The sequence below is a fragment of the Novosphingobium sp. FG137 genome, assembly GCF_057809735.1.
Genome location: NZ_JBMDKN010000006.1, coordinates 225596 through 283266 on the forward strand (window position 1 = coordinate 225596; position 57671 = coordinate 283266).

Annotated in this window: 44 protein-coding genes and 2 tRNA genes (2 of these 46 running past the window's edge); 24 read left to right on the forward strand and 22 right to left on the reverse strand. The window is 64.8% G+C overall.

Going from position 1 to position 57671, the window contains the following annotated elements; translation table 11 throughout:
* From ACODS2_RS17860 to ACODS2_RS17870, 3 genes are all read right to left on the reverse strand, one after another.
* Positions 1-2556: the 5' portion of a beta strand repeat-containing protein gene (locus tag ACODS2_RS17860; protein ID WP_489000023.1), read on the reverse strand. 1794 nt of this gene lie to the left of the window's left edge; the window shows 2556 of its 4350 coding nt (coding positions 1-2556); its start codon is at positions 2554-2556; its stop codon lies beyond the left edge, outside the window.
* Between the two features lie 253 nt (positions 2557-2809).
* Positions 2810-6109, reverse strand: a complete 3300-nt coding sequence (locus ACODS2_RS17865; protein ID WP_489000024.1) for a S41 family peptidase — start codon at positions 6107-6109, stop codon at positions 2810-2812.
* 158 nt (positions 6110-6267) lie between these two features.
* Entirely contained in the window at positions 6268-6735 is a 468-nt protein-coding gene (locus ACODS2_RS17870) for an Lrp/AsnC family transcriptional regulator (RefSeq protein ID WP_054122293.1), read from the reverse strand.
* 290 nt (positions 6736-7025) lie between these two features.
* On the opposite strand from ACODS2_RS17870, the gene ACODS2_RS17875 reads away from it, so the two are divergent.
* The 3 genes from ACODS2_RS17875 to ACODS2_RS17885 all read left to right on the forward strand — a co-directional run bounded on the left by ACODS2_RS17875 (position 7026) and on the right by ACODS2_RS17885 (position 9940).
* Entirely contained in the window at positions 7026-8798 is a 1773-nt protein-coding gene (locus ACODS2_RS17875) for a histidine kinase dimerization/phospho-acceptor domain-containing protein (RefSeq protein WP_489000025.1), read from the forward strand.
* A 16-nt stretch (positions 8799-8814) separates the two neighbouring features.
* Complete coding sequence (locus ACODS2_RS17880; protein WP_489000026.1) at positions 8815-9816, forward strand: polysaccharide deacetylase family protein; 1002 nt, start codon at positions 8815-8817, stop codon at positions 9814-9816.
* Positions 9817-9864: 48 nt separating this feature from the next.
* A tRNA-Ile gene (locus tag ACODS2_RS17885) sits at positions 9865-9940 on the forward strand.
* A gap of 56 nt (positions 9941-9996) precedes the next feature.
* On the opposite strand, the gene astD is transcribed toward ACODS2_RS17885, so the two are convergent.
* Positions 9997-11400: a succinylglutamate-semialdehyde dehydrogenase gene (gene astD / locus ACODS2_RS17890; protein ID WP_489000027.1), complete on the reverse strand. Its 1404-nt coding sequence runs from the start codon at positions 11398-11400 to the stop codon at positions 9997-9999.
* Positions 11401-11844: 444 nt separating this feature from the next.
* On the opposite strand from astD, the gene ACODS2_RS17895 reads away from it, so the two are divergent.
* A tRNA-Pro gene (locus ACODS2_RS17895) sits at positions 11845-11921 on the forward strand.
* A gap of 79 nt (positions 11922-12000) precedes the next feature.
* On the opposite strand, the gene ACODS2_RS17900 is transcribed toward ACODS2_RS17895, so the two are convergent.
* The 4 genes from ACODS2_RS17900 to ACODS2_RS17915 all read right to left on the reverse strand — a co-directional run bounded on the left by ACODS2_RS17900 (position 12001) and on the right by ACODS2_RS17915 (position 15251).
* Positions 12001-12204: a hypothetical protein gene (locus tag ACODS2_RS17900; RefSeq protein WP_489000028.1), complete on the reverse strand. Its 204-nt coding sequence runs from the start codon at positions 12202-12204 to the stop codon at positions 12001-12003.
* Positions 12205-12294: 90 nt separating this feature from the next.
* Entirely contained in the window at positions 12295-13152 is an 858-nt protein-coding gene (locus ACODS2_RS17905) for an oxidoreductase (RefSeq protein ID WP_489000029.1), read from the reverse strand.
* Between the two features lie 23 nt (positions 13153-13175).
* A complete protein-coding gene (locus ACODS2_RS17910) occupies positions 13176-14183 on the reverse strand; it encodes a zinc-dependent alcohol dehydrogenase family protein (protein WP_489000030.1) in 1008 nt (335 codons plus the stop codon).
* A 165-nt stretch (positions 14184-14348) separates the two neighbouring features.
* Positions 14349-15251 carry a LysR substrate-binding domain-containing protein gene (locus ACODS2_RS17915; protein WP_489000031.1) on the reverse strand — a complete coding sequence of 301 codons (903 nt, stop codon included), beginning with the start codon at positions 15249-15251 and terminating at the stop codon, positions 14349-14351.
* A gap of 92 nt (positions 15252-15343) precedes the next feature.
* Between ACODS2_RS17915 and ACODS2_RS17920 the strand changes: the two genes are divergently transcribed.
* Together ACODS2_RS17920 and ACODS2_RS17925 are read left to right on the forward strand one after the other, a co-directional pair.
* Positions 15344-16759: an aldehyde dehydrogenase family protein gene (locus ACODS2_RS17920; RefSeq protein ID WP_489000032.1), complete on the forward strand. Its 1416-nt coding sequence runs from the start codon at positions 15344-15346 to the stop codon at positions 16757-16759.
* A 67-nt stretch (positions 16760-16826) separates the two neighbouring features.
* Positions 16827-17663, forward strand: coding sequence for a carbon-nitrogen hydrolase family protein (locus ACODS2_RS17925; RefSeq protein ID WP_489000033.1), 837 nt, complete (start codon positions 16827-16829; stop codon positions 17661-17663).
* A gap of 32 nt (positions 17664-17695) precedes the next feature.
* Here ACODS2_RS17925 and ACODS2_RS17930 read toward each other — a convergent pair whose 3' ends face one another.
* Together ACODS2_RS17930 and ACODS2_RS17935 are read right to left on the reverse strand one after the other, a co-directional pair.
* Complete coding sequence (locus ACODS2_RS17930) at positions 17696-18631, reverse strand: inositol monophosphatase family protein (protein ID WP_489000034.1); 936 nt, start codon at positions 18629-18631, stop codon at positions 17696-17698.
* Between the two features lie 566 nt (positions 18632-19197).
* Complete coding sequence (locus tag ACODS2_RS17935) at positions 19198-19653, reverse strand: phosphate-starvation-inducible protein PsiE (RefSeq protein ID WP_489000035.1); 456 nt, start codon at positions 19651-19653, stop codon at positions 19198-19200.
* A gap of 596 nt (positions 19654-20249) precedes the next feature.
* Between ACODS2_RS17935 and ACODS2_RS17940 the strand changes: the two genes are divergently transcribed.
* Positions 20250-20810 (forward strand): chemotaxis protein CheB, encoded by a 561-nt coding sequence (locus ACODS2_RS17940; protein WP_489000036.1) that lies wholly within the window; start codon positions 20250-20252, stop codon positions 20808-20810.
* A gap of 148 nt (positions 20811-20958) precedes the next feature.
* Positions 20959-21195 (forward strand): hypothetical protein, encoded by a 237-nt coding sequence (locus ACODS2_RS17945; RefSeq protein ID WP_489000037.1) that lies wholly within the window; start codon positions 20959-20961, stop codon positions 21193-21195.
* Between the two features lie 412 nt (positions 21196-21607).
* Here ACODS2_RS17945 and ACODS2_RS17950 read toward each other — a convergent pair whose 3' ends face one another.
* Positions 21608-22474: a LysR family transcriptional regulator gene (locus tag ACODS2_RS17950; protein ID WP_489000038.1), complete on the reverse strand. Its 867-nt coding sequence runs from the start codon at positions 22472-22474 to the stop codon at positions 21608-21610.
* Positions 22475-22571: 97 nt separating this feature from the next.
* On the opposite strand from ACODS2_RS17950, the gene ACODS2_RS17955 reads away from it, so the two are divergent.
* Genes ACODS2_RS17955 through ACODS2_RS17965 form a run of 3 tightly spaced genes read left to right on the forward strand, consistent with a single transcriptional unit; the run spans position 22572 to position 24311 of the window.
* Complete coding sequence (locus ACODS2_RS17955) at positions 22572-23546, forward strand: quinone oxidoreductase family protein (RefSeq protein WP_489000039.1); 975 nt, start codon at positions 22572-22574, stop codon at positions 23544-23546.
* Positions 23547-23568: 22 nt separating this feature from the next.
* Positions 23569-24063, forward strand: a complete 495-nt coding sequence (locus ACODS2_RS17960) for a cupin domain-containing protein (protein ID WP_489000040.1) — start codon at positions 23569-23571, stop codon at positions 24061-24063.
* Positions 24060-24311, forward strand: coding sequence for a YciI family protein (locus ACODS2_RS17965; protein WP_489000041.1), 252 nt, complete (start codon positions 24060-24062; stop codon positions 24309-24311). The genes ACODS2_RS17960 and ACODS2_RS17965 overlap by 4 nt, the downstream gene beginning before the upstream one ends.
* Before the next feature lie 317 nt (positions 24312-24628).
* On the opposite strand, the gene ACODS2_RS17970 is transcribed toward ACODS2_RS17965, so the two are convergent.
* The gene (locus ACODS2_RS17970; RefSeq protein ID WP_489000042.1) at positions 24629-25606 is read right to left on the reverse strand and encodes an alpha/beta hydrolase; all 978 of its coding nucleotides are present in this window, start codon (positions 25604-25606) and stop codon (positions 24629-24631) included.
* Between the two features lie 293 nt (positions 25607-25899).
* Here ACODS2_RS17970 and ACODS2_RS17975 point away from each other — a divergent pair, with 293 nt between their 5' ends.
* Positions 25900-27078 carry a glycoside hydrolase family 68 protein gene (locus tag ACODS2_RS17975; protein WP_489000043.1) on the forward strand — a complete coding sequence of 393 codons (1179 nt, stop codon included), beginning with the start codon at positions 25900-25902 and terminating at the stop codon, positions 27076-27078.
* Here the strand turns inward: ACODS2_RS17975 and ACODS2_RS17980 are convergent.
* The 4 genes from ACODS2_RS17980 to ACODS2_RS17995 all read right to left on the reverse strand — a co-directional run bounded on the left by ACODS2_RS17980 (position 27075) and on the right by ACODS2_RS17995 (position 33250).
* Positions 27075-28076 (reverse strand): LacI family DNA-binding transcriptional regulator, encoded by a 1002-nt coding sequence (locus ACODS2_RS17980; protein WP_489000044.1) that lies wholly within the window; start codon positions 28074-28076, stop codon positions 27075-27077. The genes ACODS2_RS17975 and ACODS2_RS17980 overlap by 4 nt on opposite strands.
* Before the next feature lie 98 nt (positions 28077-28174).
* The gene (locus ACODS2_RS17985; protein WP_489000045.1) at positions 28175-29860 is read right to left on the reverse strand and encodes a carboxylesterase/lipase family protein; all 1686 of its coding nucleotides are present in this window, start codon (positions 29858-29860) and stop codon (positions 28175-28177) included.
* Positions 29861-29936: 76 nt separating this feature from the next.
* Entirely contained in the window at positions 29937-32090 is a 2154-nt protein-coding gene (locus ACODS2_RS17990; RefSeq protein ID WP_489000046.1) for a TonB-dependent receptor, read from the reverse strand.
* 92 nt (positions 32091-32182) lie between these two features.
* Positions 32183-33250 (reverse strand): alpha/beta hydrolase, encoded by a 1068-nt coding sequence (locus tag ACODS2_RS17995; protein WP_489000047.1) that lies wholly within the window; start codon positions 33248-33250, stop codon positions 32183-32185.
* 177 nt (positions 33251-33427) lie between these two features.
* Between ACODS2_RS17995 and ACODS2_RS18000 the strand changes: the two genes are divergently transcribed.
* Complete coding sequence (locus tag ACODS2_RS18000; protein ID WP_489000048.1) at positions 33428-34546, forward strand: alpha/beta hydrolase; 1119 nt, start codon at positions 33428-33430, stop codon at positions 34544-34546.
* Here the strand turns inward: ACODS2_RS18000 and ACODS2_RS18005 are convergent.
* Entirely contained in the window at positions 34543-35601 is a 1059-nt protein-coding gene (locus tag ACODS2_RS18005; protein ID WP_489000049.1) for an alpha/beta hydrolase, read from the reverse strand. The two genes, ACODS2_RS18000 and ACODS2_RS18005, sit on opposite strands and share 4 nt — an antisense overlap.
* 255 nt (positions 35602-35856) lie before the next feature.
* On the opposite strand from ACODS2_RS18005, the gene ACODS2_RS18010 reads away from it, so the two are divergent.
* Complete coding sequence (locus ACODS2_RS18010) at positions 35857-37017, forward strand: hypothetical protein (RefSeq protein WP_489000050.1); 1161 nt, start codon at positions 35857-35859, stop codon at positions 37015-37017.
* Here ACODS2_RS18010 and ACODS2_RS18015 read toward each other — a convergent pair.
* Both ACODS2_RS18015 and ACODS2_RS18020 read right to left on the reverse strand, forming a co-directional pair.
* The gene (locus ACODS2_RS18015) at positions 37002-38741 is read right to left on the reverse strand and encodes an NAD(P)-binding domain-containing protein (RefSeq protein ID WP_489000051.1); all 1740 of its coding nucleotides are present in this window, start codon (positions 38739-38741) and stop codon (positions 37002-37004) included. The genes ACODS2_RS18010 and ACODS2_RS18015 overlap by 16 nt on opposite strands.
* Positions 38742-38778: 37 nt before the next feature.
* A complete protein-coding gene (locus ACODS2_RS18020) occupies positions 38779-41052 on the reverse strand; it encodes a TonB-dependent receptor (protein ID WP_489000052.1) in 2274 nt (757 codons plus the stop codon).
* Positions 41053-41212: 160 nt separating this feature from the next.
* Here ACODS2_RS18020 and ACODS2_RS18025 point away from each other — a divergent pair, with 160 nt between their 5' ends.
* From ACODS2_RS18025 to acs, 4 genes are all read left to right on the forward strand, one after another.
* The gene (locus tag ACODS2_RS18025; protein WP_298169427.1) at positions 41213-41890 is read left to right on the forward strand and encodes a TetR/AcrR family transcriptional regulator; all 678 of its coding nucleotides are present in this window, start codon (positions 41213-41215) and stop codon (positions 41888-41890) included.
* 20 nt (positions 41891-41910) lie between these two features.
* Positions 41911-43194: an aminotransferase class III-fold pyridoxal phosphate-dependent enzyme gene (locus ACODS2_RS18030; RefSeq protein WP_489000053.1), complete on the forward strand. Its 1284-nt coding sequence runs from the start codon at positions 41911-41913 to the stop codon at positions 43192-43194.
* A gap of 94 nt (positions 43195-43288) precedes the next feature.
* A complete protein-coding gene (locus tag ACODS2_RS18035) occupies positions 43289-43636 on the forward strand; it encodes a hypothetical protein (protein WP_489000054.1) in 348 nt (115 codons plus the stop codon).
* A 75-nt stretch (positions 43637-43711) separates the two neighbouring features.
* On the forward strand, positions 43712-45667 hold the full coding sequence (acs, locus tag ACODS2_RS18040) for an acetate--CoA ligase (RefSeq protein ID WP_489000055.1): 1956 nt from the start codon (positions 43712-43714) through the stop codon (positions 45665-45667).
* A gap of 57 nt (positions 45668-45724) precedes the next feature.
* On the opposite strand, the gene katG is transcribed toward acs, so the two are convergent.
* The gene (gene katG, locus ACODS2_RS18045; protein WP_489000056.1) at positions 45725-47959 is read right to left on the reverse strand and encodes a catalase/peroxidase HPI; all 2235 of its coding nucleotides are present in this window, start codon (positions 47957-47959) and stop codon (positions 45725-45727) included.
* A gap of 193 nt (positions 47960-48152) precedes the next feature.
* Between katG and ACODS2_RS18050 the strand changes: the two genes are divergently transcribed.
* From ACODS2_RS18050 to ACODS2_RS18060, 3 genes are all read left to right on the forward strand, one after another.
* A complete protein-coding gene (locus ACODS2_RS18050) occupies positions 48153-48323 on the forward strand; it encodes a hypothetical protein (protein ID WP_489000057.1) in 171 nt (56 codons plus the stop codon).
* A 192-nt stretch (positions 48324-48515) separates the two neighbouring features.
* Positions 48516-49649: a carbohydrate porin gene (locus ACODS2_RS18055; RefSeq protein WP_489000058.1), complete on the forward strand. Its 1134-nt coding sequence runs from the start codon at positions 48516-48518 to the stop codon at positions 49647-49649.
* A gap of 117 nt (positions 49650-49766) precedes the next feature.
* Positions 49767-50627, forward strand: a complete 861-nt coding sequence (locus ACODS2_RS18060) for a PhzF family phenazine biosynthesis protein (protein ID WP_489000059.1) — start codon at positions 49767-49769, stop codon at positions 50625-50627.
* 9 nt (positions 50628-50636) lie between these two features.
* Here the strand turns inward: ACODS2_RS18060 and ACODS2_RS18065 are convergent, their stop codons facing one another.
* Together ACODS2_RS18065 and ACODS2_RS18070 are read right to left on the reverse strand one after the other, a co-directional pair.
* Positions 50637-51998, reverse strand: a complete 1362-nt coding sequence (locus ACODS2_RS18065; protein ID WP_489000060.1) for an alpha/beta hydrolase family protein — start codon at positions 51996-51998, stop codon at positions 50637-50639.
* Positions 51999-52105: 107 nt separating this feature from the next.
* Entirely contained in the window at positions 52106-54868 is a 2763-nt protein-coding gene (locus ACODS2_RS18070; RefSeq protein WP_489000061.1) for a TonB-dependent receptor, read from the reverse strand.
* A gap of 288 nt (positions 54869-55156) precedes the next feature.
* On the opposite strand from ACODS2_RS18070, the gene ACODS2_RS18075 reads away from it, so the two are divergent.
* The 3 genes from ACODS2_RS18075 to ACODS2_RS18085 form a co-directional block, all read left to right on the forward strand.
* Positions 55157-56707: a tryptophan halogenase family protein gene (locus ACODS2_RS18075; RefSeq protein ID WP_489000062.1), complete on the forward strand. Its 1551-nt coding sequence runs from the start codon at positions 55157-55159 to the stop codon at positions 56705-56707.
* Positions 56704-57453 carry a SapC family protein gene (locus tag ACODS2_RS18080; RefSeq protein ID WP_489000063.1) on the forward strand — a complete coding sequence of 250 codons (750 nt, stop codon included), beginning with the start codon at positions 56704-56706 and terminating at the stop codon, positions 57451-57453. The genes ACODS2_RS18075 and ACODS2_RS18080 overlap by 4 nt, the downstream gene beginning before the upstream one ends.
* Before the next feature lie 189 nt (positions 57454-57642).
* On the forward strand, positions 57643-57671 hold the beginning of the coding sequence (locus ACODS2_RS18085) for an SLC5 family protein (RefSeq protein ID WP_489000064.1). 1471 nt of this gene lie beyond the right edge of the window; 29 of the gene's 1500 nt are visible here — the first part of the coding sequence; its start codon is at positions 57643-57645; the stop codon falls past the right edge of the window.

Here is a 57671-nt window from a genome sequence, read left to right on the forward strand (position 1 = left end):
GGAATTGGTGAAGGTCAGGTTCTCGACATTCGCCGCCAGCGTATAGCTCGAAAGCGTCGTCTGCACGACATCGGTGCCCTCGCCGACCAGCTCGGTCACCACATCGCCGGTCGAATCGACGGTATAGGCATCATCGCCGAGCCCGCCGACCATCGTGTCGCTGCCCGATCCGCCATTCAGCGTATCGTTGCCGCCAAGGCCCGTCAGCGTGTTCGCGCCCGAATTGCCGACGAGCACGTTGGCATCGGTGTTGCCCGTGGCATTGATCGCCGCGCTGCCCGAAAGCGTCAGGTTCTCGAGATTGGCGCCCAGCGTCCAGGTGATCGAGGACATGACGATGTCGGTGCCCAGCCCCGCGAGTTCGGTCACCACATCACCCGCGTTGTCGACGACGTAGCTGTCATCGCCCAGCCCGCCGACCATCGTATCCGCGCCTGCGCCGCCATTCAGCGTATCGTTGCCGCCCAGCCCGGTGAGCACGTTGGCCGCGCTGTTGCCGTTGATCACGTTGGCATCGGTATTGCCCGTGCCATTGATCGCCGCCGAGCCGGACAGCGTCAGGTTCTCGACATTGGCCGCCAGCGTCCAGCTGATCGAGGACGAGACCCCATCAGTCCCCTCGCCCGCCGCCTCGGTGGTCACGTCGCCTACGTTGTCGACAACGTAGGTATCGTTGCCCAGGCCGCCGATCATGGTATCGGCACCCGCACCGCCGTTGAGCGTGTCGTTCCCGCCAAGCCCCGTCAACACGTTGGCGCCGCTGTTGCCGTTCAGCGAGTTTGCATCGTCATTGCCGGTGCCGTTGATCGCGGCCGTGCCCGAAAGCACCAGGTTCTCGACATTGGCCGCCAGCGTCCAGCTGATCGAGGCAGATACCGTATCGGTCCCCCCGCCCGCAGCCTCGATCGTCGTGTCACCGCTATTGTCGACGGTGTAGGTATCGTTGCCCAGCCCGCCGACCATGCGGTCCGCACCCGCCCCGCCATTGAGATTGTCCGCGCCGCCGCCGCCCGTGAGCACATTGTTCAGCGCATTGCCGACGCCGGTATGCGCGGCATTGTCGGTAAAGGTCAGGTTCTCGACATTGTTGCCCAGCAGATAGCTCGCCAGCTTCGTCTGCACCGTGTCGGTGCCCTGCCCGGCGAGCTCGGTCGCCACATCGCCGGCGACGTCGACGACGTAGATATCATCGCCGAGCCCGCCGATCATCGTGTCGCTGCCCGTGCCGCCATCGAGCAGGTCGTTGCCGCCAAGGCCCGTCAGCGTGTCGTTGCTCGCAAGGCCGATCAGGTGGTCGTCGCTGGTCGTGCCGGTCAGCGCGTCGATCCCGTCGGTGCCGGTGATCACGTTGTAGATGCCGTAGGTGTAGAGCTGCGCCTTGATGCTGGTGCCATCGGCGTCGCCACCCAGGCCGCTGCCATCGCCCCACGCGATGACGAAGCCATCCCCGGTCACGCTGGTGATCACCGGCCGCTCCTGATAGCCCGCCGTCACCGTGTTGATCAGCATTTCGCTGCCCAGCCTGGTACCATCGCCATCGAAGACCTGCGCCTTGATGTCGCTGTTCGTCGGGCTGACAAAGTGCTGCCAGGTCACCACGAAGCCGCCATTGGGCAGGCCCGCGATCGCCGGGAAGTCGCGCTCGCCTGCGGTCGTATCGCTTACGACGAGCGAACCGCCCACCTTGGCCCCCGCCGCGCTGAACACCTGCGCACGGATCAGCGTATCGGGCTCGCCGCTTGCCGGGTTCGAATCCTGCCACGCGACGACGAAGCCGCCGGTCGCCAGCCCCGTGACCACCGGCAACGACTGATCATTGAGCAGTTTGGCATCGACCGCGATTTCGCCGCCGATCATAGCCCCCGCCGCGCTGAAGAGCTGCGCCTTCATCGCCGTGCCAGACGCAGTGCCGTCCATCCACGTCACGACATAACCGCCGCCCGCAAGGCTGGTCACCGTCGGCTGGGTCTGGTCGCCGGTGGTCTGGGTGTTGACCCGAGCTGCGCTGCCCACCGGCACGCCCGCTGCGCTGTAGAGCTGCGAGAGGATCCCCGCACCGCTCGCATCGCCTGCGGACCCCGCATAGTCCTGCCAGGTCACCACGAAGCCGCCTCCAGAGAGGCCGGTGATGGTGGGGTTGTGGTTGCCGGGCAGGTTATTGCCGCCCTGCTGCGTCCAGGTCGTGCTGTTGACGAGGAAGGCCGGCGTCACCACCGCTCCGCTCGCATTGTAGACCTGCGCCTTGATCTTGTAGTCCGACTGGATGCCCGCTTCGGTCCAGGTCACCACGAACCCGCCGCCTGCAAGGCTCGATACCGTGGGGAACGACTGATCGATCGCCGCGCCGCTGGCCACCGCAAACTCGCCGCCCACTTTGGTGCCCGCCGCGCTGTAGAGCTGCGCCTTGGCCACGCCGAGGCCGCTCACGCCCGAATAGTCGGTCCAGGTCGCCACGAAGCCGCCGCCCGAAAGCCCGATGATCGAGGCCATTTCCTGAAAGCCCGCAACCTGGGTATTGACCAGCAATTCGCCGCCGACCTTGACGATTTCAACCATTCTGGTTCCCCGCGTGCACCCCGCCGACCGCCTCTCGCCAGCAATTCTGAGCGCGAGGTACGGCGGGTGCAGTCCAATCCGTTGCGAGGCGGGTTAGCGGATAAGGGTTAAATTTCCTTGCAGCGGCAAGGCAGCGGCGTAGCCCGGGCAGGGCTATGCAACGCGCGCAATTGCGCCAATCCGGCGGCCGCCGGGCCATGAAACAGCCCGGCGGTCATGCTTTCCCGGTAAATCCGGCATTCTACGTAGATTGTTAGTCCAGACTGTCCGGCAGAACCGGCTTCTTGTCCGGCGCGGCAGGCTGGACAAACGTCGGCGGTGGCGATTTGGCGAGGGCGTCGAGCGCGATGCGAACACCGGCTTCAAGCTGCGGATCATGACCCAGCCGCTGTTGCGCCGGATCCTGCACGACTTCAACATCCGGCGGGATGCCGATGTTCTCGACTTCCCACTGCCCGCCCGTGCCATAGATCGCCCAGCGCGGCGCGGTGACCATGCCGCCGTCCATCAGCGCCGGATAACCGCCGATGCCGACCAGCCCGCCCCAGGTGCGCGTGCCGACCAGCGTCCCCACGCCCGCCTTGCGGAACAGCCACGGCAGAGCATCGCCGCCCGAACCCGACATCTCGTTGATGAGCATGACCTTGGGCCCAAAGATCGCCTGCGCAGGCTCCACCATCGGCTCGCCCTCGCGGGTCGAATTGACCATCTGCGGGGTGCGCTTCAACTGATCGACGATGTAGTCGGCAATATCCCCGCCGTGATTGAAGCGCTCGTCGATGATCATTCCCTGCTTGCCGACTTGTGCGAAGTAGTAGCGGTTGAAGTTCGTGAAACCGCCGCCCGCCGTATCGGGCAGATAGACATAGCCCAGCTTGCCGCCTGAAAGCTTGTCGACCAGCTGCCGGTTGGCTTCCATCCAGCTGTGCAGGCGCAGCGGAATATCGCGCGCGATCGGCACGACCTTGACCGTCCGGGAACCGGTCCCGTCCGGGTTCGGCCCCACCGTCAGCACGGTCTGCCTGCCGGCCAGCCCCTCAAAGCCCTTGTAGACTTCGTTTGCCGGATCGACCGGACGGCCGTTGATCGCCAGCAGATACTCGCCCGCCTTCACCTCGGCACCGGGCTGCGCCAGCGGCGCCTGCAATCCCGGGTTCCAGCTTTCGCCCTTCAGCACCGTGCGGAAGCGGTAATGCCCGGCCACCTGTTCGAAATCGGCCCCGAGCAGGCCGGTGCTCACCGCACTCTGCTTCGGCCCTTCGCCGCCGTTCACGAACGTATGGCCAACGCCGATGTGCCCCGTCATCTCCTCGAACAGAGCGTTCAGTTCGGCGCGGCTGCCCAGCCCCGCCAGGAACGGCGCATAGAGCTTCTCCGCCCGCGCAAGATCGAGGCCGTGCGCCTTGGGATCGTAGAGGAAATCCCGCTCGATCCGCCACACCTCGTGGTACATCTGGCGCCATTCGGCCATCGGATCGACCGAGATCGAGGCTGCAAACTTCACCGCTGCCGGCTTGTCGCCCTCCGATGGCGCGCCGGTCGACGCAAGGAAGCGCTGCCCCCGCCGCGCGAAGAGCAGCTTCTTGCCATCTGCCGAGACAGACAGCGAACCGGAATCGGCTCCGTCGACGATGGTCGCGGGCTTGCGCGCCTTGGTGTCGTAGCGGACAACCGAGACCGGAACCGGCGCATCGCTTTCGTCGATCAGGTCGTGATCGGTGAAAACAACCGGCGCAGTGAGGGCCAGCACCGTCCCGGCCTCGGCCGCAAACAGCCCGACATAATGCGCCACAGGAAGATCAAGCGCGACGATGCGCTGGTCGAGCCCGGCGAAATCGATCTGCACCAGCTTTGGCGCGGCAGCAGTCTTGGCGTCCTTGCTGTCCTTGCCGGCCTTCGCATCGTCTGCCTTGGCCGGCTTGTCGCCAGCCTTGGCATCCGCCCCGCTTTCCTCGTCACTCTGCGGAGCCGTAGGCGCGGCCCCATCCTTCTTCAGCACCGACGCATAGACCGCACCGTCGCTCGCGCGCCCCAGGCTCGACATGTCGAGCCAGCCCGCGCCCAGCCCGCGGCTGGTGTTGGCGATGAAGTAGAGCACCTCGCCGCCCGCGTCGAACCGGGGCGAAACCGCATCGCTCATACCGTCCGTCAGCGCCTGCGCGGTGCCGGTGGCAAGCGTGTGGATCATGATCGTGTGGAGGTGGTTGGTGCCTTGCACCGCATAGGCCAGATAGCGGCTGTCCGGCGACCAGGCCGGATCGAAATTGTGCTCGGGGCTGTCGTAGCGGTCGGTCGCAATCTTCGCCGGTTTGGGCGCAGCCGCCGTCAGATCGACCAGCCACAGATTGAGCCGCTTGTCATGGAACACGATGCGCTTCGAATCCGGCGACCACAGCGGCGCATAGAAATACGAAGCCGGCGTGCCGAGATCGATCTTGCGCACCGTGCCGGTGCCGTCCGCAGCGCGGATATGCAGCGCGTATTCGCCGCTCTCGTCGCTGAAATAGGCCACCGACTTGCCATCGGGAGAGGCCGCCGGATCGCGTTCGGCAACGCCTGGCGTCTGGGTCAGATTGCGCGCATCGCCCTTCTCGGCAGGAACCGAGATGATCTCGCCATGCGCCTCGACCACCATGCGCTTGCCCGAAGGCGTCAGCACCGCTGCCGCGATGTCGCCCGCATCGAGATCCTTGACATGGGGCCGCAGCGAAGGCGCCTCCGCCCCGATCGTGATCGCGGGCCGCGAAACGGCGCCAGTGGCAAGGTCATAGACCTCGATCTTGCCGAAATGGTCGATCACGATCCCGCCCGGCCCCGCCGAGGCCGAGGCCATGTCGAACCCCCGGTCGTTGCGGATCACCTGGGTGACCGTGCCGCCCTTGCCGGCATAGCGATAAAGCGTGCGCGGCCCGTCACGATCGGACAGGAAATAGACGTCATCGCCCACGAACATCGGATTGCGATCGTTCGAATTCTCGCGCGGGATCGTGACGACCGAACTGTCCTTGAGGTCCGCGATCCAGATGCGGTCAGTCTGCCCGCCGCGATACTGCTTCCATGCCGGCTGCCACTGGCTGAACGGGGTATAGGCGATATGGCTGCCATCCGCGCTCAACGCGCCGTCGTCGCCAGAAGGCAGCGGCACCGGGCGGGGATCACCGCCACCCACCGGCACGAGGTAGAAGCGCTGCAGATCGCGCGCCGTCTCGCGCACGGAGCGAAACAGGATGCTCTTGCCATCGGCCGACCAGCCGAGCGCGACATCGGGCCCCGGGTGCCAGGTCAACCGGCGCGGCACGCCGCCTGCGGCCGGCACCACATAGACATCGCGATTGCCATCAAACCGGCCAGTAAACGCGATCATCGTGCCATCGGGCGAAAACACCGGACGGCTGTTGTCGCCCTGCCCCGTCACCAGCACACGCGCGGCCCCGCCGGTCCGGGGCACGGTCCAGATCGCGCCCGCATAATCGAAGGCAATGTCGGTCGCCGAAAGGCTCGGATGCTGCAGCAGGCGCGGCGGTTCCCGCCCTTGCACTGCATTTGCGGTCATCAGGGCGGCTAGCAGTGCTGTGGTTGCAAGCAGGGCACGGCGCATGTGGGGCATTCTCCGGTCATGATCTCACGAAACCGGAATGCTAACGTGCCAAATCGGGTTTGCCTAATCCCTGATCACCAACTGTAGGCTGCGTGGGGAGGCCCCCGCGCTGCTCAGTCGTCCAGCGGCACGCCTGGCAGCTGCTTGGCCGTGCGGATCGTCAGCGAGGTCTTCACGCTCGCCACGTTGGGCGCGGGCGTCAGCTTGCTGGTGAGGAATTCCTGGAAGCTCTGCAGATCGCGGCTCACGATCTTGAGGATGAAATCGATCTCGCCGTTGAGCATGTGGCACTCGCGCACTTCGGGCAGGGTGCGCATGTGCTCCTCGAACTGGCGCAGCGATTCCTCGGCCTGGCTCTTCAGGCTCACCAGCGCGAAAACGGTGATCGCAAAGCCCAGCTTCGAAGGGTCGAGCTCGGCATGATAGCCGCGGATCACGCCCGCTTCCTCAAGCGCGCGCACCCGCCGCAGGCAGGGCGGCGCAGTCAGGCCGACGCGCTGCGCCAGCTCGACATTGGTCACTCGCCCTTCATCCTGCAGTTCGGCGAGCAAACGCCGATCGATCCCGTCGAGAGTTGCCATGGTTCTCTGTTTATCCTGCGTGCGCTCGGATGCATCGTGTTCGGATCAATTGGTTAACTCCGCCCCTTGCCACACCCGCACATTAGGCTGCATGCAGAGGGCTGTCCGGCCAATCTTGGTAACTTTCCACACCTTGTGCGGCTGCTGTCGATAATTTTGTTGTTTAATATCGCAATCGTCCCACAATGCAACGCAATCAACAGACCCCTTCCAGCCCACCCGCATTTTGTTAGGGTCCCGGTAACCACCACGGGCGCGCCTGCGCGCATTGCCCTCTGCTTGGAGAACGCATGATTGTCGACGATCGCCTCGAAACCGTGCTGCGCACTGTCGCGGCCGGGCCGGGTGCGGTCGCCACGCAAATGCGCCAGTTGCTGGACATCCTCGGCCGCACCCCGGCCGAGCGCTGGACCGAGCAGCATGTCGCCGCGCTCACCCGGCTTGATTCGATCACCGCGATGCTGGGCGAACCTGCGAGTGCATCCCTTATTGCCGCTGCAGGCCTTCGTTCACCAATCCTGGTCGAACATTTTGCCGAAGCTGGTCCCAAAGTGGCACTGGCCGCGATCATCTCGGCCCGCCTCACGGAACGGGATTGGCTCCGGCTTATTCCCGATCTTCCGGTGCAGGCGCGCGGGTTCCTGCGCCATCGCCGCGATCTGGGGCCCGAGGTGGAAAGGTTACTGGCCCGGCTGGGCGTGACCGATTTCGCGCTGCCCCTGCCGCCCGGTTTCGCACAGCAGCAGGAGCCTGCGGTGCGCCTCGTGCCGCTCCCGCAGATCGCGGCCGTCCCGCCGATCAGTGAGGCAGCATCCCCTCAGGCGGGTGAGGGCATCGGTGCGATCATCGCCCGCATCGAAGCCTTCCGCCGCGCGCGCGATCTTCCGGCCGGTGCCCCGATCGAATGCGGTGCCCTGCAGGCCGCAATGCAGAGCCGCCTGCCCTTCACGGACGAGCCGCCCCCGGCGCCGCCTGCCATTACCGCGATCGACATCGCGCTCGATACCGACGGCACGGTGATCGCCGCCAGCACACCCCCCGCCGCTGCGCCCTTCGCCGCTGCACTCGTCGGGCTGCGACCCTTCGCGGCCGATCCCGATGCGCCGGTCACTTGCGATCCCGGCACGCTCGGCGCGGCGCGGGCGCGCCTGCCGGTCATCGGCGGTCGGCTGGAACTCGAAGGTCCCGCCCCGGTCGCAGGGCCATGGCGCATCGATGCCGTTCCAGGCTTCGCTCCCGATAGCGGGCATTTCCTCGGCTGGAATGCCCGTCTGCGCCGCCCGCCCGCGCCCCCTGTCGCCGCCCTGTCCACCGCTGCCGACGATGCGGCGCAGCGCAGTACGGATCGGCTGCGGCAAATGCTGCATGAACTGCGCACGCCCATCAATGCGATCCAGGGCTTTGCCGAACTGATCCAGCAGCAACTGCTCGGCCCCACGCCGCACCAGTACCGCAGCCTCGCCGCCGGCATCGCTTCGGATGCCGCCCGCATGCTGGCGGGGTTCGAGGATGTGGAGCGGCTCGCCCTGCTCGAAACCGCCCCCGCTCCCGCCGGCGAACCAGCCGAGGGCGAGACCGATCTCACCGCGCTGCTCACCCGGCTGATCGCCCAGCTCGATCCCCTGCTCGCCCCGCGCGAAGTGGTGCTGTCGCACGATCTCCCCGATGGTCCGCTGCCCGTCGCTGTGCAGCCTGACGAGCTTGAGCGCACGCTCTGGCGCCTGCTGTCCCTGATCGCGAGCGCTGCGGCACCGGGTGAGCGCATGGCCCTGTCGCTCAGCGTCGGCGCCGGCCCGCAGGGCTATGCGGTGCGCCTGCGGCTTCCGTTTCCCGCCTCGCTCGCCGCCGCGAGCGAAAGCGCGCCGCTCGTCGCAGATAGTCTCGCCAGCCCCGGCGGCATGCTCGGCAGCAGCTTTGCGCTGCGCCTGTGCGGGGCGGAGCTGCGCGCGGCCGGCGGCCTCATGGTGCGCGAAGAGGCAAGTGTGGATGTAACTCTCCCACTCTTGACCACCGCACGTCATACACCTAGCCACAAGGGTGTCGTCGGTAACCAGACCGGCTAAGGGAACCGTGGCAGGCGTGGCTCAGCCGAACATTCTCGACGTGCCGGGTGCGAGGCAGCACGTGCGCTTCGCGCCCGCTTTCGGCCAGCGCTTCATCGTCACCGTCGATACCGAGGAAGAGTTCGACTGGACGCAGCCGCTCGGACGCACCGGCCACGGGCTCAGCCACGTTCCGCGCCTCGCTCGCTTCCAGCAGTTCTGCGAAGGCGTGGGCGTCGCCCCGATCTACCTGATCGACTACCCGATCGCGACCGATCCCGCCGCGGTCGAGGCGCTGGGTGAGGCTGTTGCTGCCGGGCGTGCCGAAATCGGCGTCCAGCTCCATCCCTGGGTAAGCCCGCCGCACGACGAGGAAGTGAACGTCTTCAACAGCTACGCGGGCAATCTTGCGCCGGAGCTGGAAGCGGCGAAGTTCAACACGTTGAACGACACGATCGAGCGCGCCTTCGGCAAGGCCCCGTTGATCTACCGCGCCGGCCGGTATGGCGTCGGGCCTGCCAGCGCCGGGATCCTCTCGAAAGCCGGGCTCGCGATCGATACCTCGGTTCGCGCCCGTTTCGACTACAGCTCCACCGGCGGCCCCAACTTCACCGAGCACCCGGTCGTGCCTTGGTGGGTCGACAAGCCCGGCGGCCTGATGGAGTTGCCGCTCACCACCGTGTTCTGGGGCATGCTGCGCCAGCAGGGCCCAATGCTCTATCCCATGCTATGGCGCATGCCCAAGCTGCGCGGCCTGCTTGCACGCATGGCGATGCTCGAACGCATCCCGCTGACCCCGGAAGGCGTGAGCATCGAGGAAGCGATCAAAGGTATCGACATCGCACTCGATGATGGCCTGCCGGTTCTCGTATTTTCCTTCCACAGCCCCTCGCTGCGCCCCGGCCTCACGCCCTATGTGCGCGATGCGGACGGCCTCGATCAGCTCTACGACTGGTGGCGCGCGGTCTTCACCTATCTCAAGCAGCGCCAGATCCGTCCTGCCGGCGTGGCCGATATCATCGCCGGCGTAGAGGTCTGAGCCGCGCTTGCCATTCGCCCGGCAGCGCATTAACCGGACGATCAAGGTGGGCCTGTAGCTCAGCGGTTAGAGCTGGCCGCTCATAACGGCTAGGTCGCGGGTTCGAATCCTGCCGGGCCCACCAACCTGAAGTACGCTTGAGGTGTGCTGGCAGCGTCCTTCTCACGCCGGATTGTGGCGCTACCCGCGCAGCCCCGTCAGCGCTGCCGCGGCGATCGCTGGGCTTTCCAGACTTGCCACTGGCCACGCGCAGTAATCCGCCGCGTAATAGGCGCTCGGGCGGTGGTTGCCCGAAATCCCCACGCCGCCGAACGGAGCGGAGGACGCCGCGCCGTTGGTTGGCCGGTTCCAGTTGACGACCCCAGCGCGCGAAGCGGCCCAGAACCTGCGGTAGAGCGCCTCGTCGCCGCCGATCAGGCTGGCGGCAAGGCCGAAGCGCGTCGCGTTGGCCGCCGCCATCGCGGCATCGAAATCGGCCACGCGGATGATCTGCAGCACCGGACCGAAGATTTCCTCGTCGGGCACGGCAAGGCCAGTCACGTCGATCATCGCGGGCGAAAGCAGCGGCGTGCCTTCGCGCAGACGCTGCAGCGGCCGGATCACTTTTCCGCCCATCGCAACCAGCGCGTCCCACGCCTGCTCGACTCGGGCCGCAGCGTTCATATCGACCACCGGGCCCATGAACGGCGCCGGTTCGTCGAACGGCCCGCCCGCGATAATCCGGTCAGCCATGGCAGCAACCACAGCGATCAGCGTATCGCCGTCCGGCCCCACGATCAGCCGCCGCGCGCACGTGCAGCGCTGGCCCGCCGAAAGGAACGCCGATTGCAGCACCAGCGAGGCCGCCGCATCCACGTCGCTTTCCGCAATGTCCCATGCAATCAGCGGATTATTGCCGCCGGTCTCGATCGCCAGGATGCGGTCAGGCCGCGCGGCAAATGCCTGATGCAGCGCGAGGCCGGTGTTCGAGGACCCTGTGAACAACAGCCCGTCGAGCTCCGGATGGGCGGCCAGCGCGCGGCCGGTATCGGCGCGGCCCTGCGTCACCACCAGCACGCCTTCGGGCAGACCTGCTTCAGCCCACAGCCCTGCCATATAGGCGCCCGAGGCCGGGGTCAGTTCGGATGGCTTGAACACCACGGCGTTGCCCGCCAGCAGCGCCGGCACGATATGGCCGTTGGGCAAGTGCGCGGGGAAATTGTAGGGGCCCAGCACCGCCAGCACGCCATGCGGCTTGTGCCGCAGCGCCTGCGGCACGCCGGCTGCCTCGCCGAACCGCTCACCGGCCCGCTCGGCCTGCGCGGTGATCGAGATGGCAACCTTGGCCGCCACCGTGCCGACTTCGGTGCGGGCTTCCCACAGGGGCTTGCCCGTCTCGCGCGCAATGACCCGGGCAAAATCTTCGGCATTCGCCTTCACCACTTCGGCATAGCGCTCTGCAATAGCGATGCGTTCCGCCAGCGGGCGCAGTGCCCAGCCGCCCTGCGCCGCGCGGGCTGCCCAGACCGCAGCATCGACGTCCGCATCCTCACCCTGCCACAGCACATCGCCGGTCATGGGGTCGGTGGAAGTCCAGGTGGTCATGATCGCTCCTCTTGGCTCAGGGGTCGGTATTACCCGCTAGCCAATTGGGCGCGCGCCCTCTGAAGGTCAACCACCCGGCTCAATCCTCCTCGATGACCTTGGGCTTGCCAGCGCTGCTGGTGAGGTGACGGGTGACCCAGCGCCCATTCCCGCCCTTCTCGAGCTGCCGGCCGCAATACTTGCATGGTCCGATCTTGAGATGCCCTTCATACCGCACAGAACGCCGCGACGGCGAATGCTTGCCAACCAGACACCGCAGTCGCTTGAAAAACTCCGCCATAGACCGACCTGCTCCCGCTCGTCCGCCACTTCGCCCCGCGGCGGAACTGTTATAGAATATGCCAGTACTAAGATGAAATACCAAGGCTCCCTATTCCCGAACGGTAGCGGAAAACTCGATTGCGCCTTGCCGCACCGCCACCGCATGTTCTAGGGGGTCCCGGTCGGGGAGTAGCGCAGCCTGGTAGCGCATCTGCTTTGGGAGCAGAGGGTCGCAAGTTCGAATCTTGTCTCCCCGACCAAAAATCCCACAGGATGTCGGATTGCATAAGCCGTGACTCAAATTTCACGGAACCGACTCAATGAGACATTGCAAAGCCTTCAGGAGTTGATGAGCGGGCCGGCTACTTCGATTGGAGTTGCGACGGCCATGCCTTGCTCATCGTTCAATTCAATGGCCGAATGTCCGTCGTCGAGGCTGGAGAGCTTCACGCCCTTGTAAGCCCAGTATTCCATTCCGCTGACAGTCTTCCAGTCATACCCCATTTGACCCACCACGGCCAAAGCCGCGACTGTTGCGCTCATGGTCTCGCCTTCGAACTGGACCTGGTGAGCATAAAAAACGCCCGCTCTCGTGTTCCGATCAGACAACTTGTTTTCGGGCTATGCTAAGCTTTACGGTAGCGTAAGTCCGTCGTGCGAAGTTTGCTCAGCCAACGCACGCCAAGCTACCAAGTCTGCGGCCACAGCTGCCAGCTTGCCGTCAATTCGCGCAAACGCATCCCGGCCCAGCGGCAGGCGCAGTGGTGGCTGTTCGGCCAGAATGGCCGTCATCAGGACCGACATACCTTTGCGTGGGTCGCCGAGCTGGGCGCCATCATTCGCCGCGCTGAAGTCGCGTGTCGCGCCGCTCGTGGCCTCATAGGCGGCAAGCCGGGTGGCCCCCATTGCAATCGAGCGGCCGAGGAAAGCGGTGCGGAAGGCGCCCGGTTCGACGATGATGACCTTGATACCAAACGGAGCGACCTCTTCGGCCAAGGCTTCGGACAGCCCCTCAACTGCAAACTTGCTGGCGTTGTAAAGGCCGAAGCCCTGCCGCCCGGTGAAGCCACCGACTGATGAGAAGTTGACGATCCGCCCGCCGCCACCACGCCGCATGAGGGGCAGCGCAGCACGCGTAACCTCAATCAAGCCGAACAGGTTGGTGTCGAACATCGGGCGATATTCGTGAGGCTCCAGTTCCTCCACCGCGCCCACCAGCCCGAAACCGGCATTGTTGACGAGTACATCCACGCGGCCAAATGTGGCCTCGGCCTGCGCCATGGCGTCGTTGATGGACGCCGGGTCGGTGACATCGAGCGCCAGTGTCAACAAGTGACCAGGGCGCCCGGCGGTCAGGTCGGAGAGTTGCTCGACCTTGCGCGCGGTAGCAATCACGCGGTCGCCGCGTGCCAGCGCCATTTCGGCCAGAATGCGGCCAAAGCCGGACGAGCAGCCCGTGATCAGCCAGACTTTACCAGAGAAATCGGCCATGATGTGTCTCCTAGAGGTGTGGTTCAGGCAATGGTGATTGCGATCTTGCCCTGAGCGCGCTGGGCGCCGTTGCGGCCGGTCACGGCGTCATAGGCCGCACCGATCTCGTCCATCTTGAATTGGCGCGGATCAAGCCGGGGCAGCAGGTTGCCGCGTTCGGCCATGTTGGAAGCCGCCTGCAGGATCTCGCCGTAATGGGCACGCCCTTCGTCGGCCAGCAGGCTGTGCAGCGTGAACACGCCGGAATAGGTTGCCTGCTTGAACGACAGCGGGGCGAGTGCATGCGCACCCCAGCCAAGGCAGCTGACAACATGGCCAAAGCGACGCACCGCCTGGAACGAGGCATCGAGCATCGCCCCGCCGCCGGTGTCATACACCACGTCAAACCCGCGCCCTTCGGTGTGCTCGGCAACATAGTCGGCGACATCCCGCGTGGCGTCGATCGGAACGGCACCCAGGCCTCGCAGATAATCATGGTCAGCGACAAACGCGGTGGCGAAGACGCGGGCGCCTCTGGCCAGCGCGATCTGCACCGCAACGTGGCCAACGCCCCCGGCGCCGCCTTGGACCAGCACCTTGTCGCCGGGGCGGATGGCTGCGCGGTCGATCAGCCCTTCCCAAGCGGTGATCGTGACCAACGGCAGGACCGCTGCCTCGCGCATCGTCAGGTTGGCGGGCTTGTGCGCCAACAGGCGGGCATCCGCGACGACATGCTGCGCCTGCGTGCCGGGCAAGGAGCCCACGCCGCCGATCAGGCCGTAGACTTCGTCGCCCGCGGCAAAGGCCGTAACGCTGGGACCAACTTCTTCGACGACCCCGGCCACATCCATGCCCAGCACCGCGGGCAGCGGCCGACGGGCATGGGCTGCCTCACCGGCGTGGATCTTGGTATCGAGCGGATTGGTGCCGCTGGCGTGGACGCGGATCAGGACCTCGCCTGCGCCTGCTTGAGGGCGGGCGACCGTGCGGAGGTTGAAGGGGCCATTGACGATGTCGGCAACGGCAGCGAGCGTGGTCGGTATGGAGTTCATCGGGCATCTCCTGTTCGATGCCGTGATGATGGCTCCCTCGTTCTTGAATGAAAATCAACGATACTGCATGATTGTCATTCACAATTGTTGGGAATGAAGAGCGGGCGACTGCCGGTTTGCTGCAGCGCAGGGTTCACATCTCTCTGTTTGCGTTTTTGCTATACGCTAACCGTCGTCCCCGAGCCTCATTTCCCGGATCAGGTCGACCAGCGCGCGCAGGTTGGGCGGCAAGTGGCGCCGTCCGGCAAAATAGAGCGCGAGGCCTTCGAAGGGTGGAGTCCAGTCCGGCAGAAGTTCCACAAGGCTCCCTTCGGCGATGTGGGACATGGCACTGCGTTCCTCGACATAGGCGATGCCGGCACCGGCAAGCGCTGCGGCAAGGATAAGGTCCGTACCGTCAAGGATCAGGTTTCCGGTCACTTCCAGCGCCATGGATTCGCCATGGCGTTCGAACTCCCAGCGATAGAGCCGGCCGCCTGAGAGACGCATCTGGATGCAGTCGTGCGCAAGCAGATCCCTGGGCATGCGGGGGTGTGCACGTCCCTCCAGATAGCCCGGTGCTGCTACCACCACCATGCGCAGGCGGGGAAAGATCGGGACGGCAACCATGTCCGGCGGGATGGCTTCCTGCAGCCGCGCGCCGGCATCGAACCCACCGGCCGTCAGGTCGATCAACGCGTCCTGCGTCACCACTTCCAGACACACCCTGGGGTAGCGCTGGTGATAGGCTAGCAGCACCGGCTCAAGCATCAGGCGCGCTGCGCCGCGTGAGGTGTTGATCCGCAACGACCCGGTCAGCTCGGTGGCATGAGCGCCGATGCCTTCGATCGCCGCCTCGATGGCGCCCATGGCAGGCTCGATCCTTGCGATGAGATCAGTACCGGCCGAAGTCAGCGCAACGCTGCGGGTCGTGCGGTGAAAAAGGCGGACCGACAGTCGCTCCTCCAGTGCGAGAATCGCATGGCTGAGTGCGGAAGGCGATACGCCGAGCGCCCTCGCGCCAGCCCGGAAACCACCGTTCCGGGCGACGGCCAGCACGGCCTCCAACTCGGCGAGCGTGACACGCATTGATCGATCCACCTCATCAGGCTGTCCAGGATTGTCCTGCTTATCTTGCCACAGGATCGTGTCCATTTGCGAGCCCTCGCTTGGAGGACATCATGCGCACCATAACCAACAACTACATCGCCGGCCAATTCCGGCCCGCTTCATCTGACCGCTCGCTGCCCTTGCACAACCCCGCGACCGAGGAGCAGATCGGCACGGTACGCCTCTCGAACGCCGATGATGTGAACCTTGCCGTGGCTGCGGCCAAAGCCGCCTGGCCTGCCTTTTCGGTTACCCCGCCCGAAGAGCGTGTGCTCAGCCTGCAGCGCCTCGCGGCGGCAGTTGCCAACGGCGAGGGTCAACTGATCGCGGCAATGCGCGAGGAATACGGCGCGCCTGCGCAATTCACCGCCATGGCCGTGCGCCATGCAAACTCTGTCTTTCTCGACATGGCTCAGACAGTCACGGAATATCCCTGGCGCCAGGCCATAGGGCGAGCGGAGGTCGAGATGCGGCCGCTCGGTATCGCGGCCGCCATCACGCCGTGGAACAGCAACATCGGCTTCATCTGCGCCAAGCTTGCGACCGCGGTCGCGGCAGGCTCGCCCATCGTGATCAAACCTTCGGAAATGAGTGCCATCCAGACCGAAACGCTCATCGAGGTTCTGCACCAGGCCGAATTGCCCGCAGGTGTGCTTAACATCGTGAACGGCGATGGCGCGGAGGCAGGAGCTTTGCTGGCCGCGCACCCGGATGTGGCCAAGGTCAGCTTTACAGGTTCGACCGCGACCGGCCGCGCGATCCTTCGTGCCGGTGCCGAGACCATGAAGCGCATCACGCTGGAGCTTGGCGGCAAAGGTGCCCAGATCATCCTCGACGATGCCGATCTGGACCGTGCGGTTGCCATGGTCCTGGCGAACGGCTTCATCAACAGCGGTCAGGCATGCATCGCGGGCACGCGCATCCTGGTTTCCCGGCGGCGAAAGAAGGACCTTGAGGAAATGCTCGTTGCCGCACTGCGCGCTTTCCCGGTAGGCCCTGCAACTGATCCGGAGGCAAGGATCGGGCCCATGGTCAGTCAGCGCCAGTGGGACCGCGTGCAGGCCTATATCGCGCTGGGATCAGTTGAAGGCGCGCGCCTGCTGGCTGGCGGCCCTGGCCGACCGGCGGACTTTGAACGCGGCTGGTTCGTGAGGCCAACGCTGTTCACCGATGTGCACAACGACATGCGGATTGCGCGGGAAGAGATATTCGGGCCGGTGCTGAGTATCCTGGCCTACGAGGACGAGGCGGATGCACTGCGGATCGCCAACGACACGACGTACGGCCTGCAGAATTACGTCTTTGGCGGCGACGAGGGCAGCACGCTCCGCATTGCCCGCCAGCTGGAGAGCGGCCGCACCGCCATCAACGGCGCCGCGCATGAGCCGAGGGCTCCGTTCGGCGGGTTCAAGCAGTCGGGCATCGGGCGTGAATTCGGTGTATACGGCTTGACCGCTTTCCTCGAGCCTCGCGTCGTGGTGAGTTGACACCTGCATGCTGAGTTGCCCAGCCTTCGCGGGGGGGCAACTCAGCGTTGGCAGTGACGAGGCGGGAATGACGGATCGGGTCATTGAAGAGGCTGCAATGACGAAAGTATGCATGGTTGAATGGCCAGATGGCCTGGAAGTCGACAACCCCGAATGGCGGGCCTGCGCTGAAGCCGTCCGCAATCTCGCGCCTGATATCCTGGTCACTAACGAGATGCCGTTTGGCAGCTGGCTACCCAAGGCTTTGCCTTATGATTCCGGAAAGGCGAAGGCTTGGGCGCAGCTTCATGCCGAAGCGCTCCCGGCGCTATCCGGACTTGCCACGGCCGTGATTTCATCGCGCCCGGTCTGGGAGAGGAGCCATCTCGCCAACGAGGCGTTTGTCCTCGAGCATGGTGTCTACAAGGTGCTGCATCACAAGCACATCTTTCCCGCCGAGGAAGGTTGGCAGGAGGATGGCTGGTTCGCACCGGCGAAAGCGGGTTTTGATACACATGTGATTGCCGGCCTCACGATTGGCGTGCTTCTCTGCACGGAACTGATGTTTCCCGAACATGCCCGCGCGCTGGGCAGGCAAGGCGCACATGTAATTGTGGTGCCGCGCGCTTCGGGACGGAGCATGGCCACTTGGCGAACGGCTGGCGCCATGGCCGCCATCGTCAGCGGCGCTTATGTCATCAGCTCAAATCGCGTCGGCTCAGCAGATGGCACCTCTCCAGTTTTCGGTGGGGTTGGTTTTGCGTTTGACCCGGCGGCGAATGCGATCGGCGAAACCGGACCGGCACAGCCTCAGTTGGCGGTAGTCATTGACCGACAGGCTGCGGAAGATGCGAAGTTCGCATATCCGGTTTATGTGCGCGAGCGGTTCGCACGGCCCGAGACCGGAACGAGCCAGACGCGGTGATATCCTGCGGTCTGCTGCCAAATGCCCCCCGCTCAGCGCTTGATGGCGGTCACCATGGCAGCATGGAGGTTGGCGCTGCCGGCAAGGATACCGTCGCCCAACCAACCGAACGGCCTGCCTGAAAGGTCGGTGACGATACCTTTGGCTTCACGGACCAATAGCGCGCCAGCGAGCCAGTCGGCGACATCGTGACCAATCTCGAAATAGGCATCGAGCCGGCCCGCCGCGACATAGGCTAGCTGAAGCGAAGTCGCGGCCATCGGCCGAACGACGAAGACGGCGCGCGCGACAGTCCGCAACAAGTCCAGAGCGTCATCGTGCTCAACTGCGCCAACCTGCGCCAGGGGCGGGATCGCTGTACCGGCGACACATGCAGCCAACTCGGACTTTGCCGCCGCCCTGACCGTGGCACCGTTGCAGGTCGCCCCCTCCCCTTTTGCAGCGACGAACACCTCCTGCATGGTTGCGTCGTAAACAATCGCAAAGACAGGCTCGCCGCGACAAACGAGGACGAGCGAACTCGACCAGAGCGGCAGCCCCTGAAGCCAGTGGTAGGCACCGTCGATCGGATCATAGAGCCAGTACACCTCATCGGTCGGGTGACTTGTCTCATGCGTCCAACCGATCCCGGGATAATGATCGGCCAAAGCGGTACGCAGCTTCATCGCCGCTGCATCACTGACAGCGCGCACATGCGCAATCGCATCGGCGACGGAGCCTGCGCGTGTGACAAGAGGGCTACTGGCGGCGATTTCGTCGGCGATGGCGCAAACAAGCTGGGTGCAAACATCGTGATCGATCTTGAACATTTCGGCCTCAGTTCGGTCTGACAAGGTGACCGGTGGAAGGATGAAGGGGAACTCTGAGCCTTCGAACTGCACCATCACACCAGTCAAGGTTGCGGCCATCGCGTGATTCTCTTCGGTACTCAATACGCCTTCGACAAGCTTCACGTTCACAAACGGCATCGTTGCCTCCTCATTCACGCCGTCTCATCGACGAGCGCTCCAAGGGTAACGGCGCCGCTGCCAGGCCTCCCGTCAGGTCCTGCAAGCGGGCAGCAATTGGCCTTCCTTCGTCAGCGCGACACGGCCGCGCAATGGGCAAGACGCTTTTCCGCATTCACCGCATCTAACAACGCCTTTCTCCATATTGGCCCCGCAGACCGTGAACCTGAGATGAAACTCACATAGATGAGAGCGAGGGTGAGACAGCCCTGACAAGCCATGACCCGCACACGAATTCGACCCACTTGATACGCCGAGCCGCCAACGCGCCTGCCGCAGTTTTGATGGCCCGGAAACTCTTCGATCTCATGGAGTTGGGGGCCGCAGCCTGAACAGGGCTCGCCGGCGCACGCAAATGGTGGTCGTTGAAACCGACAGGCTCTGGACGACCTCTCGCATCTTGATTGCCCATGCTTGGTTGGAAGCAGATTGCAGCGGTTGCTGCAGGCGGCACTCTCGCGTTTGGCATTCAAACCGCACCGCTGCATCTTGCGCCCGGTTGCGGGAACGCCAAACGCTAGAGCGCCTCAGCCATCCCCCCGCTGATTGACCCGTGCGATCACGACCGCGGCCAGCGCAAGCAGCAGGATGGCACTTGCTTCGAACACGATGTTCTCGGGGGCCATGTTCTTGCTTTGCAGAACAATAAGGCGTGCCAGCGCGGTGATGGCGATGAAAATGGGATAGATGAACGTTGCGCCCTTGCCGGTGTAAAACACGCTGACCATGCCAATCACTTCGGTGTAGAGAAACATCAGCAAGATATCAGCCAGCGTGATGGACCGCGTCTGGTAAATGTCGACGATCTCCGCAATCGCGCCACCGACTGTCATCAGCGCGACGAGCAAGAGCAGGATCCGTTCGACCAGATGAAAGCCCAGCGTGGCGATAGCATCTTCGGTCTTACCCACAGCCGGTCGGTAGCCACTGTCAGAGGGCAAGTCGCCTTCAGTTGGCGGTTCGGGAGCCAGCGGCTGCGGCATAATCGACAAGACTATAGCACGCGCCTCTTGAATCCGGGATGCCTGAAATGCGCCCCAGCTACGACTGATAACTGCGTCGAGAGGTTATCCGGAAACAGCCATTCCCGCGAGGAGCAAGCAATCTATAGAGAATGGCCGGCATTAGAAATTTGCGGTCATCCACGAAGCGCCCGGTGGACGTTGGGTTCCGCCCGACACCGATCGATGAGGCACGGTCGGCATCGTTTTCCCTGCAAGGGTGAGATTGACCGACTGCGGTCCGGTAGTTCCAGAGCACGACCATAGTATTGGTGACTTTCATCAGCGCGCAACGCTCAGGCCGGTGTCGCCGAGATAGCGGTGTTTCCCCGCGCTAGCGATGTTAGTCAGACTGCGTAGATTCCGTCTCTGCCATCCACTGCGATTATCACATCAAATAGACTGGTTGTCGGGGAGCTGCGCTCGTCAACCGGACCTGATGACAAAGGAAACGAGATTGCCTTTCCGGTTGCCGATCTCGACCAACGAAGCGGTAGCCGTGCCCTTGTCCTATCGACAGTGCACTCTGCCCAATCCGCCGCAAACTCGGAGAAAAACAGATCAGCAACGAATTTCCAGTGGTCTGCATAGGCGGATCCGCCGGCGGTCTCGACGCCTATGTGCGCCTGTTGCAGCATTTTCCCAGCGATCTCGGCGTCGCAATCGTCATCGTCAACCATTTGCGGGTCGTCGCGACACGGCTCCACGAAATTCTTCCGCGCTTTACAGCGATGCCGGTTGCATTGATCACCGAGAGTTTGGATATCCAGCCAAATCGCGTTTTCATCATTCCTTCGCGGCGCGATCTGCATGTGTGCGACGGTGCGTTTCGCCTTGAACCGATATCCAAGCCGCGCGGATGGCCCGACGTCATTACCGTTTTTCTCCAGTCGCTGGCGCAGAATTGGCAAGGCAAGATCATCGCCGTCATCGTTTCTGGCTATGACGGTGACGGCGCCGACGCCTTGTGCCGGATCAGGGATGTGGGCGGCATCACCATCGCCCAGCAACCCGCAAGCGCCAAGGAACCGGACATGCCGAACAGTGCAATTGCATCAGGTTGCATCGACTATGTGCTTGTGCCCGAAGCCATCGGTGAAAAAATCCGAGATATAACGCGGACGATATTTGCGGGTTGACTGCGAGCATCACAGTAGATCAACATCTAACCAGCTCGATTATCATGCCAAAACGTTCTAAACATGGCTTAATTGCAGTCCATTGCGCAGATTTTTAGTTAGTGCCTTTAATTGAATCTTGGGCCTTCAGTCGATTTAGATGCGCCTGATGCATGCCAAGAACCCTCAAAATCTCTTCAAGAAAGTTATCGGCATCATCCGTGACCAAACCGCTCTTCCGAAGCAGGGCAATACGCACACGCTGTTGTCGAACATGGCGCTCACTCTCCTGAACGTGCCGCTGAACCATCGCAAGTTCTGTTTCGCCAGCTACGTCCATAGCGAACAATACGCCGAAAATGAGAAAGTACCAAACTGCCCTTGCAGCGCGCGCGATAGACCTTGAACTGCCCATGGAGGGTTCCGCATTTTTGCCATGAGTCTGCGAATTTGACATGGGGACTGTGTCGCCAGTCCGATCGCGTCGGGCTTGACGGCTCTCATCCAGCGCAAACGCCTGACGCGCTTGAAGCGGCATGCGATCGCCAAGTGACGAGTGTGGGGGGACAATGTTTTGGTCTTGGAGCCGTAAGGCCAGCTTGCGCCGCACCTCCGGCAGGCTTTTGAACCGCCGATGCCGCTAAAACATATAACCGCTCAGTTGGTAATGTCGGATAGTAGCGGTGGTTTCAACCGGTCGATAAGCGCCATCCGACTGGGCCGTATGCTCATAAACAGCGCCATCGAGGCGACCAAATGGCGAAGATCTCAGCACAATTCTTCGCGAACGCTGCAGTCACTCAGCCTCTAGCGAGGGCTCAAGGATCAAGTATGGATTTCCCGTCTTGAACAATTGCCACAAGATGATCGACGACCGCCCTGATGCGCGGCGAGCGGCGCAGATCCGGATGAAGGAGCAGCCATAAATCGCGCGCTGGTGGTGGCGGGCAAGTCTCGACCAGCACGAGGCGTGTATCTGGATCGCCAAGAAACCTCGGCAGCACCGCCAGACCAATTCCCGCTGCGGCAGCTTCAAGCAACGTAGCAAGTTCATTGCTGCGAAAGACCAGCCCAGAGGCATGGCTCAATGAGTGCAACCACTGCTGCTGCGGCACGTGTTCGAGCGTTTCGTCATACCCAACAAGAGCCCGCTCCGGTTCGCTGGTTTGCGCCACATATCGACGCTCGCCATAAAGGCCATAAGCCAGTGACCCAAGACGCCGAGCCAGGATCGAGGCTGCCTTTGGCCTGCTCAGCCGGATCGCTACATCGGCTTCCCGGCGGGACAGGCTTACGGTGCGACTGTCCGCGACCAGTTCAAGCTCTATGCCGGGATGCGATGATCGCAACGCACCAAGGCGCGCGGCAAGAAACTTGCTGGCGAAGGTCGGCGGGGCGGTGATCCGCACCACGCCAGTGAGGCTGGACTGCCGGCCTTGGGCCAGGCGTTCTATATTGAATGTGTCCTCCTCGATGCGGGCGGCTAAATCAGCGATGGGCTCGGCTTCAGCTGTCAGCGCAAAGCCGGTTGAAGTCCGCTCGAACAGCCGAAAGCCAAGACTTTCTTCCAATGATGCGATCCGCCGGGAGATCGTGGTGTGTTCGGTTCCGAGATTGCGTGCCGCAGCCGAGAGTGTTCCGGCGCGTAGCAGAGCGAGGAAGTATTTCAGATCATCCCAGTTCACTTGTGCAAATTTGCACACGTGTTGTGCGGAGACAAGGAATTCCTGTGCGATTATCCGGCAGCTAATCCGGCGCCTGCCCTGAAGGCAGGAGGTCGATATGGCGAAAATTGCTTGGATGAAGTCCGCAGGCGATGCCAGCGCCCTGGAAATCGAGGACGTGCATGTCGGCGATCCCGGTCCCGGTGAAATCCGCATCCGGCAATCTGCTGCCGGTGTGAATTATGTCGATATCTATCACCGGACTGGCCTCTATCCCCTACCGGAGCTTCCGGCGGTCCTTGGCGCTGAGGGCGCGGGAATTGTCGAGGCGGTCGGTGATGAAGTTATCGATTTCAAGCCCGGTGATCGGGTGGCCTGGGCGGGTCTGCCGATAGGCGGATATGCCGAGGCGCGCTTGCTTCCGGCAGAGCGGGCCATACGCTTGCCAACCAACGTTTCCGAGCGGACCGCAGCGGCGGCCATGCTGCGGGGTATCACCGTCCACATGCTCTTGAACCATGTTGCCCGGACGAAGCCCGGCGATGTGGTGCTGGTCCATGCCGCAGCAGGAGGACTGGGACTGCTTCTGACCCAGTGGGCGCGCCGCCTCGGCGCTACGGTAATCGGCACGGTTGGATCGGCGGAAAAGGCTGAACTTGCGCAGCGCTATGGTCTTCAGCACGCCATTCTTTACCGGGAGGCCGACTTCGTAAGCGAAGTTCTCGAACTGACCGACGGTCGGGGCGTTGATACCGCGTTCGACGGCATTGGCGGCGCGACCCTGCTGCGTACCCTTGATTGTGTTCGGCGTTTTGGCCTCGTCGTGAGCGTCGGTCAGGCCGGCGGATCGCTTCCGATCATCGAGCTCCCTGATCTCGGCCCTCGCAGATCGCTCGCGCTGGCCCGGCCGAGCGTGCTCGCTTATGCCGCCGATTCAGACCTTTACCGTGACGCGGCCGCTGCGCTCTTTGCTCAGATGGCGCTAGGCCTCCACGTCGAAATTGGTGCGACCTTCGCACTTGCTGATGTCGCCATAGCACATGCCGCGCTTGAAGCGGGCCAGACCACCGGTTCGGTGTTGCTGACGTTCTGATCCAGTCACAGGAAAACCCATCATGATTGCACCTGTTATCGCTGTTTCCGCCTGGGATGTGGAGCCCAAGGGACCTGCGGCAAACTTTCCGATCGATCTTGTCGCAAGATTGGGCGCGCGCGAAAAGCGGCCGTTGGGTGACCTGTTCGGTCTCACCCGGTTCGGCGTGAACCTCACGCTGCTCGGTCCGGGTGCGGCCTCTGCCTTCCTGCACGCACATTCGCAACAGGACGAATTTGTCTATGTCCTGCAAGGAACACCAACCCTGCGGACGGAGCAGGCCGAGATGGTCCTGCAGCCTGGTATGTGCGCCGGCTTCGCCGCTGGCGGCCCAGCACATCACCTGGTGAACGAAACCGCCGAACCGGTTCTCGTGCTCGAGATCGGTGACCGTAGCAAAGGCGACTTGGTCCGATATCCAGATGAGGATCTGGTCTCTGCCATGGATGAGGACGGCACCCGTCAATTTCTGCGCAGGGATGGCTCGTCGTTTGCTGCAAAGGCGGTGCAGCCATGAAATACCTCGTGATCACGCGCCGCACCCCGGCTTTCCGAAGTGACATTCTGCCCGAACATTACGCCTTTCTGGAAGGTCTGCGCGGGGCTGGCCTGCTTGAGTGCGCGGGGCCATTTATGGACCGTTCGGGGGGAGCCTACGTGCTGTCCGCGGCTGGTTTTGACCAAGCTAGACTGCTAGCGCTCAGTGATCCTTTACACGTGGCGGGTTGCTCCACGTGTGAGGTGTTTGAGTGGGATGCGACCTGAAGTGCGATTTGCTCGTTTTGCGCTATTGGGTGAAGAGGGGGGCGTCAGCATCGTCCCAATTCTGGCCGATCGAGCGCGAACAGACTGACGTCAGCTTTCCTGCGATTGGTAGCTGCGCCCCACAGTCAGGGATTTGAGTACGAAGCCAACCGTGGCGAACTTAAATATCTATATATTCCAGTTTCTTGCGTGACGCATAAGATTGACAGGCTTCGCAATCCCTCACGCGCGACAGCCGGATACCTTTGCTGCAACCCTGAGCCCGGTGAGATACGCGCATTGCTGTGCGCCACACCGCGCAATCAGGCCGCAAGCTGTTAGCCATGGCGATCAAGAAATGCCGCGAAAAGGGCTGGCCATTGACCGGCCGGGGCATTCGCAGGACCGATGCCGAAGCCATGCCCGCCTTCCTCGAAAAGATGCAGTTCCGCCGGGCACCTTGCAGCCCGCAGCGCGTCGATGAACAGCATCGTGTTCTCGTAAGGTACGGCCTCGTCATCAATCGCGTGGACAAGGAATGTCGGCGGTGTCGCCATATCGACATGGCGTGCGGGCGATCGGCGGACAATCGCCTCTTCCGTGGGCTGAGGCCCCAGCAGGCGCTGTGCCGAAAGCAGATGGGTGTGCGGCGGCGTTGCCGCGATCACCGGATAGATCAGGCCCGCACAGCAGGGGCGCGCATCGATCGCATCGGCTGCATCACGAGGGGCATAGACCGGTTCGGCGGCGGCGGTGATCAGCGAAGCCGCAAGGTGCCCCCCTGCGGAAAAGCCAAGAACCGCGACTGTCGCGGGATCAATTCCGAAACCCGCAGCGCCAAAGCGGATCACGCGCATGGCCCGCTGCGCATCTTGCAACGGCACGTCGGAACGGTTCGCCCAGCCTTCGCCCGGTAGACGATAGACAAGCACGAACACCGTGTAGCCGCGCGCGGTCATCACGCGGGCGACATCGGTTCCTTCGTTGCGGATCGAGATGAAGGTGTAGGCCCCGCCCGGGATCACCAGCAGCGCGCGGCCGTTGCTTTGCGCCGGGCGGAACACCCTGAGTTCAGGCCGGGCGACGCCGGTGATGAAGGCGGGGTCAAGCGTGGCGGAGCGGACCGGGGGCGTGGCGGGCGCACCGGGCGGCGCGGCAGCCCACAAGGCGATGGTCTCTGCTGCGGTCCATTCGGGCGGGAGCTGACCGCCGCCGGCCGGGATCCGGAGTGCGGCGCGTGCAGCCAAGGCGGGCGCGGGCATCAGCAGCGCACCGCTCCCGAGCAGCACCTGCCTGCGGTTGATTGGCCCATCCATGGCACTCTCCCAATCCTTGTTGCGTGCCCGCTCTCCGGCGTGCAGGAGCCGGTGCCTAGCGCAATCATCATGAAGCGAAGCTGCCCGCTGTGCCACCGGCACATTGCGCAGCGCGCGACTTGGGGAGAATGGTTGGGCACGGCAAACTGATCATTGCGTAATCGATTGCTCTTTCATACACTGCCCGCTACGGCATGGCCAGCACGTTTCTGGTCGGCATTTTCGGGGAAGCGCCTGTTTGCAAGGATTTGCGGGCGGGATGGCTTGCGGGTCGGCAGCATGAGGGACATTTGATGACGGCACCGAAGGTCAAGGACCCTGCTGCTGAGCCCGCCTCGCGATCCAGCGTTTTCGACCGGCGCTGGACCTCGGCCGATCTTGCCCTGCTTGAACAGGGTCCGGAGAACACGATCCCGACTTTCACGCGCGAAGGGGCTGCGCGGATCACCGGCCATGACCTTTGGGACATGTGGCCGGTTGAGTATCCAGATGGCCGTTTGCCGCGCTTTGACGGCGCATCGCTATGGATGGTGCTGACCGCGCCGGCCGGTGCAGATCCGGACGAGCGTCATGCCGTCGCACGCATCCATCTCCTGTCCGGGAAGGACGGTGTCTGGACCCTGCACGGTCCGGTCTTTCCCGAAGGCTTCACCCCGGGAAGTCGCGAATGGTCCGGCTCGGCCGTCCTGGATGCGGCAGGTTCGTCGCTCACGGTCTTTTTCACTGCAGCAGGGCGCCGAGGGCTTTCCAGCCCCAGCTTCGAACAGCGCCTGTTTCAGGCCAGCTGCCGCTTTGCCCACGCGGATGGTGCGTTCAACTTGTCCCACTGGAGCGCACTTGCGGAATCGATTGTCGCAGATGGCCAGCACTACCTCCCCGCTAACCAGACCGAGGGGCGCGCAGGGGAGATCCTGGGCTTTCGCGACCCCGCCTGGTTCCGCGATCCGGCAACGGGGCAGGCCTATCTGTTCTTCACCGGGTCTTCCGCCCGCGCCGCCTCGCGCTGGACAGGGGTCATCGGCGTGGCTGAGGCTGATCCGGCGGGCAACTGGCGGCTGCGCCGGCCGGTGATCGACGCCTCAGGCCTCAACAACGAGCTGGAGCGTCCGCACATGCGCTGCGTGGCGGGCCGCTACTACCTGTTCTGGTCCACGCAGGCCAAAGTCTTTGCAGACGACGCCCCGCCTGCGCCGAGCGGTCTTTACGGCGCGGTGGCACCCTCGCCGCTCGGGCCGTTCACCCTGCTCAATGGATCGGGCCTCGTCGCGGCGACCCCCGCCGAAGCGCCTGCGCAGGAATACAGCTGGTGGGTGCTGGACGACCTCTCGGTCATTGGATTTGCCGACTATCCCGGCCTCGCCGATCCGGCAATTCTGGAGGATGCCACCCAGCGCCGCGCCCACTTTGCGGGATACCCGGCGCCGTTCTTCAGGATCGCACTCGACGGCGCATCGGCGCGAGTTGAACGCTAGGTCGAACCGCGCACGATCAGTTGCGGCTCGATCTGCTGGGAGGCCGTCTCCTCGCCGGCAATCCGGCGCAGCAGGGTCTGGGTGATCAAGTCCGCACCGTGCCTCAACTGCTGGTCGATCGTCGAAAGCGGCGGCGCCATGTGCTCCCCGATCGGCAGGCCGTCATACCCGATCACGCGCACATCATCGGGCACACTGCGGCCCAGATCGCGCAGCGCACGGATCACGCTGATCGCGGTCACGTCAGACCCGGCAACGATCCCGTCGGGCATTTCAGGCAGCGCGCCGAGCTTCTGGCGCAAATCAGCGTAGGCTGCATCGGGTTCGAAATGCGTGGGGATCGCGGTCAGGCCTTCGAGCCCGGCTTCCTGCACCGCACCGCGCGCACCCTCGACGCGGTCTCCGAACTCGCTCCCCTCGACCGGCCCGGCATAGGCGATCCGCCGGCAGCCCCGCTCGATCAGGTGCAGCGCCGCCATGCGCCCGCCGAGCCGGTTGTCCGAACCGATCGAGCAATGATGCTGGCCCGGCGCATGGCCACCCCAGACGACCATCGGCATATAGCGGCGCGAGACCGTCTCGATCACATGAACCTGATCCGATTGGCCGACCACGACAATGCCATCGACACGCCCGCTGCCGATGAACCGATCGATCCAGCGGTCGTTGCGCGGGAGCACGCGCGAGAGCAGCAGGTCATATCCCCGCTCGGCAAAGGCATCGGCGAGAAACCCGGTCATCGTGTTGAAGAACGGATCGGACAAGTGCTGCAGCGCTTCGTGCCCGAGCGGCACCAGCACGCCGATCGTCATGGTGCGCTGCGTGCGCAAGTTGCGCGCGGCGACATTGGGCTGGTAGCCGAGCTTTTCGGCAAGCGCGGCGATGCGCTTGCGCGTTTCCTCGCTCACCCGGCCCGATCCCGTCAGCGCGCGCGAAGCGGTGGCGGTGGAGACCCCGGCGAGTTCGGCAAACTCCTTGATATTCTTGACGCTGACCATGTGACCCTTTGTATCCGGACATCGCCTACCGGGCAAAACCCTGCGAGCCGCACGCGGCGCAGCTTACACAGACCGCTGCGGGCGGCCAATGGGGGCGCTCAGCGCAGGCTGGCGCGTTCGGCCGCATCGATCTCGCCAATGAGCGCGGGGCTGGCGTCCAGCCGGAGCGAGGGGAAATCGCCGGGCGCAACCGGACGCCATGGCGGGAGGCCCGCGCCATCGGGCACGCCGCCCGCGGCAAAGGCAACCAGCGTACGCGACATCCGCGCTGCCAGGTCCTGCGCTTCAGGCCCGCCGCCCGTCATCGAAGCGCAGCGCGCTGCGTTGTCGAACCAGAACGGAATATCGAGGCAGTGGAATGCACGCGGACGGCCATCGAGCACGGGAGTCTGCCATGCAAACCAGAACACGTGCGTGCGCTGCGCTCCGGCGGCAAGGCGGCGCGCAGCCTGATCGATCACCGCCTGCCGGATCGGCGCGGTGGCGATGCGCGACCACAGGTCGAACGGTTTTGCTGCGGGTGTCGCGGCGCGGAAGGCGCGGATCACGGCAACGGCGCGGCCGGGCAGGAACCGGTCGACCCGGGCCCGCAGCGCTGCCTCGTCCATGGCGTCGCTGTCCGGCTGGTTGATGCCGGTCACGAATTCGTTGAGTGTGGAGCCGATGATGAGCGGAACCGCCGGATCGGTGGCGGGCAAAGCCGGACCAGCCGGATCGGCAAGGATCGTGCGGCCATCGATCACCGGCGCATAATCGAGGATCTGCGGAATCCGGCGCACATCGACGAAGCCGTCGAAGGGCGGGTTGATCCGCGCGGCAACGCGATCTGCCGCCGCGCGCAAGTCGGCATAGGGCAGCGCCTGTAGCTTGGCGATCTCGCCGCTCCCTACCCCCAGTTCCGCCAGCAGCAGCGCGCTGAGCCGGGCGCTGCGTGCGGGCGTATTGAACCCGGCGAACGATCCGCTGAGGATCGCAGCGCGGTGATAGAGGCCGCGCGCCGCCGGCATCGCCATAAGCGCCGAAACCTTGGCTCCGCCGCCCGATTGGCCGAAGATCGTCACCCGGTCCGGATCGCCGCCGAACGCGCCGATGTTGTCCTTCACCCAGCGCAGCGCGGCTACGATATCGAGCATGCCAAGATTGCCACTCTCGGCAAAATCCTGGCCCCATGCGGAGAGATCGAGGAAGCCGAGCAGATTGAGCCGGTGATTGAGCGTGACGACAACGGCATCGCCGGTTCGGGCAAGGTTCTCGCCGTCGAAGGCCGGGATATCGTGGCCCGACCCCGCCGCGAAACCACCCCCATGAAGCCAGACGAGCACCGGTCGCCGGGCCGCATCAAGCGCAGGCGTCCAGACGTTGAGCCGCAAGCAGTCCTCGTCTGCCACGGCATCGTTCCAGCGGAAGATGAAGGCTTCCTCATCGTGGAAGCGGCCCATGCCCTTGTCCTGCGGCGCGATCGGGCCGTAGTGCAACGCAGACCTTACACCCTGCCATGGCGCAGGTGGCCGGGGTGGGCGGAAGCGGTTGGCCCCGCCGGTCGGCGCGCCATAAGGCACGCCCTTGAACATATGAACGCCGCCCTGGCGATAGCCGCGGATCAGGCCCGGAGTGGTGCGCGCGGTGACGGCGGCGGGATCGGTGGACAAGGCCGCGTCCTCTTGAGGCATGGCCGCTGCAGCGGCGGAAGTGCCCGGGGCCAGCGATAACCCCGCCGCTAGCCCCGCGCCCTTGATCAGGCTGCGGCGATCAAGCCCCCCTGCCCCTGCAGTGCCTTGGGCCATGGTTTCTGCGCCTTGTGAACATTTGGCAGGACAGCGCCCGGCTCCACAAGGGAAACCGGGCGCAGCCACCGCCAGATCAGTTGGTGTTGAGGCGGAACGTGACCCCGATGGTGCGCGGGCGCGGCCCAGCCAGCAGCGTGGGACCATTGGCCGAGGTCGGCCCGCGCTCGTCGGAAAGGTTATCCGCAAAAAGGCGCAGCTCGTAGCGATCGCGGCGCAGGCCGATGCTCGCCTGGAACAGCTGATAGGGGTTGATCTCGTTCACCGTGGCATCGCCCAGCCGGAAGCGGCCGACCGTGGTCGCCGATCCGGTGACGAACATTTCGTACTTGCCGACGTTCGTCTCGTAGGTCGCATCGAGCCGGAAGTTATGGGTCGGCGTGTTGAGCAGGCGCTTGCCATTGGCAATCCGGGGATCCGCGCCGTTGAAGGCGGGGATCACCTTGGTGAACTTGGAATCGTTGATGTTGCCGATCATGTTGAGCGTCAGCCCCTTGAGCGGCGTGCGCCAGGTCGCTTCGAGATCGATGCCCTTTGCCTTGCCGTCACCCAGATTGGCGAAGGCGGCAAGGCCGATCGACGTGTTGAAGGCGCTCTGGATGTTCGTGTACTTGATATCATAGAGGCTGACCGCGAGGCGGAGCGCGCCATCGAACAGCGTGCCCTTGGTGCCGATCTCGAGGTTGCGCAGCTTGTCGGGCGTGAGCGAGAGCCCGCTGGGCACGCCGTCCGCGATCACCGCATCGGCCTGGGCCTGCGATTGCAGGATGCCGCTGCGGAAACCGGTTCCGGCGTTGAAGAACACCGTCCAGTTCGGCACCGGATAGTACGCCAGGTTGGCGCGCCAGGTCACTGCATCGGGCGTTGCCTTGATCGATACGGGAACGCCGTTGGAAATCGAATCCGCGGTGCGCTTGTCCTTGAAATAGCGCAGGCCGACCAGCGGGACGAGCTTGCCGCCAAACAGCTCGTAGCTGGCCTCGGAAAACAGCGCTGCGTTCTCGGTCTTGGTCACGGTCTGGCCGCTCAGCGCGAAGGCGGGGAAGTTGAGGTTGAAAGTATAGAGGCTCCGTGCGTTCTGATAGAACACGCCAGCCACGCCCTTGAACGGCCCGCCCTTGTTGGTGGCAAGGCGCAGTTCATTGACGAAGTTGCGCGCATCGCCCCCGTTGATCAGCGTGCCAATGCCGAGCGGCGCGCCGAGATTGAGGCCGACCTGGAAACCGCCGGGCAGCGACTTCTGATACGAGGTCGCGTTGGTGAGCGTGAGATCACCGATATCGCGGGTGATCGTGTTGGAAAGATACCAGGCGCGGCGGCGATCATAGCCCACCACGTCGCCCTGGAACGAGGCGAAGGGCGGCTTCACCGAGTTGATGACGTTGAGGTAGTTCTGATCGGTGCTGAAGTACCAGCCGCGCAGGCGCACGGTGGTGAGCGCATCGGGTTTCCACAGCAGAACCGCCTGAATGTCCTTCGAGGTGACGTCGTTGGCGTCCTTCTCGCGCGGGGTGCCGGTCGGCGCGCCGGAATAGATATCGGCATAGCCCGCGCGGCGATCGTAGCCACCGCTGACGCGCAGGCCGAGCTTGCCCTCGATCAGCGGGACCGAGATAGCGGCGGCACCGCGGTAGTTGGGATCACCGGCATCGCCCGTCTTGGAAAGCTCCGCCTCGCCCGCAACGGTGATCTTTTCGAGATCGGGGTTCTTGGTCCGATAGATGATCGTGCCCGCCGATGAGCCGAGGCCATAAAGCGTGCCCTGCGGTCCGCGCAGCACCTCGATCCGGTCGATATCGAAGTACTGCACCGGCGGCGCGGCCTGGTTGTTGGGCACGCCGAACGGGGTATCATCGAGGTAGTAGCCGATCAGGCCATCGCCGATGGGGCCGCCCGCGCCCGAGCCACGGAACGAAAAGATGCGGTAGCCCGCGCCGATTTCCTGCGCCTGCGAGGCACCGGGGATGAGCTGGATCAGGTCCGACCCATCGCGCACGTTGCGCTGCTTGAGCGTGTCGCCGCCGAATGCCTGGATCGCGATCGGCACCTGATCGAGCTTGAGCGAGCCGGACTTGAGCGCGGTGACGATGATTTCGTCAGAGCCGGCCGCTTCACTGGCCTGCGGGGCCGCCTCCTGCGCATGGACAGACACAGCGGACATCATGGCGATGGTGGCGGCGGCACCGGTGAGGCACGCGCGCAGTTGGTTGCGATGGTGATTGGGCTTCATGGTATCCTCCCTCGTTCTTGGTTATTTGCGTAATCGATTGTGCAACGAGTGTCAAACCGTTGCCTGCTCGCACTTTGGGGCGAGTGTTTGCTTCAGGTTCTGACGGACGCGGGCTGGAAGGCAGCGGCCAGCGCCGCTTTCCATGATGCAGTGAAGGTGCGCGCGGCGCGCGAGGCGGGCGCGATGAAATCGAAGCCATGGTAGGCGCCGGGAATGACCAGCAGCTGCGTCGGCACACCGGCCGCGATCAGCGCCTGCGCATAAGCCACGTCTTCCTGGGCAAAGAGATCGACCGCACCCACGCCGATGAACGCCGGGGGCAGACCGGCAAAGCTGCCGATCCGTGCGGGAACCGAGCCCGGCGGCACCGATGCACCACCGGCGGGCTGGCCGAGCAGACTGGCCCAGCCGACTCGGTTGCCCGCCTCGTTCCAGCCGATCGTGCCGATGAATGGCGGCACCCGGCGCGTGCTGCCGGTGCGATCATCGAGCATCGGATAGATCAGCACTTGATAGCACAGCGGCACGCTGCGGCGGTCGCGCGCGGCGATGGCCACCATGGCCGCAAGGCCGCCGCCCGCGCTCTCACCCATGATCGCAATTCGCGCCGGATCCACGCCCAGCGCGGCTGCATTTGCGTGAAGCCAAGCCAGCGCAGCATGGCAATCCTCGAGTGGTCCGGGGAATGCGGTTTCGGGCGAAAGCCGGTAATCGACCTCCACCACCACGCAGCCCATTTCCTCTGCAAGGCGCTGGGAAGCCGGGAACGTGTCCGTCATCCGGCCAACAATGAATCCGCCGCCGTGGATATGCAGCACCGCCGGACGTGGCGCTTCGCCAGGGCGCGCATCGATCACCGCGATCGGCACCTCGGGATGCCCCGGCGCCCCGGGAATGCGGCGCAGATCGATGGCCGGGAATGCGAGCGGCGGCGGTGGTGGCGGGGCCTTCAGCCGCATTGCCCGGATCGCGGCAGGATCGAGCGGATCGGGCAGCGGCCGGGCCAGGATCATCCTTGCGCCTTCGCGCAGTTCAGGATCGACCATCGCCAGCGGATCGTCCACCGGCGCGGCCGAAGCCGCAAGGGCCCGCAGCGGCATGGCTGTCAGCGCGGCGGCGCTAGCAGCAGCAAGGCCGAACGATCTGCGTGTGAACGTCACCCTCAATCCCTCTACCTTTGCCGCAATCTCTGGCGCGGTCATTGGCGCGCACACTCGCGCGCAATCGATTACCTTCTTACACCTTGCGGTCACAATTGCAATCGATTACGCAAGCTCCAGGATCGGGACGGCAGGCGCGAAGTCCTCGCCGCAGATCATCAGGAGAGAACCCGCGCCATGATCAGCCCGATTTTTCCCATCTGCGCCCGCGCGATGCGGTTGGCTGGCGCGCTCTTGCTGGCCGTCGCGGCACTGACCGTCCCGCAGGCGGCTATCGCAGCGGATGCGCCGCCCAAGGTTACCGTGGATGCAGACGGCACGGTTCACGTACCCGCAATGGCCGTGCCGGTCTCGTCGATGCTCAGCCCCGAGGCAAAGCAGTACATGGCCGACCATCTGCACGACATGCAGAACCCCGAGAAAGTGAAGCAGGTGGGCGGTGTGCCGGTGTTCATGGAACCCTACCTCGCCGAAGCGAAGGCCGCGTTCGCCACCACCATGCGCGAGCACCGCATCGGCGGGGTGCGTGTGTTCGACTATGCTCCCAAGGCCGGGATCGCCCCACGCAATGCCCGCCGCGTGCTGATCAACCTGCACGGCGGCGGCTTCATGGGCTGCTTCCCCGGCTGCGCAGAGCTCGAAGCCATTCCCGTTGCCGCGCTCGGCAAAGTGCGGGTCGTCTCGGTCGATTACAGGCAGGGCCCCGAGCACACGTTCCCCGCCGCGAGTGAGGACGTGGCGCTGGTCTATCGCGAACTGCTCAAGTCCCACCGCCCGGAGCAGATCGGCATCTATGGCTGCTCGGCCGGCGGGATGCTCACCGGCATGTCCCTGGCATGGTTTCAGAAGCACGGCCTGCCCCGCCCCGGTGCGGCTGGCATCTTTTGCGCAGGCCTCACCAGCTCGTCCAACGGCTTCGGCGGCGATGCCGATTACATGACTGCCGCCGTGGGCGAGGCGCGCCCTGCCCCGGCATGGCCCACCACCACCCCGCCAACATGGACCGCCCTTCCCTATTTCAAGGACGCGGACCCCAAGGACCCGCTCGTCTCGCCCGGCTCATCCGATGCCGTGCTGCGCCTGTTCCCGCCGACGCTGATCCTCACCGCAACGCGCGGGTTCGAACTGAGTTCGGCGGTCAAGACCCACACCCGCCTCGTCGCGCTCGGCGTTCCGGCGGAATTGCATGTGTGGGAAGGCCTGTTCCACGGCTTCTTCTACAAGCCGGACATGCCCGAATCGCGCGAGGCCTACGCCGTCATCCTGAAATTCTTCGACCGGAATCTCGCGCGCTAAGTCGCGAAGGCAGCGCGCAATTCCGCTTTCCACGCCGCAGTGAATTCCCGCGCCACGCGCGCTTCGGGCACGACGAAATCGAAGGCATGCCATGCGCCGGGCGTGACATGGATCCGCGTTTTCACCCCTGCCGCGATAAGGCGCCCGCCAAACGCGATATCCTCGTCGACAAACAGATCGAGCGCGCCGACGCCGATGAAGGTGGGAGCAAGGCCTGCCAGATTGCTCTCCCGTGCGGGAACGCTGCCAGCGGGCACCGCATCCGATCCCGCCGGTACGCCCAGAAACGCCGACCAGCCGAACCGGTTGGCCTCTGCCGACCAACCAATCGTTCCGATATGCGGCGGCACCTTGCGGGTCGAACCGGTACGGTCATCGAGCATGGGATAGATCAGAACGGCCTGACACAGCGCCACCTTGCCGCGATCGCGCGCCATCAGCGCGACCATCGCGGCCAGCCCGCCACCGGCGCTTTCACCCATCACCGCAATACGCGCCGGATCGACACCCAAACTCTGCGCATTGTCCGCAAGCCATTCGAGCGCGGCGTAGTTGTCGAGCACCGGGCCCGGGAAAGGCGTTTCCGGCGACAGGCGATAATCGACGTTGACCACGACCGCGCCGAATTCCGCCGCAAGCGATTGGCAGAACGCCGTCATATTGCGGGCGCGGCCGGAGATCATCCCGCCGCCGTGGATATGCACGATCGCAGGCCTTGGCGTGCCCGATGCCTCCGGGACAACCAGTTCGATCGCGACGGGCGGCGCGCCCGCCGGTCCGGGAATCGTCTGGAGCTTGACCTCGGGCGCGGCCAGCAGCGGCGGCGGCGCCCAAGCGGCGCGCATTGCCGGCAGAGCCTCACGCGTCATCGGCGGAAATTTCTGCGCGAGCATCGCGCGCGCCGCCGCCCGCAGTTCGGGGTCGACCAGCGCAAGCGGATCGGAACCGGCTGCCTCGGCCGCCTGGACAAGGCTGCTGCGCGCAAGCCCCGGCACAAGCGCCGCCGCTCCGGTGCCGAGAAGGATGCGGTGCAGATCGCGGCGACTGAGGGTCAATGAAAACTCCTGCCGAGGCGGTGCAGCGACCGCACCAGATGACGAATACGGTCTGCGTGGTTGCGCAACCGATTACAAGAGGCTTGAGCGGGCCACCGCCAAGCGAGTGATGCCTGAGTGTCTGCGGAAGGGTTCGCCCTCAGCGCCTCCAGTTCCATGACGAGGAGCCGCTTCGGTCGCGGCGCCCCCCGCGCTTGACTCGGGCTGCACCCTGCCCAATAAACCGGATAATTATTGGATCATCGAGGGCGTGGAATGGCGGCGCACAAGGAAACTACCGGCCCCGCACCCACCCGCATCTCCCTCGGCGCCTGCCTCCTGATCGGTGCAGCAGGGCTCCTCGTGCTTGGCGTCCAACCACTGCTCTATGGCAGCTATGTCCACGAAGGCCGGATCGGCGAGGCCAGCCTGGGCCTCCTCGCGGCCATAGAGATCGCCGCCATCGCGCTGGGCAGTGCAGGCGGGATCGCGTTACTGGGGCGGACGCCGGCGCGCATGGTCGCGCTGATCGGCATCGCCATCACTATCGCGGCAAACCTGCTCCCGGACGCGATCCCGCTGCTGCTAGTCCGCGCAGTGTCGGGAGCGGGCGGCGGCCTGCTGGTCGGCGTCGCGGCCGGTGCCATCGCGAAGTCCAGGGGCCTCAACGCCGCAGCGGCCGCGTTCCTGTTCCTTCAGTCCGCCAGCCAGTACGCCATCCTGCAATGGTTCGCGAGCGCCGCCTCCCCCGGTTCGGCGGCTGATGTCCAACACGCGCTCGCCGTGATCGCCGCGCTCACCGCGCTTGCACTGCCGCTCGTGCCGTCGCGGCTCGCCCCCGCCGCCCATGCCGAGAGTGCCGCCAGCAAGGGTGCCATCCCGCTTTCCGGCTGGATCGGCCTCGGCGCCTCAGCATTGCTGGTCGGCGCGGTCATCGGGATCTGGGCCTACATGGGCCTCTGGCTCGAAGCGCGCGGCATCGCGCCCGAACGCATCGCGCCGATGCTCACCGCCTCGATGGTCGGGCAGATGGCGGGCGCGCTGGTCGCCATTGCCGTGGGCGAGCGCGGGCATGCCGGGGCGAAGGCGGTCGGCACCGGCCTCGCCCTGATCCTCATCGTCGCCCTGCTGTTCCTGCGCGGCGCAGACGGTGCCGCAGGCTGGAGCCTCATCGTCGGCTACGGCTTCGTGTGGATGCTCCTCTCCCCCGCGCTCACCGGCTTCCTGCTTGAGGCCGATCCCACCCGCCGCAGCCTGCCCTTCGCCGCCTCGGCGCAGCTGATGGGCGCAGCGATCCTGCCCACGGCAGCGGGCATGATGATCGAGGTGCAGGGTATCGATACCGTGCTGCTCGCGTGTTCAGCCGCGGTCGTTCTCGGCCTCGTGATGATCGGAGGGGCGCTCGTGGCCCGCCCCCGGCTTCAGGCAGGGACGTAAGGCTCGACCGGCAGCTCCTCATACCGCGCCTTCAGCTGCAGTCCGAGGTACTGCGAGTAACTGCGCGCCATCGCGAGATTTCCGGCCATGAACCAAAGCCCCGGTTCGGGCGTCGGCTTCCACAGGTTCTTCATCTCGCCTTCCCACGGGCCTTCGTCGCCCGGGAAGCCCGAGCCATAGCCCCAGGTCTTGCCGATGCGCTCGGCAACCTCGGGATTGATGAGGCGCGCCACCCACTGCTTCATGTCGCCGAAGCCGGTTGCGTAGATGATGCGGTCGGCACGTTCATGGCTGCCGTCAGAGAGCACCAGCCCGTCTTCATCGATGCGCTCAATGGTGACGCCGGAACGCACTTTGATCCGCCCGTCAGCCACCATTTCCGAAGCGCCGACATCGACATAATAGCCTGACGAAGTACGCTGGAACTTCATCGCGATGCCCGTGCCGTCTGGCCCGAAATCGACCTGGAATCCTGCATCGGTGAGCCGCTGGTAGAACGGCGCTTCCGAAACCCGCAGCGCATCCCACGTCGCCCTGTTGACCTTCTCGGCAAGCCGCAGCGGCACTGACGCACTGATCAGGTCCGCCTTGTCGGTAACGAGTCCGGAATCGAACGCCTGCTGCGAATAAGCACCGGCCAGCAGCGTCTCCATGTTCGATTGCCGCACGATCAGCGTGGAGGAACGCTGGATCATCACCGGCTCGGCGCCATGGCTCACCAGATCGGCGCATATATCATGCGCGGAGTTGTTGGCGCCGATGACGACCACGCGCTGGCCCTCAAGCCCTTCGCCGCCCGGATGCTCGCTCGAATGGCATTGGTGGCCCTTGAAGCTGTCCCGCCCCGGAAATTCCGGCGTGACCGCAAAGCCCGCATTACCCACCGCCATCACCAGATGTTCAGGCACAAGCGTCACCGGCTTCCCGTCGCGCAGCATCTCCACCCGCCACTTGCCCGTCGCCGGATCGCGGGAAATTCCCTTGCACTCGGTGCTGGTCCAGATTCCCAGTTCCATGATCCCGGCGTAATATTCCAGCCAGTCGCCCATCTTCTGCTTGGGCGTGTAGACCGGCCAGTGATCCGGAAACGGCACGTAGGGCATGTGGTCGTACCACACCGGATCATGCAGCAGCAGCGACTTGTAGCGCGAACGCCACTGGTCGCCCACGCGCGGGTACTTGTCGACCAGCAGGCACGGCACGCCCAGCATCTTGAGCCGCGCGCCCAGCGCAAGGCCGCCCTGCCCCGCGCCGATCACCAGCACATAGGGCGGATTGCTCTCGTTCCACTGCTCGACATCGTCATGGCGCACGTCTTCCCAGGTGCGCTGGCCGGTCTCGTCCACCACGCCCGAATGGCGGCGCCCGCGCAGCGGTTCCTCGAAGCCCTTGAGTTCCTTGAGCGCCGTCAGCAGCGTGAAGCACTGCTCGCCCACCAGCCGCACATAGCCTTCGCCCCGGCCCAGCGCCGTCTCGAAGCTGATGAAGCCTTCGCTCGCCCCGGCGGCCGCATCGCTGGCAAAGCCGCCGATGCCGGAATCCTGTGCCCGTGCGCTTGCGAAGGCGGTGATCGCCGCCGTCCCCTCATGCGTCGCCAGCGTCCAGCCGAGCGCCAGGTAATCGCGCCACAAGCCATCGGGCAGGAACAGGCCCGCCACCGCCGCGCCATCCACGGCGGCCAGCGCCGCGCCGAACTTCTCAAGCCAGCCATGTACGTCAAGCATCAGGAATTGCCGCCTTTTTCTAAGCTCGCCGCGCAGATCAGAAGTGCGCGATCAATTGGATCCCGAAGGTTCGCGGATCGTTGTAGTTGATCTGGTCCTGCGTGATCACTGGCGCAATTGAGGATATCACCCGCGCCGAATTGAGGTTCTTCACCCAAAGCGCCGCCTCATAGGCCTTGGACGGCGATTGCCACGCCAGCCGCGCGTTGATCCTGCCGTTGCCCTTCACTTCGGTGCTCGCCGCATTGTCCGGGAACAGCGCGATCGAGGACACGTATGTACCGTCCACCCGCGCCTTGATCGCCGACCCTCCGGCCAGCGGCACTGTCAGGTTGATCCCGCCCGAAAATGCGAACCGGGGGGCGTTGACCAGCCGGTTGCCCGAATAGCTCACCCCGCCCAGCGCGGCGAACTTCTTGTATTCGCTGTGCATGAAGGTTGCCGCACCGAACAGATCCAGATTGCGCGTCGGCCGCACGGTGAGTTCCGCCTCCAGCCCGTAGATCTCCGCATTGCCCGCATTGAGCTTGCGCTGCACCGGGATGGGTCCGGTCAGATCGAACACGAAAACCTGCAGATCGCGGTAGTCGTAGTAGAATGCCGAGGTGTTGAAGCGGACCTTCCGGTCGAGGAATTCGGTCTTCAGCCCCACTTCATAGGCATAGAGCTTCTCCGAATTGAACGGCGTAAGCTGCAGCGCATCGGTCGAGGCCCCGCCCGCGAACCCGCCGCTGTTGTAGCCCTTGGAGAATGAGGCATAGACCAGCGTATCGCCGGTCTTGTAGTTGAGCGCCGCGCGCCAGGAGAGATCGCGGAAGGTCTTGGTGCCGTTGAAATCGAGCAGCGGCAGGGTCACGTCCGAGTAGGCCTTCACTGGCACCACCCCGCCCACCGCATCGAACAGGCTGTGGTAATCCATGTTGATCCGGTCATTCGACCAGCGCAGGCCAACTGTGGCGGTCAGCTTGTCGGTCAGCTTGTAATCCGCCTGGCCGAACAGCGCGAAGCTCCGCGTCCGCTGCGTATAGGGATAACGCAGCAGCCCCAGCGAATTGACCGGATCGAACGTGCCGAGCAGATCGCCGGGATCGCGCAAGCTGCGCAGCAGATCGAAGCTGCTGTCGGTCGCCAGCGTGTCGTGGAAATAGTACGCGCCGACGATCCAGTTGAGCTTGCGCTCGCCGGTCGATTGCAGACGCAGCTCCTCGCTCCACTGGCGCGGGCGGTCTTCGTAGTAGGCGACCACGAAGTCGTTGGGGCTGGCGTCGGTATCTTCCAGCGTCGCGCGGTTCACCTGCTCGTAGGCGGTGATCGAGGTCAGCTGGACCCCGCCGAAATCCACCTGCCCCAGCAGCGAGGCGCCGAATACGCCGATGCGCTCCTTGCCTTCGACATTGTAGTCACCGGCATAGACGTTCTTGTCGGTGTCCGCGTAGCCGAACGCGTCGGTCGGCGTGCCATCGGGCAGGAATGATGGGTTGCCAAAGAAATCGACCCCCTGCCCGCGATGCTGGAACTGCCGCGCGCCGCCAGTGTTGTTGCCGCCGTGGACCGAAAGACGCAGCAGCACATTGGGCGCGGGCGTGAAATCGGCAATCCCGCGCAGCGCCCAGAGGTTGATGTTGTTGACCTTGTTGCCGGTCACGCGGTTCAGCGTCGTTCCGTCGCGCCGGTTCAGGAACCCCGCCACGCGCACCTTGAGGAGGTCCTTGGCAATCGGCCCGCCGATCCCGCCTTCCAACTGCACTTCGTTGAACCGGCCATAGAGCGCGGAGAAATCGCCGCTCAGTTCGTCGGTCGGCTTGCGGCTCGCAAAGCGGATCGCGCCCGCCGTGGTGTTGCGGCCATAGAGCGTGCCCTGCGGCCCCTTGAGCACTTCGATCCCATCCGAATCGAACACGTTGAACAGCTTGCCCGCGTTCGCGCCAAGGAACACGTCATCGACATAGACGCCAACCGCGCCCGTGGTGTTGGAATTGAAATCGCCGATACCCACGCCGCGGATGAACAGCGATGTGGTCGAGGCCGCCGTCCCCGCCTGCATCGAAAGGCTCGGCACCAGCAGCGTGAGGTCGCGCGGATCGCGGATGCCGGTCTCGCTCAGTGCATCGCCGCTGATCGCCGCGATGGCGATCGGCACATCCTGCACGTTCTGCGCGCGGCGCTGCGCGGTGACCACGATCTCGGCAATTCCCGCATCCTTTGCAGGCGGCGCGGCTTCCTCCGCAAAGGCCGGCATGGCCAGCGTCAGCGCGCTTCCCGCCAGAATGATCCCAAGGCACTGCTTAACTTTGGCCCGACGCATAATCATTCCCCCCGCTTCGGCTCCGCAGCGCACAGGCGCGAGCCCTGATCCCCATGACGCAAAGCTTCCCCCATTCCGCAGCAGCGTCAAGCCGAATTTGACTTAAATTCGGATTTTTATTTGAATTTGGGTTGAACCGCGCAAATTCGGCGCTAGGCTTCGCTGCATGGTCACAATCCTCCCCAGGCCGGGGGCGCCCGGTTCCGCCGAAGCGATCCGCCGCCCGCGCCAGAAGCGCAGCCAGCAGCGGTTCGAGGCGATCCTCGATTCCGCCGATCGCCTGCTCGAAACGCTCGAGCCCGCGCAGATCAGCATCTACACCCTCGCCGAGGAAGCGGGCCTTTCTGCCCCCTCGATCTACCATTTCTTTCCCGATGCTGGGCAAGTCTTCGTGGCGCTGGCCGAACGCTACGTGCGCGAATTCGTCGATCTGCTCGACAAGCCGCTGCCCCCCGGCATCCAGACCTGGCAGCACTATGTCGCCGCGCGCTATGGCCATGGCCGCGATCACTACAACGCCCACGCCGCCGCGCGCCGCCTCCTGCTCGGTTCGGGCCTTTCCGCCACGATTCGCGCGCGCGATCTCGAAAACGACCGCGTGCTTGCGCAGCGCTCGATGGCCGAACTCAGCCAGCTGTTCGAGATCGCCCCCAGCCTCGATCTGATCGAGCGTTTCACCGAACTGCTCGTGATCAACGATGCGATCTGGACCCTTTCGGTCCACCGCCACGGCACGATCACCGACGCGTACGAGGAGCAGGCCCGCCGCGCGCGCGAGGCCTATGCCCGCACATTCCTGCCCGAATACCTGCCGCTGCGCACGTCTGCGCACCAAGCCGCCTGAACCATACGAGGGAGAGCCCGATGACCACGAACGCCGCCGACAAAGCTCTGCGCGAACGCGCCCTGAAAGTCGTGCCGAACGGCATGTACGGCCACGAGGCGACCACGCTCATGCCCGAAAGCTACCCGCAGTTTTTCAGCAAGGGTGAAGGCGCCTATATCTGGGACGTCGATGGCAACCGCTACCTCGATTTCATGTGCGCCTATGGCCCCAACCTGCTGGGCTACAACAACAGGCGCGTGAACGACGTAGCTGTCGCCCAGCTCGCGCTTGGGGATACGATGACCGGCCCGAGCGCACACTTCGTCGAGCTCGCCGAAGCGTTGGTCGGCATGGTCAGCCACGCCGATTGGGCGATGTTCTGCAAGAACGGCACCGACGCGACCACCATGGCGATGACCACCGCCCGCGCGCAAACCGGCAAGCGCCGCATCCTTGTCGCGGACGGCGCCTATCACGGCGCGGCCCCGTGGTGCACGCCGATGCCTGCCGGGATCGTGCCGGAAGAACGCGCGTTCATTTCCAAGTACCAGTACAACGATGTCACCAGCCTCGAAGCCGCCGTCGCCGAAGCAGGCGACGATCTCGCCGCCATTTTCGCCTCGCCCTTCAAGCACGATGCCTTCATCGATCAGGCGCTTCCCGATCCGGCATATGCCAAGCGTGCGCGTGAGCTGTGCGACGAAACCGGCGCGATGCTCATCGTCGATGATGTGCGCGCGGGCTTCCGCCTGATCCGCGATTGCAGCTGGGAGCTCGTCGGCGTCCGGCCGGACATGAGCTGCTGGGGCAAGTCCTTCGCCAACGGACACCCGATTTCCGCCCTGCTCGGCAACGACCGCTGCCGCGAGGGTGCGGGCCAGATCTACGTCACCGGCTCGTTCTGGTTCGCCGCCGTGCCCATGGCTGCCGGGGTCGAGACGCTCAAGATCCTGCGCGAGACCGATTACCTCGAAAACTCGATCCGCCTCGGCGCGCTATGGCGCGAAGGCCTCGATGCGCTCGCCGCGAAGCACGGCTTTGCCCTGCGCCAGACCGGCCCCGTCCAGATGCCGCAGATCCTGTTCGAGGGCGACCCCGACTACCGCATCGGCTTCGCGTGGGGCGAGGCGATGCTTAAGCGCGGGGTCTACGTGCACCCCTGGCACAACATGTTCTTCTGCGCCGCGATGACCGAGGCCGATATCGAGTTCGCCCTCAGCGCCGCAGACGAAGCCTTCGCATCGGTGAAGGCCCAGTTGGCGACAATCGAGCCGCACCCCGTAGTGCTGATGTTCCTTAGCGCGATGGCCGGTGCGCATTGATCGCAGGATCCTCCCCATTTTTGCGAAGCACAAATGGGGAGGTGGCAGCCCGCAGGGCTGACGGAGGGGTAATCACGAATTAGGGTGGCGCCCTATGCCAAACTGGATTTCCCGCTTCTACCGCACCGCCGCCATCTACGGCGCGGTTGTCCTTTTGCCTGCCTATCTCGGGCCGTGGCCGGCTGAACAGCCGCATATCTACCTCGGCTTCATAGGCCTCGCGCTCGTTTTCCAGGCAATCTTTTGGATCATCGCTTCAGACCCGGTCCGCTATCGTCCGCTGATGGCCGCATCAGTGTTCGAGAAGCTCGTCTTCGGGGTGCCCACAGTGCTGCTCTTCGCCCAACAGCGCGTCGGCCCCCTCGATGCCGGCTTTGCCACGATCGACCTGCTGCTCGGCCTCGGCTTCCTGCTCGCATGGAGAGCGACGCCAAAAGCCTGATTCAAGGCTTGGCAAACGCGGCCCAATCCGTCTTATAGCGGCCAAAATCAAACACGCTGCGAGAGGACGCCCCCCATGAGCCAGGCCATTTACCCGGTCCCCGAGAATTGGTCCAAGAGCGCCCTTATCGACGAGGTGCGCTACGCCGAGATGTACGCGCGCTCGCTGGACAATCCTGAAGAGTTCTGGCGCGAGGAAGCCAAGCGGCTCGACTGGATCAAGCCCTTCACCACGGTCAGCACCACCAGCTTTCACGAGGCTGATTTCGGCATCAAGTGGTTCGAGGACGGCACGCTCAACCTCGCCGCCAATTGCCTCGATCGTCACCTCGCGGAGCGCGGCGATCAGATCGCCATTCTGTGGGAGCCGGATTCGCCGGACACCCCCGACCGCCGCATCACCTACCGCGAACTGCACGAGAGCGTCTGCCGCTTCGCCAATCTGCTCAAATCCCGCGGCGTCGTGCGCGGATCGCGCGTCACCATCTACCTGCCGATGGTCCCCGAAGCCGCCGTCGCCATGCTCGCCTGCGCGCGGATCGGGGCGATCCACTCGATCGTCTTCGCGGGCTTCTCGCCCGATGCCCTCGCCGGCCGCATCAGCGATTGCGACAGCCGCCTTGTCATCACGGCGGACGAAGGCCTGCGCGGTGGCAAGCGCGTGCCGCTCAAGGCCAATGTCGACGAAGCGCTGGGGCATTGCCCCGGCGTCGATACCGTGATCGTCCTCAAGCACACCGGCGCCGATGTGCCAGTGGTCGAAGGCCGCGATGTGGACTGGGCTAGCGCCGCCGCGCAGCAATCCGTGGACTGCCCGCCCGAAGAAATGAGCGCCGAAGACCCGCTGTTCATCCTCTATACCTCGGGCTCGACCGGCAAGCCCAAGGGCGTGCTGCACACCACCGGCGGCTACTCGGTCTGGGCCTCGATGACGCACGAGTACGTCTTCGATTATCGGCCCAAGTCTGATGGTTCTGTCCAGATCTACTGGTGCGCGGCCGACGTGGGCTGGGTCACCGGCCACAGCTACGTCGTCTACGGCCCCCTCCTCAACGGCGCGACGACCGTGATGTTCGAAGGCGTGCCCAATTTCCCCGACCCCAGCCGCTTCTGGCAGGTGGTCGACAAGTTCGGCGTCGAGATTTTCTACGGCGCCCCCACCGCGCTGCGCGCCCTGATGCGCGAAGGCGACGAGTGGGTGAAGAAGACCAGCCGCCAGTCCCTGCGCCTCCTGGGCTCGGTGGGCGAGCCGATCAATCCCGAGGCGTGGGAGTGGTATCACAAGGTCGTCGGCGAAGGCCGCTGCCCGATCGTCGACACCTGGTGGCAGACCGAAACCGGCGGCGCGATGATCACCCCGCTGCCCGGCGCCACGGCCTTGAAGCCCGGATCGGCCAGCCGTCCGTTCTTCGGCGTCAAACCTGCGCTCCTTACCAGCGAGGGGCAGCTTCTCGAAGGCGCAGCGGACGGCTGCCTCGTCATCGAGCAGAGCTGGCCCGGCCAGATGCGCACCGTCTGGGGTGATCACGAGCGCTTCTTCCAGACCTACTTCACCACCTTCCCGGGATACTACTTCACCGGCGACGGCTGCCGCCGCGACGAGGATGGCTACTACTGGATCACTGGCCGCATCGATGACGTGATCAACGTCTCGGGCCACCGCATGGGCACCGCCGAAATCGAAAGCGCGCTGGTGGCGCACCCCAAGGTGGCCGAGGCAGCCGTGGTCGGCATGCCGCACGAGATCAAGGGCCAGGGCATCTACGCCTTCGTCACGACCAACGCCGATGTCGAGCCGGATGAGGCGCTGCGCAAGGAGCTGGTCCAGTGGGTCCGCCACGAAATCGGCCCCATCGCGACGCCCGATGTGATCCAGTTCGCCCCCGGCCTGCCCAAGACCCGCTCCGGCAAGATCATGCGCCGAATCTTGCGCAAGATCGGCGAGAACGACGTCGGCAATCTTGGCGATACCTCGACGCTGGCGGACCCGTCGGTGGTGGACAACCTCCTCGCCAACCGCCCGAACGCCTGAAACAAGAAAGGGCCGAGGCGCTGCCTGCGCCCCGGCCCTTTCCTTCACATCACAAACTTACGAACGGTCGGCATTTATCACCTTGGTCCAGGCCTTGGCGAAATCACGCACGAACTGCTCGCGCGCATCTTCGCTGGCATAGGCTTCGGCCACCGCGCGCAGTTCGGAGTTCGAACCGAAGATCAGGTCCACCGGCGTCGCGGTCCACTTCAGCGCGCCGCTCGTCCGGTCGCGGCCTTCATAGGCAGTGCCCGCCTTGCTCCACACGGTGTCCATGCTCAGCAGGTTGACGAAGAAATCGTTCGAGAGCGTGCCGAGACGGCCCGTAAACTCGCCCGCGTTCGAACCGCCTGCATTGGCATCGAGCACGCGCAGCCCGCCTATTAGCACGGTCATTTCCGGCACGGTCAGCCCCAGCAGGCTGGCCTTGTCGACCAGCGCCTCAGCCGGAGACTGCCACGCATCTGCGCTCTGGAAATTGCGGAAGCCGTCAGACTTCGGCTCCATCGGCGCAAAGGCGGCAGGATCGGTCTGCTCCTGCGTGGCATCGACCCGGCCCGGCGTGAACGGCAGCTCAAGCGCAACACCGGCCTTGCCCGCCGCCTGCTCGACTGCGGCATTGCCTGCCAGCACGATCAGATCCGCCATGCTGACGGTGCGGCCACCGGGCGCGGTGCGGTTGTAGTCCGCCCGCATCTTTTCCAGCGCGGCAAGCACCTTGGCTAGTTCCGCCGGATCGTTCACCGCCCAGTCCTTCTGCGGCGCAAGGCGGATGCGCGCACCATTGGCGCCGCCGCGAAGGTCCGATCCGCGCCACGTGGAGGCCGAAGCCCACGCCGTGCGCACCAGTTGCGCCGGGGTCACGCCTGCGCCCAGAACCTTGCTCTTGAGCATCGCGATTTCCGCCGCGCCGATCAGCGGGTGGCCATCAGCCGGCAGCGGGTCCTGCCAGGTGAAGGTCTGTGCCGGCACATCCATGCCGATATAGTGCGTCTTCGGCCCCATATCGCGGTGGGTCAGCTTGAACCACGCGCGGGCGAAGGCATCGGCATAAAGCTCGGGCTTGTCCTTGAAACGCAGCGCGATGGCGCGGAACGCCGGGTCCTGCTTGATCGCCATGTCGGTGGTGAACATGATCGGCGCGTGGGTCTTGCCCGCCTCGTGCGCGTCCGGCACGATCTGCACGTCCGCCGCGTTCGCCGGCTGCCACTGCGTTGCGCCCGCCGGGCTCTTCACCTTGACCCATTCGAACGCGAACAGGTTGTCGAGGTACTGGCTCGTCCACTGCACTGGGCTCGCCGACCAAGCGCCTTCGAGGCCGCTCGTCACCGAATCCTTGCCCACGCCGGTCCCGCAGCTGTTCTTCCAGCCTGTGCCCTGCGCTTCGATCCCGGCACCTGCAGGCGCCGCACCAACGCACGTTGCGGCATGCGCACCATGCGCCTTGCCGAAGGTGTGCCCGCCCGCGATCAGCGCGACGATTTCCTCGTCGTTCATCGCCATGCGGCCGAACGACTGGCGGATATCATGTGCCGCCGAGATCGGATCGCCGTTCGCGTTCGGGCCTTCGGGGTTCACATAGATCAGCCCCATCTGCACTGCCGCGAGCGGGCCCTTGAGCTGGCGCTTCTCGTTCCAGCGGTCGCCATTGGCTTCCAGCCACTTCTTCTCTGTGCCCCAATAAACCGCATCCGGCTGCCACGTATCCGCGCGGCCGCCGCCGAAGCCCAGCGTCTTGAAGCCCATCTGTTCGAGCGAGACATTGCCGGTGAGGACCATCAGGTCGCCCCACGAGAGCTTGCGGCCATACTTCTGCTTGATCGGCCACAGCAGCCGCCGCGCCTTGTCGAGGTTGGCGTTGTCCGGCCACGAATTCAGCGGCTCGAAGCGCTGTTCACCGCCCGCGCCGCCGCCGCGCCCGTCCATCGTGCGATAAGTGCCGGTGCTGTGCCAGGCCATGCGGATGAAGAACGGGCCGTAGTTGCCATAGTCCGCAGGCCACCACGGCTGCGAGGTCGTCAGGACCTTGGCGATATCCGCCTTCACCGCCTTGAGATCGAGGCTGAGGAAGGCCTTGGTGTAGTTGAAATCAGAACCATAAGGGCTCGCGAGCGTATTCTCGTTCTGGCGCAGCGGCGTCAGATCAAGCTGGTCGGGCCACCAGTCCTTGTTGGTGGTCGGTTTTTCGGCGGTGGCTGCAGATGGCGGCGTCATGGCCGCATCGGCGGCGTGCCCGGCCACCGGCATTGCGGCAAGCAGCGCAATGGCGAGGGTCGTAAGCGAAGCGCGCATAGGTAAGGTCCTCTCTTTTGGCGGAAGCCGGACACGGGCGCGCAGCCGCCCGCAAGGCGGATAGGCGCGCGCATCCCTGCCGGATACCGCTCGGGTTTCAGGATCGGATTGCCCGGGGCCGCGGGGAGGCCGCCGTGCCCTCATCTTCTGGCGCAAAGCCCCCTCCAGCGGCCAGTGCATTTGTCCGCTTACAATGATCGACCTTCTCGATCATCCAGCAACAAAACGCATGGAAACGCGCACCGTGCAGGCAGCGGACGGATCGGCGATTTCAGGGGAAAAACAAATCTGGACACCCGGCGCGGTGCAATTTTACGCATCCTCTCCCAAGGTCGCGCCGGGTGAACGACTTGTTATGTGCTAGGGGATTTACCGCATAGGATAAGCAGAGTCATCAGGAAATTGCGCCCCGGCCAGACTTTGCGCACGAAATAATGCCGCGCGCCCAAAGTGGGCCTGATGCCAAACCCTTCGCGAATGCTGCAATCATGCTGCGTCCTTTCCCTGATCCCCGCGAAGGACGATCTTATCCGCATCGGTCCTATCCCGCATGGCGATGCGCCGATCCACCCGCCTTGCCCTTGCCGCACTCGCACTTGCTGCGCCCTGCCTTGCTGCGCCTGCCCCGGCTGCGGCACAATCGGCGGTGGAATTCGGCGCGTCCTACACCGCCGATCTGCTCTCCGCCGCCGCGCACAGTGCCGATCGTGGCACCGACTTCGTCGGCCGCGCCGATGCCTGGGTCGATTTCAAAGGCCCTGTCATCGGGCTTGATGCGCTGTCCGCGCATCTCGATCTGATCGCGGTTCACGGCCCCGATTTCTCGGGCCACCGCATCGGCGCATACCAGACGGTGAGCAGCCTTGAGGCCGACACCCTTCCCCACGTCTACGAAGCTTGGGCGCAGTGGAAACCCAACCCCTACCTCTCCGCCAAGGCCGGTCTCATCGATCTCAATGCCGAATTCGATATCCAGAACACCGGCGCGCTCTTCGTCAACAGTGCGTTCGGCATCGGCCCCGATATCTCGCAAAGCGGCCTCGCCGGGCCATCGATCTTCCCCATGACCAGTTCGGCGCTGGTCGTGCGGCTGCAGCATGGCCGCAAGGCGCTCGCGCTTGGCTTGTTCGATGCGCTCGCCGGTTCCCGCAACGATCCGCGCAAGGCTGCGCTGCGCTTTCCGGGCACGACCGGCGCTCTCCTCATCGCCGAGACGCGCCTGCCGGTCGGCACCTGGCTGCTGCAAGCCGGTGGCTGGCAGTATACAACGCGCTTCGATGCGCTCGATCCCGCCCGGCCGCCCGCCATGTCGCGCGGGGTTTACGGCATGTTGGAGGGCGCGGTGACGCGCAAACTCAGCGCGTGGATCCGCCTTGGCATCGCTGATTCCCGCGCCAATCCGGTGGCGACCTATGTCGGCGGCGGTGCGGTCGCCATTCTCGGCAATTGGCGCCTCGGCCTTGCAGCCGCCCACGCCCGTCTCGGCGAAGCCGCACGGCAGACCCTGTTTGCACCAAACCGAGCGCGCCGCGCCGAAACCGTGTTGGAACTCACTGCGCAGCGCCCGCTCGCCCCCTGGCTCAATATCCAGCCCGATCTGCAATACGTGATCCATCCGGGCTGGGATCAGACTGCCCGCAGCTCGCTCGTGTTCGGCCTGCGCTTCAGCATGGCGATCCCGGAAAGCTGAGGCCGCAGCGCAGATAGCGATACTCCTCTGCGCGATGGCTTTTCATTCTTGCAAACAGGGCCATGCGGCGCTGAACGTCAGCCCAGCGCCATCCCCGGTGCGGAGGTTGTCAGAATCATGCCGCAGTACCCGTTCCAGCTCGTCGACGTTTTCGGTGAAACCCCGTTCTCGGGCAATCCGCTGGCCGTGATCGCGCTCGATGCCGATCGGGATACCGCAGAACTTCAGGCCGTCACGCGCTGGCTCAACTTGTCGGAAACCGCCTTCCTCCTGCCGCCGACCACCGACGCAGCGGATTACCGTGTGCGCATCTTCACGCTGGACCGCGAACTGCCCTTCGCCGGCCACCCCACGCTCGGCTCGGCCCATGCATGGCTCGCGCTCGGCGGCACGCCGCGCCATGGCGGCAAGGTCGTGCAGGAATGCGGCGCGGGCCTCATCGATGTGCGCCGAGGCGCCGATGGCCTTGCCTTTGCGGCGCCGCCGCTGCTGCGCGCGGGCGCCGTCGATGCAGACAAGCTGGCGGAGGCCTGCGGTGTTCTCGGGATCGCACCGGACGATGTCGTCGCTGCCGAGTGGATCGACAACGGCCCCGGCTGGCTCGGCATCCAGCTCAAGGATGCGGCGTCGGTCATCGCAGTCGAACCGGCGCGTTCGCACGCCTCGCGCATCGATATCGGCCTGGTCGGCCTGCATCCCGCCGGCAGTCCCTTCGCCTATGAAGTGCGCGCGATCTTCAGCGATCCCTATGGGGGGCTGATCGAGGATCCGGTCACCGGCAGCCTCAATGCCTCCGCCGCCGAATGGATGCTCCGCGCCGGCCACGTCTCCGCACCCTACACTGCCACGCAAGGCACCCGCCTCGGCCGCTCGGGCCGCATCCGCATCGAACACGAAGCCGGTGGGCCGATCTGGGTCGGCGGTGCCACGGCGACGCTGTTTTCAGGCATGACGGGGGAAGTGGCCTTCCCCGCCTGATCAACCCTGTCAGCGCGCGGCGGGCTTGCCCTGCCGCATTTCCAGCCCCAGCGCCCAGCGCCGCTGGAAGCCGCGCCAGAAGCCCGGCTGGTCCGCCGATGCGGGCTTGCCGCCCACGTTCTGGAACGGTGCCAGCGGCCATTGCCCGTCCCCCGCCTGTGGCGGCGTCACATCGAGATAGGCTTGCTTCGCGGCATCACCCTTGAGGTGGAGATCGAGGAACGCGGTGATGAAGTGCTGGTTGATCGCGTTGATCCGCTCGGTGCGCCACACAGGCTCGGCGAAGTATTCGCGGGTCGAGAAATCCGCATCGGCCTCAGGCGGAGGCGGATTGCCGCCCACGTTGTGCCGGGCGTTCTGGTAGAGCAGGAAATGGCGCTGGTTGCTCGCCATGTGGTCGAATATCCAGCTGACGCCGTTCGCCGCATCGACGATGTCGTCATGATCGCCGTCGATCATCAGCACCGGCTTTGCAAAGGCTGCGAGCGCGGCCTCTGACCACACCCGCACTGTGGGGCTCCCGCCGAACGGGGCGAGCGCCACCACGGCCTTGATCCGCGCGGCGAGCGGTTTGCCCGCCGTCTGGCTTTCGAGCAGTTGGTCCCGCGCGAGCGGCGGCAACTGGGCGAGCACCGGGCTGGTCGGCGCATAATCAAGCCCGGCAGCGCCGAGCACGCCGAACCCGCCCATCGAATAGCCGACGAGGCCGATCTGCCCCGCATCGATGGCCTGCCCCAGCGCATCGCCCGGCTTGCTGGCGCGCCGTGTCAGGTCATCGATCACGAAGCGGATATCCCGCGCGCGGTGAACCAGAACATTGCCGAACGAGACCGGGAACTCAGCCGGGTTCACCACCCGCTGATCGGCATGATCGATCGCGACGACGATATAGCCTTTGCTGGCAAGGTTTTCGGTGAGCCAGGTCATGAAGGTGTCCCAGCCGTTGTAGCCGTGCGAGACGACCACCAGCGGGAAACGCTTTCCCTTGATCGGTGCCGCACCATCGGCTGCCAGGCTGGGAATGCTGAACTGGCCGCCAGTGCCATCGGGCTTTGGCAGTACATGCGTGAACGATGCGCGCGCGGTGCCCGCGGCCACCTCGGCGGGATACCAGATCCGCGCCTTGATCGTGCGCGTGGTGCGGGCAAGGCCAGTGGCCGAAAGCACCACGCTGCCCGGCGCCTCCACAGTCAGCGTCTGCGTACCGATCGCAAAGGTGCCCAGCGCCGCCAGTTCCGGCGCATCGGGCGGCGGCACCGCATAGGACTGCCGCGTCGGCGGGACCGAAGGCAGCGCTTGCGCATGGACGGCAGGCTGTGCCGCCGTGGCCAGCAGCAGGCCAGAGGCAAGCAAGCGGCGGAGTTTCTTCATCGCGCGCATATCCGATTCTTCATGGCAGGAAGGATGGCCCCAAACGAAAACGCACCCACGCAGAAAATCTGCATGGGTGCGCCTTCACGTCCGGAGGGGGTGGACGATCAGAAGTTCAGGCGGACGCCGGCGGCATAGCGCGCACCGGTATCGACATAGTCGAGCACCTGATTGTCGAAGCGGCCAGTGGTGATGTTCTTCGCATTGGTGACGTTCGTCCCCTCAGCAAAGATCTGCGCGAACTTCTTGATGTCGTAGCTCACGCGCACGTCGACCTGGCTGAACGGACGGCGGAACACCGGGTCACCGCCCTGGCCGGGGGTGACGAGGTATTCGAGGAACCGGCCGCGACGGTTGTAGGCGACGCGGGCAGCAAAGCCGTCCTTTTCGTAGAAGCCGGTCAGGTTGTAGCTGTTGCCGAGGCCTTCGAGCGCGAACGAGGTCGTCGTGCTGGTCACGTCGAAGGCAGCGCTGCTGTCCACGAACGTTGCGTTGGCCGCCAAGCCGAGGCCGTCAAGCGGCGCGGGCAAGTAGTCGAACGTGTGCACGACGTTGAGCTCGACACCGCGCACCGTTGCGTTCTCGGCGTTGCGCGGACGACGCACGTTGAACGTCGCGGTGTTCGGACCCGTGATCCCGCCGCCCACCGGCAGATTGCTGGCATTGGCAATGGCGAAGTTTTCGGCCGAACGGGTCTGCACGATGAAGTCATCGATGCTCTTGTAGTAGCCGGCCACCGAAAGCGTCGTGGTCGACGTCGGGTACCACTCCAACGAGATGTCGAAGTTGTTCGACGTGTAGGGCTTGAGGTCGGGATTGCCGCCGCTGGCATCGAGGCTGGCCGGACGCGTCACGTCGAAGTTGGTGCGCGGCGCGAGGTCGCGGATCTGCGGGCGGGTAAGCGTGCGCGACGCGGAGAAGCGCGCGATCACCTTGTCCGACAGGTTCACCTTCACGTTGATGTTCGGCAGGAAGTAGTCGTAGCTCGACCGCTTCGCTGTCGCGACCGGCGCGCCGCCGTTGGCGAACACGGCCTGATAGATCGTCGGATCGTTCGGCACCGAAAGCAGGTCGGTCAGCGCCAGCTGGCGGCCGCTCGCGATCAGCTCGGTGTGCACATAGCGCGCGCCGATGTTGACCACCCAAGGCAACGCGCCGAGGTCGCCCTTGAGATCGGTCTCGAGGTAACCGGCGAAGACCTTCTCCGAAACCGCGAACGAGTTCGGCTGGACGGCAGCGGCAAAGCCGTTGGTTGCCGCCAGCTGCGCAGCCGTGGTTCCGGGAGCAAGACCGCGTGCCTGATCGCGCGCCGCCGCCTGCGCGGGGCTTTCGAGGAACTTGAAGTAGGCATTGGCATCATAGCCGAGGATCTTCGTCGGCACGCTGCCCGATCCGCCCGGCGCGCGCAGCGTGAGAGGGCTGAGAAGCGCAGCCGAAGCGGGCTCGTTGTAGCCGCAATAGAGGCACAGCGTGTTGGGATCGCTCGCGATCGACTGGCTGTTCTTGCTGCGGTTGGTGTTGATGAGGCCGAAGCGGACTGCATCGAGCACACCGCCGTCAGACTTCCACTCGGTATCGAGCTTGTACTCAAGCACGCGCTCGGCCTCGGTGTTGCCCTGGCGCAGCGCGATGTGCGAACGGCCCAGCGCCGCGTTGGTCAGGTCTGCCGTATAGCCCACCGTCGAGGGGAAGCCGTTGCCGGTCGCTTCCTTGAAGCTGTAGGTGCTGGGGACGCCGATCACGGTGAAGTAGTTGCGTCCGCCGGCCGCATCCTTGGCGCGCGACCACGAAACGTCGGCCTTCACGGTCAACTGGCTGTTGGGCTTCCATTCGACATTGCCGCCCAGCGCGTAGGTCTTCACAAAGCGGTTGTTCGACGTCTGGATAAGGTCGGCGTTGCCGTTCGTCGTCAGCGAGGTGATCGTGCGGTTCGAATCGATGGCGGCTGCCGTGTAGCTCGAAGGCTCGAACCAGCTGCCGAGTGCCTGGACGCGCGAATCGACGTTGAACTGGTTGTAGAGGCCGTCGACCGTGAAGGTCAGCTGGTCGTTCGGGCGGTACTGGCCGGTGGCGGTAAACCCGATGCGCTCGCGCGACTGGTCGTCCTGGCCCACATCCTGGTTGCGCGGGGCAAACACGTTGGTGAACAGCGGGTTCGCAGCCGGGCCGACCGTGGTGCCGGGGATATAGCCGCGGTTCTGCGTGTAGCGGGTCTGGGCATCGCGCTTCTGGTACGAAACCGAAGCCAGCAGGCCCAGCTTGCCATCAGCGAACGTGTCGCTGATCAGGCCGAACGCCTGCGGCGTCACCTTGTCGCTGTTGCGCTCGTACTGGCCCTTGGCCGAAACGACCGCCTTGAAGCCGCCCAGATCGAGCGGGCGCGGCGTCTTGACGTTGAGCGTCGCGCCGATGCCGCCATCCTGCAAGCGCGCCTGCGAGCTCTTGTAGACTTCGGCGCCGCTGATCAGTTCGGCTGCCAGCAGGTCGAAGCTGAACTCGCGGCCCTGGTTGTCGCTGGCGAAGGTGCGGCCGTTGACCAGCACCGTGTTGAACGCCGGGCCGAAACCGCGAACCGTGACGAAGCGGCCTTCACCGTTGCTGCGATCGATCGCCACGCCGGGAATGCGCTGCAGCGATTCCGCCACGTTGGTATCGGGGAACTTACCGAGGTCTTCCGAGCTGATCGCATCGACGATGCTGAGCGAGTTCTTCTTGATGCTGGCGGCGCTGCGCAAGCTGCTGCGGATGCCGGTGACGATGATCGCTTCGGGCTCCGAAGACGCGCCGGCGGGCGTTTCCTGCGCGAATGCGGGGGCTGCGCCGCCGACAATCGCCAGCGCGCTGCAGCAGGCAAGAGCTTGCGCACGCATACGCGACATAGCAGATAAACTATTGAATTTTGACATAATCTGGCTCTCCCCTTGTTGCCGTCAACCGTGTCCGGTCAGACGTGCCAAGTGCTTCGACGCGGGTTGCCCACGCCGTTGGGGGTTTGACTGATATGTTTTATCAGATAAATCAAATGAAAGTTTTTTGGGCCATCGCATTGATGCTCGACTGGTGCGAAATTGCTGCACCCGGCGATGCGGCGAGTACCCTTTGGACAAGCCTTGCCAAGCCCAGCAAGGCAGCGGCAATAAGGGCGCAGGGAGCAGGACATGAACGACAGGGTTCGGCAAGTGGTGATCGTGGGCGGCGGCTCGGCCGGTTGGATCGCTGCTGCCCGCATTGCCGCAGCACACCGCCCGGAAGGCGAGAACGGGGTCTCGGTCACCCTCGTCGAATCCGTCACCATCGGCACGATTGGGGTAGGTGAAGGCACCTGGCCCACCATGCGCAATACGCTGCGCAAGATCGGCATCTCGGAAACCGAATTCTTCCGTTCGTGCGATGCCGCCTTCAAGCAGGGCGCGCGCTTCACCGGCTGGGTCACGGGTGAGCCGGGTGACAGCTATTATCACCCGCTCAATCCGCCGCAGGCCGCCACGCAGATCAATCTTTCGGCCCACTGGCTGCGCCGGCAGGACGGCGCGGGCACCGATTTCGCCCATGCGGTCGATTTCCAGTCGGCATTGTGTGATGCGGGCCTTGCGCCCAAATCGATCAGCACCGCCGAATATGTCGGCCTCGCCAACTACGCCTACCACCTCGATGCGGTGAAGTTTGCCGCGCTGCTCAAGAAGCATTGCATCGAAAAGCTCGGCGTGCGCCACATCATTGATGACGTGACCGGCGTGAAGCTCGACGAAGCCGGTTTCGTCACCGGCGTAGAAGCAAAGGCGACGGGCCTGATCGCGGGCGATTTCTTCGTCGATTGCACCGGTTTCGCCGCCTTGCTGATCGGCCAGACCTATGGCGTACCCTTCGTCGAATGCAGCGATGTGCTGCTCGCCGATCACGCGGTTGCCTTGCAGGTGCCCTACGAGCACGAGGACGATCCCGTCGCCAGCCAGACCAATTCGACAGCGCAGGCCGCCGGCTGGATCTGGGATATCGGCCTGCCCACCCGGCGCGGCACCGGCTATGTCTACTCCAGCCGCCACACCAGCCACGACGAGGCGGAAGCCACCCTGCGCGCCTATCTCGGCCCCATCGCCGATGGCCTCAATACGCGGCGCATTCCGATCAAGTCGGGCCACCGCCAGCGCTTCTGGGAAAAGAACTGCGTCGCGGTCGGCCTCGCCAACGGCTTCCTCGAACCGCTCGAAGCCTCCGCGCTGATGCTGATCGAGACCGCGGTCGATTTCATCGTCGATCGCCTGCCACAGAGCCGCGCGGTGATGGCCCCGCTGGCCCGCCAGTTCAACGCCGCGTTCGAGCATCACTGGGCGCGGATCATCGATTTCCTCAAGCTGCACTACGTGCTGACAAAGCGCGAGGACACCGCCTTCTGGCGCGACAATCGCGATCCGGCCACAGTACCCGAACGGCTGCGCGAACAGCTGGAACTCTGGCGGCATCTGCCGCCCGGCCCGCAGGATTTCCCGCACCAGCCCGAAGTGTTCTCGTGGCCGAGCTACCAGTACGTGCTCCATGGCATGGGCTTCGAATGCAATCTCGCCGAAGGCAGCCAGGTTACCGCCGAAGCTGCACTCGCCCAGCGCTGCTTCATGGCGACCCAGCGCCAGCAGGAACAGGCGCTCGCCGCACTGCCCTCGCACCGCGCGCTGCTCGATGCGGTGCGCGTCCACGGATTCCAGGCGGTATGAGCGGCCCGGCCAGCCTCGCCGCCGTGCGCCCCGAGCGCCACGGCCAGCTCACCATCGGCATCGGCACCGATCTTGCGGCCGCCGCAGGGCTCGGCCACGTCCCCCTCGGCTTCAGCGAAATCCCGCTCGCGGTCTGCGACTATCCGGTCGTGCTGATCAAGGACGGCACCACCGGCGGCTTCCGGCTCGTCGCCCTGCTGGGCTTCGAGGCGAACCGCAATCTCTTCGTGATCGGCGAGAACTGGGCGGCGACCTACCTGCCGCTCAACGTCCTGCGCCTGCCGTTCTACCTCGGCGCAGCGGACGGCGGCGCGCTGGCGGTCTGCCTTGACGAAGCCAGCAGCCTCATCGGCCGCACACCTGGCCATGCCCTGTTCGATGCGGATGGCACCGAAACCGGCTTTCTCACCAGCCGCCGCAAGCTGCTGGACGACATGCTTGCCGATGCCGAGGCAACTGCGCGGTTCGTCAATGCCATCACTGCGGCGCGCCTGATCACTCCGATGACGATCACGCTCCACCACGCGGACCAGCACCAGCAGGACATCGCCAGTGCCTACACCATCGATCCGCTCGCGCTGGAAACGCTGGATGGCGCGGCGCTGCTGGCGCTCCACCGCGATGGTCACCTCGGCGCGATCTACGCCGTCATGCACAGCCTCGGCCAGCTTGGCCGGCTCGAACAGCTCCACAATGCGCGGGGCGAGCGCCTGATCACGCGCAGCGCGGTGCAACTCCATCTGTGATGCGGCCACCCGCCACACACGCACTTGCTCTTGCCGCGTCGTGCGCGTAGCAGCCTGTGATATTATAAATGCGACAATAGGTCATGAGACCAGCCGCACAGCGAGAGATGCCATGGCAGGACGATCACCCGTAGCGACCTTCAATGCATTTGCGCTGGTGCCTTTCGGCGCACATCCGGAGCATCGGGCATGAGCGCCGCCGCCCCGGTCGTGCCGGT

Coding starts and splice junctions, on each gene's coding strand:
- ACODS2_RS17865 (WP_489000024.1), bottom strand. CDS start 6,109: ATGACCGCAAATGCAGTGCAAGGGCGGGAACCGCCGCGCCTGCTGCAG.
- ACODS2_RS17870 (WP_054122293.1), bottom strand. CDS start 6,735: ATGGCAACTCTCGACGGGATCGATCGGCGTTTGCTCGCCGAACTGCAG.
- ACODS2_RS17875 (WP_489000025.1), top strand. CDS start 7,026: ATGATTGTCGACGATCGCCTCGAAACCGTGCTGCGCACTGTCGCGGCC.
- astD (WP_489000027.1), bottom strand. CDS start 11,400: ATGACCACCTGGACTTCCACCGACCCCATGACCGGCGATGTGCTGTGG.
- ACODS2_RS17900 (WP_489000028.1), bottom strand. CDS start 12,204: ATGAGCGCAACAGTCGCGGCTTTGGCCGTGGTGGGTCAAATGGGGTAT.
- ACODS2_RS17905 (WP_489000029.1), bottom strand. CDS start 13,152: ATGGCCGATTTCTCTGGTAAAGTCTGGCTGATCACGGGCTGCTCGTCC.
- ACODS2_RS17910 (WP_489000030.1), bottom strand. CDS start 14,183: ATGAACTCCATACCGACCACGCTCGCTGCCGTTGCCGACATCGTCAAT.
- ACODS2_RS17915 (WP_489000031.1), bottom strand. CDS start 15,251: ATGCGTGTCACGCTCGCCGAGTTGGAGGCCGTGCTGGCCGTCGCCCGG.
- ACODS2_RS17920 (WP_489000032.1), top strand. CDS start 15,344: ATGCGCACCATAACCAACAACTACATCGCCGGCCAATTCCGGCCCGCT.
- ACODS2_RS17925 (WP_489000033.1), top strand. CDS start 16,827: ATGACGGATCGGGTCATTGAAGAGGCTGCAATGACGAAAGTATGCATG.
- ACODS2_RS17930 (WP_489000034.1), bottom strand. CDS start 18,631: ATGCCGTTTGTGAACGTGAAGCTTGTCGAAGGCGTATTGAGTACCGAA.
- ACODS2_RS17935 (WP_489000035.1), bottom strand. CDS start 19,653: ATGCCGCAGCCGCTGGCTCCCGAACCGCCAACTGAAGGCGACTTGCCC.
- ACODS2_RS17945 (WP_489000037.1), top strand. CDS start 20,959: ATGCATGCCAAGAACCCTCAAAATCTCTTCAAGAAAGTTATCGGCATC.
- ACODS2_RS17955 (WP_489000039.1), top strand. CDS start 22,572: ATGGCGAAAATTGCTTGGATGAAGTCCGCAGGCGATGCCAGCGCCCTG.
- ACODS2_RS17960 (WP_489000040.1), top strand. CDS start 23,569: ATGATTGCACCTGTTATCGCTGTTTCCGCCTGGGATGTGGAGCCCAAG.
- ACODS2_RS17965 (WP_489000041.1), top strand. CDS start 24,060: ATGAAATACCTCGTGATCACGCGCCGCACCCCGGCTTTCCGAAGTGAC.
- ACODS2_RS17970 (WP_489000042.1), bottom strand. CDS start 25,606: ATGGATGGGCCAATCAACCGCAGGCAGGTGCTGCTCGGGAGCGGTGCG.
- ACODS2_RS17975 (WP_489000043.1), top strand. CDS start 25,900: ATGACGGCACCGAAGGTCAAGGACCCTGCTGCTGAGCCCGCCTCGCGA.
- ACODS2_RS17980 (WP_489000044.1), bottom strand. CDS start 28,076: ATGGTCAGCGTCAAGAATATCAAGGAGTTTGCCGAACTCGCCGGGGTC.
- ACODS2_RS17985 (WP_489000045.1), bottom strand. CDS start 29,860: ATGGCCCAAGGCACTGCAGGGGCAGGGGGGCTTGATCGCCGCAGCCTG.
- ACODS2_RS17990 (WP_489000046.1), bottom strand. CDS start 32,090: ATGAAGCCCAATCACCATCGCAACCAACTGCGCGCGTGCCTCACCGGT.
- ACODS2_RS18000 (WP_489000048.1), top strand. CDS start 33,428: ATGATCAGCCCGATTTTTCCCATCTGCGCCCGCGCGATGCGGTTGGCT.
- ACODS2_RS18010 (WP_489000050.1), top strand. CDS start 35,857: ATGGCGGCGCACAAGGAAACTACCGGCCCCGCACCCACCCGCATCTCC.
- ACODS2_RS18015 (WP_489000051.1), bottom strand. CDS start 38,741: ATGCTTGACGTACATGGCTGGCTTGAGAAGTTCGGCGCGGCGCTGGCC.
- ACODS2_RS18020 (WP_489000052.1), bottom strand. CDS start 41,052: ATGATTATGCGTCGGGCCAAAGTTAAGCAGTGCCTTGGGATCATTCTG.
- ACODS2_RS18025 (WP_298169427.1), top strand. CDS start 41,213: ATGGTCACAATCCTCCCCAGGCCGGGGGCGCCCGGTTCCGCCGAAGCG.
- ACODS2_RS18030 (WP_489000053.1), top strand. CDS start 41,911: ATGACCACGAACGCCGCCGACAAAGCTCTGCGCGAACGCGCCCTGAAA.
- ACODS2_RS18035 (WP_489000054.1), top strand. CDS start 43,289: ATGCCAAACTGGATTTCCCGCTTCTACCGCACCGCCGCCATCTACGGC.
- acs (WP_489000055.1), top strand. CDS start 43,712: ATGAGCCAGGCCATTTACCCGGTCCCCGAGAATTGGTCCAAGAGCGCC.
- katG (WP_489000056.1), bottom strand. CDS start 47,959: ATGCGCGCTTCGCTTACGACCCTCGCCATTGCGCTGCTTGCCGCAATG.
- ACODS2_RS18050 (WP_489000057.1), top strand. CDS start 48,153: ATGATCGACCTTCTCGATCATCCAGCAACAAAACGCATGGAAACGCGC.
- ACODS2_RS18055 (WP_489000058.1), top strand. CDS start 48,516: ATGCGCCGATCCACCCGCCTTGCCCTTGCCGCACTCGCACTTGCTGCG.
- ACODS2_RS18060 (WP_489000059.1), top strand. CDS start 49,767: ATGCCGCAGTACCCGTTCCAGCTCGTCGACGTTTTCGGTGAAACCCCG.
- ACODS2_RS18065 (WP_489000060.1), bottom strand. CDS start 51,998: ATGAAGAAACTCCGCCGCTTGCTTGCCTCTGGCCTGCTGCTGGCCACG.
- ACODS2_RS18070 (WP_489000061.1), bottom strand. CDS start 54,868: ATGCGTGCGCAAGCTCTTGCCTGCTGCAGCGCGCTGGCGATTGTCGGC.
- ACODS2_RS18075 (WP_489000062.1), top strand. CDS start 55,157: ATGAACGACAGGGTTCGGCAAGTGGTGATCGTGGGCGGCGGCTCGGCC.
- ACODS2_RS18080 (WP_489000063.1), top strand. CDS start 56,704: ATGAGCGGCCCGGCCAGCCTCGCCGCCGTGCGCCCCGAGCGCCACGGC.